54 protein-coding genes and 1 riboswitch (1 of these 55 only partly in view) are annotated in these 56462 nt (G+C 68.8%); of the genes, 28 read left to right on the forward strand and 26 right to left on the reverse strand.

Annotation, left to right across the window (positions count from 1 at the left end):
• Positions 1–724, reverse strand: the 5' end (the start) of a protein-coding gene (locus AB0B64_RS21885; RefSeq protein WP_358179305.1) for a DPP IV N-terminal domain-containing protein. The gene continues 1343 nt to the left of window position 1, outside the view; 724 of the gene's 2067 nt are visible here — the first part of the coding sequence; the start codon lies at positions 722–724; its stop codon lies off the left edge, out of view.
• Positions 725–753: 29 nt separating this feature from the next.
• Between AB0B64_RS21885 and mshB the strand changes: the two genes are divergently transcribed.
• The 3 genes from mshB to AB0B64_RS21900 are packed head-to-tail and all read left to right on the forward strand — an operon-like array spanning position 754 to position 2624.
• Positions 754–1659 carry an N-acetyl-1-D-myo-inositol-2-amino-2-deoxy-alpha-D-glucopyranoside deacetylase gene (mshB, locus tag AB0B64_RS21890; protein ID WP_358179307.1) on the forward strand — a complete coding sequence of 302 codons (906 nt, stop codon included), beginning with the start codon at positions 754–756 and terminating at the stop codon, positions 1657–1659.
• Between the two features lie 11 nt (positions 1660–1670).
• The gene (locus AB0B64_RS21895; RefSeq protein WP_358179309.1) at positions 1671–2105 is read left to right on the forward strand and encodes a DUF6113 family protein; all 435 of its coding nucleotides are present in this window, start codon (positions 1671–1673) and stop codon (positions 2103–2105) included.
• An 18-nt stretch (positions 2106–2123) separates the two neighbouring features.
• Entirely contained in the window at positions 2124–2624 is a 501-nt protein-coding gene (locus AB0B64_RS21900) for a flavin reductase family protein (protein WP_358179311.1), read from the forward strand.
• Between the two features lie 384 nt (positions 2625–3008).
• On the opposite strand, the gene AB0B64_RS21905 is transcribed toward AB0B64_RS21900, so the two are convergent.
• On the reverse strand, positions 3009–4016 hold the full coding sequence (locus AB0B64_RS21905) for a hypothetical protein (RefSeq protein WP_357944191.1): 1008 nt from the start codon (positions 4014–4016) through the stop codon (positions 3009–3011).
• A 75-nt stretch (positions 4017–4091) separates the two neighbouring features.
• Between AB0B64_RS21905 and AB0B64_RS21910 the strand changes: the two genes are divergently transcribed.
• Both AB0B64_RS21910 and AB0B64_RS21915 read left to right on the forward strand, forming a co-directional pair.
• Entirely contained in the window at positions 4092–4523 is a 432-nt protein-coding gene (locus AB0B64_RS21910; protein ID WP_357944194.1) for a hypothetical protein, read from the forward strand.
• 127 nt (positions 4524–4650) lie between these two features.
• The gene (locus tag AB0B64_RS21915) at positions 4651–5589 is read left to right on the forward strand and encodes an MBL fold metallo-hydrolase (protein ID WP_357944196.1); all 939 of its coding nucleotides are present in this window, start codon (positions 4651–4653) and stop codon (positions 5587–5589) included.
• A gap of 32 nt (positions 5590–5621) precedes the next feature.
• On the opposite strand, the gene AB0B64_RS21920 is transcribed toward AB0B64_RS21915, so the two are convergent.
• From AB0B64_RS21920 to AB0B64_RS21960, 9 genes are all read right to left on the reverse strand, one after another.
• Positions 5622–6668, reverse strand: a complete 1047-nt coding sequence (locus AB0B64_RS21920; protein WP_358179313.1) for a hypothetical protein — start codon at positions 6666–6668, stop codon at positions 5622–5624.
• A gap of 292 nt (positions 6669–6960) precedes the next feature.
• Positions 6961–9675 carry a penicillin acylase family protein gene (locus tag AB0B64_RS21925; protein ID WP_358179315.1) on the reverse strand — a complete coding sequence of 905 codons (2715 nt, stop codon included), beginning with the start codon at positions 9673–9675 and terminating at the stop codon, positions 6961–6963.
• Positions 9676–9959: 284 nt separating this feature from the next.
• The gene (gene cysS / locus AB0B64_RS21930) at positions 9960–11318 is read right to left on the reverse strand and encodes a cysteine--tRNA ligase (protein ID WP_358179317.1); all 1359 of its coding nucleotides are present in this window, start codon (positions 11316–11318) and stop codon (positions 9960–9962) included.
• Positions 11319–11351: 33 nt separating this feature from the next.
• The gene (locus AB0B64_RS21935) at positions 11352–13199 is read right to left on the reverse strand and encodes a sigma factor-like helix-turn-helix DNA-binding protein (RefSeq protein ID WP_357944207.1); all 1848 of its coding nucleotides are present in this window, start codon (positions 13197–13199) and stop codon (positions 11352–11354) included.
• A gap of 48 nt (positions 13200–13247) precedes the next feature.
• On the reverse strand, positions 13248–15068 hold the full coding sequence (locus AB0B64_RS21940; RefSeq protein WP_357944209.1) for a UvrD-helicase domain-containing protein: 1821 nt from the start codon (positions 15066–15068) through the stop codon (positions 13248–13250).
• 3 nt (positions 15069–15071) lie between these two features.
• Positions 15072–17087 (reverse strand): hypothetical protein, encoded by a 2016-nt coding sequence (locus tag AB0B64_RS21945; RefSeq protein ID WP_358179319.1) that lies wholly within the window; start codon positions 17085–17087, stop codon positions 15072–15074.
• Between the two features lie 153 nt (positions 17088–17240).
• Complete coding sequence (locus tag AB0B64_RS21950; protein ID WP_357944215.1) at positions 17241–18017, reverse strand: class I SAM-dependent methyltransferase; 777 nt, start codon at positions 18015–18017, stop codon at positions 17241–17243.
• Between the two features lie 101 nt (positions 18018–18118).
• Complete coding sequence (locus tag AB0B64_RS21955) at positions 18119–19180, reverse strand: ABC transporter substrate-binding protein (RefSeq protein ID WP_358179321.1); 1062 nt, start codon at positions 19178–19180, stop codon at positions 18119–18121.
• Positions 19181–19197: 17 nt separating this feature from the next.
• Positions 19198–19428, reverse strand: a complete 231-nt coding sequence (locus AB0B64_RS21960) for a hypothetical protein (protein ID WP_357944220.1) — start codon at positions 19426–19428, stop codon at positions 19198–19200.
• Positions 19429–19531: 103 nt separating this feature from the next.
• Between AB0B64_RS21960 and fdxA the strand changes: the two genes are divergently transcribed.
• From fdxA to AB0B64_RS21975, 3 genes are all read left to right on the forward strand, one after another.
• Positions 19532–19858, forward strand: coding sequence for a ferredoxin (gene fdxA / locus AB0B64_RS21965; protein WP_357944222.1), 327 nt, complete (start codon positions 19532–19534; stop codon positions 19856–19858).
• Between the two features lie 103 nt (positions 19859–19961).
• Complete coding sequence (gene dapC, locus AB0B64_RS21970; RefSeq protein WP_358179323.1) at positions 19962–21032, forward strand: succinyldiaminopimelate transaminase; 1071 nt, start codon at positions 19962–19964, stop codon at positions 21030–21032.
• Positions 21033–21110: 78 nt separating this feature from the next.
• Positions 21111–21776, forward strand: a complete 666-nt coding sequence (locus AB0B64_RS21975) for a DUF4178 domain-containing protein (RefSeq protein ID WP_357944228.1) — start codon at positions 21111–21113, stop codon at positions 21774–21776.
• Positions 21777–21786: 10 nt separating this feature from the next.
• Here the strand turns inward: AB0B64_RS21975 and AB0B64_RS21980 are convergent, their stop codons facing one another.
• A complete protein-coding gene (locus AB0B64_RS21980; RefSeq protein WP_357944230.1) occupies positions 21787–22608 on the reverse strand; it encodes a hypothetical protein in 822 nt (273 codons plus the stop codon).
• A gap of 37 nt (positions 22609–22645) precedes the next feature.
• Between AB0B64_RS21980 and AB0B64_RS21985 the strand changes: the two genes are divergently transcribed.
• The 6 genes from AB0B64_RS21985 (at position 22646) to AB0B64_RS22010 (ending at position 27625) form a co-directional block, all read left to right on the forward strand.
• Positions 22646–23479, forward strand: a complete 834-nt coding sequence (locus tag AB0B64_RS21985; RefSeq protein ID WP_358179325.1) for a 2,3,4,5-tetrahydropyridine-2,6-dicarboxylate N-succinyltransferase — start codon at positions 22646–22648, stop codon at positions 23477–23479.
• Positions 23479–24534 carry a succinyl-diaminopimelate desuccinylase gene (gene dapE / locus AB0B64_RS21990; RefSeq protein WP_357944234.1) on the forward strand — a complete coding sequence of 352 codons (1056 nt, stop codon included), beginning with the start codon at positions 23479–23481 and terminating at the stop codon, positions 24532–24534. Before AB0B64_RS21985 ends, dapE begins: the two co-directional genes overlap by 1 nt.
• Positions 24535–24761: 227 nt before the next feature.
• Positions 24762–25559 carry a TIGR00730 family Rossman fold protein gene (locus AB0B64_RS21995; protein WP_357944237.1) on the forward strand — a complete coding sequence of 266 codons (798 nt, stop codon included), beginning with the start codon at positions 24762–24764 and terminating at the stop codon, positions 25557–25559.
• Between the two features lie 10 nt (positions 25560–25569).
• A complete protein-coding gene (locus AB0B64_RS22000) occupies positions 25570–26154 on the forward strand; it encodes a TIGR00730 family Rossman fold protein (RefSeq protein WP_357944238.1) in 585 nt (194 codons plus the stop codon).
• Positions 26155–26234: 80 nt separating this feature from the next.
• Entirely contained in the window at positions 26235–27062 is an 828-nt protein-coding gene (locus AB0B64_RS22005) for a hypothetical protein (RefSeq protein WP_358179327.1), read from the forward strand.
• Between the two features lie 5 nt (positions 27063–27067).
• Positions 27068–27625, forward strand: coding sequence for a DNA-3-methyladenine glycosylase I (locus AB0B64_RS22010; RefSeq protein WP_357944614.1), 558 nt, complete (start codon positions 27068–27070; stop codon positions 27623–27625).
• Between the two features lie 5 nt (positions 27626–27630).
• Here the strand turns inward: AB0B64_RS22010 and AB0B64_RS22015 are convergent, their stop codons facing one another.
• Complete coding sequence (locus tag AB0B64_RS22015) at positions 27631–28407, reverse strand: enoyl-CoA hydratase-related protein (protein WP_357944243.1); 777 nt, start codon at positions 28405–28407, stop codon at positions 27631–27633.
• Entirely contained in the window at positions 28404–29210 is an 807-nt protein-coding gene (locus AB0B64_RS22020; RefSeq protein WP_357944246.1) for a PaaX family transcriptional regulator C-terminal domain-containing protein, read from the reverse strand. Before AB0B64_RS22020 ends, AB0B64_RS22015 begins: the two co-directional genes overlap by 4 nt.
• Before the next feature lie 150 nt (positions 29211–29360).
• Between AB0B64_RS22020 and AB0B64_RS22025 the strand changes: the two genes are divergently transcribed.
• Together AB0B64_RS22025 and AB0B64_RS22030 are read left to right on the forward strand one after the other, a co-directional pair.
• Complete coding sequence (locus AB0B64_RS22025) at positions 29361–29528, forward strand: DUF3117 domain-containing protein (RefSeq protein ID WP_020545024.1); 168 nt, start codon at positions 29361–29363, stop codon at positions 29526–29528.
• A 78-nt stretch (positions 29529–29606) separates the two neighbouring features.
• Positions 29607–31013 carry a leucyl aminopeptidase gene (locus AB0B64_RS22030; protein ID WP_358179329.1) on the forward strand — a complete coding sequence of 469 codons (1407 nt, stop codon included), beginning with the start codon at positions 29607–29609 and terminating at the stop codon, positions 31011–31013.
• Positions 31014–31031: 18 nt separating this feature from the next.
• On the opposite strand, the gene AB0B64_RS22035 is transcribed toward AB0B64_RS22030, so the two are convergent.
• Complete coding sequence (locus AB0B64_RS22035) at positions 31032–31670, reverse strand: O-methyltransferase (protein ID WP_357944250.1); 639 nt, start codon at positions 31668–31670, stop codon at positions 31032–31034.
• A 161-nt stretch (positions 31671–31831) separates the two neighbouring features.
• Between AB0B64_RS22035 and sigE the strand changes: the two genes are divergently transcribed.
• The 4 genes from sigE to AB0B64_RS22055 all read left to right on the forward strand — a co-directional run bounded on the left by sigE (position 31832) and on the right by AB0B64_RS22055 (position 35466).
• Positions 31832–32473: an RNA polymerase sigma factor SigE gene (sigE, locus tag AB0B64_RS22040; protein ID WP_214639755.1), complete on the forward strand. Its 642-nt coding sequence runs from the start codon at positions 31832–31834 to the stop codon at positions 32471–32473.
• Position 32474: 1 nt separating this feature from the next.
• Complete coding sequence (locus AB0B64_RS22045; protein ID WP_357651909.1) at positions 32475–33011, forward strand: zf-HC2 domain-containing protein; 537 nt, start codon at positions 32475–32477, stop codon at positions 33009–33011.
• Positions 33012–33205: 194 nt separating this feature from the next.
• The gene (locus AB0B64_RS22050) at positions 33206–34765 is read left to right on the forward strand and encodes a trypsin-like peptidase domain-containing protein (RefSeq protein WP_357944252.1); all 1560 of its coding nucleotides are present in this window, start codon (positions 33206–33208) and stop codon (positions 34763–34765) included.
• Between the two features lie 344 nt (positions 34766–35109).
• On the forward strand, positions 35110–35466 hold the full coding sequence (locus AB0B64_RS22055) for a sec-independent translocase (RefSeq protein ID WP_357944255.1): 357 nt from the start codon (positions 35110–35112) through the stop codon (positions 35464–35466).
• Positions 35467–35537: 71 nt separating this feature from the next.
• Here AB0B64_RS22055 and AB0B64_RS22060 read toward each other — a convergent pair whose 3' ends face one another.
• Positions 35538–35957, reverse strand: coding sequence for a MarR family winged helix-turn-helix transcriptional regulator (locus AB0B64_RS22060; protein WP_358179331.1), 420 nt, complete (start codon positions 35955–35957; stop codon positions 35538–35540).
• A 309-nt stretch (positions 35958–36266) separates the two neighbouring features.
• Positions 36267–36332: riboswitch (guanidine-III (ykkC-III) riboswitch) on the forward strand.
• An 18-nt stretch (positions 36333–36350) separates the two neighbouring features.
• On the opposite strand from AB0B64_RS22060, the gene AB0B64_RS22065 reads away from it, so the two are divergent.
• From AB0B64_RS22065 to AB0B64_RS22090, 6 genes are all read left to right on the forward strand, one after another.
• The gene (locus tag AB0B64_RS22065; RefSeq protein ID WP_357944260.1) at positions 36351–36674 is read left to right on the forward strand and encodes a multidrug efflux SMR transporter; all 324 of its coding nucleotides are present in this window, start codon (positions 36351–36353) and stop codon (positions 36672–36674) included.
• Between the two features lie 199 nt (positions 36675–36873).
• A complete protein-coding gene (locus tag AB0B64_RS22070; RefSeq protein WP_357944262.1) occupies positions 36874–37200 on the forward strand; it encodes a PadR family transcriptional regulator in 327 nt (108 codons plus the stop codon).
• Positions 37197–37553: a DUF1048 domain-containing protein gene (locus AB0B64_RS22075; RefSeq protein ID WP_357944264.1), complete on the forward strand. Its 357-nt coding sequence runs from the start codon at positions 37197–37199 to the stop codon at positions 37551–37553. The genes AB0B64_RS22070 and AB0B64_RS22075 overlap by 4 nt, the downstream gene beginning before the upstream one ends.
• 1 nt (position 37554) lies before the next feature.
• Entirely contained in the window at positions 37555–37881 is a 327-nt protein-coding gene (locus tag AB0B64_RS22080; RefSeq protein ID WP_357944267.1) for a DUF1048 domain-containing protein, read from the forward strand.
• A gap of 647 nt (positions 37882–38528) precedes the next feature.
• On the forward strand, positions 38529–39293 hold the full coding sequence (locus AB0B64_RS22085) for an ATP-binding cassette domain-containing protein (protein WP_357944269.1): 765 nt from the start codon (positions 38529–38531) through the stop codon (positions 39291–39293).
• Between the two features lie 9 nt (positions 39294–39302).
• Positions 39303–40064: an ABC transporter permease gene (locus AB0B64_RS22090; RefSeq protein ID WP_357944271.1), complete on the forward strand. Its 762-nt coding sequence runs from the start codon at positions 39303–39305 to the stop codon at positions 40062–40064.
• Between the two features lie 184 nt (positions 40065–40248).
• Here AB0B64_RS22090 and AB0B64_RS22095 read toward each other — a convergent pair whose 3' ends face one another.
• Entirely contained in the window at positions 40249–40980 is a 732-nt protein-coding gene (locus tag AB0B64_RS22095; RefSeq protein ID WP_357944273.1) for a sulfite exporter TauE/SafE family protein, read from the reverse strand.
• Positions 40981–41135: 155 nt separating this feature from the next.
• Here AB0B64_RS22095 and AB0B64_RS22100 point away from each other — a divergent pair, with 155 nt between their 5' ends.
• Positions 41136–41834 (forward strand): alpha/beta fold hydrolase, encoded by a 699-nt coding sequence (locus tag AB0B64_RS22100; RefSeq protein ID WP_357944275.1) that lies wholly within the window; start codon positions 41136–41138, stop codon positions 41832–41834.
• Between the two features lie 6 nt (positions 41835–41840).
• Here AB0B64_RS22100 and AB0B64_RS22105 read toward each other — a convergent pair whose 3' ends face one another.
• From AB0B64_RS22105 to AB0B64_RS22135, 7 genes are all read right to left on the reverse strand, one after another.
• Positions 41841–46829: a type I polyketide synthase gene (locus AB0B64_RS22105; protein ID WP_358179333.1), complete on the reverse strand. Its 4989-nt coding sequence runs from the start codon at positions 46827–46829 to the stop codon at positions 41841–41843.
• Between the two features lie 59 nt (positions 46830–46888).
• A complete protein-coding gene (locus AB0B64_RS22110) occupies positions 46889–48718 on the reverse strand; it encodes an AMP-binding protein (protein ID WP_358179334.1) in 1830 nt (609 codons plus the stop codon).
• Between the two features lie 51 nt (positions 48719–48769).
• Positions 48770–49972, reverse strand: a complete 1203-nt coding sequence (locus AB0B64_RS22115) for a peptidogalycan biosysnthesis protein (protein ID WP_358179336.1) — start codon at positions 49970–49972, stop codon at positions 48770–48772.
• 45 nt (positions 49973–50017) lie between these two features.
• Positions 50018–50950: a sulfotransferase domain-containing protein gene (locus AB0B64_RS22120; protein WP_357944285.1), complete on the reverse strand. Its 933-nt coding sequence runs from the start codon at positions 50948–50950 to the stop codon at positions 50018–50020.
• 163 nt (positions 50951–51113) lie between these two features.
• On the reverse strand, positions 51114–52292 hold the full coding sequence (locus tag AB0B64_RS22125; protein ID WP_358179337.1) for a hypothetical protein: 1179 nt from the start codon (positions 52290–52292) through the stop codon (positions 51114–51116).
• A complete protein-coding gene (locus AB0B64_RS22130; protein ID WP_357944289.1) occupies positions 52289–52774 on the reverse strand; it encodes a SigE family RNA polymerase sigma factor in 486 nt (161 codons plus the stop codon). The genes AB0B64_RS22125 and AB0B64_RS22130 overlap by 4 nt, the downstream gene beginning before the upstream one ends.
• Positions 52775–52878: 104 nt before the next feature.
• Positions 52879–54015: an Mrp/NBP35 family ATP-binding protein gene (locus tag AB0B64_RS22135; RefSeq protein WP_357944292.1), complete on the reverse strand. Its 1137-nt coding sequence runs from the start codon at positions 54013–54015 to the stop codon at positions 52879–52881.
• A gap of 158 nt (positions 54016–54173) precedes the next feature.
• On the opposite strand from AB0B64_RS22135, the gene AB0B64_RS22140 reads away from it, so the two are divergent.
• Entirely contained in the window at positions 54174–54686 is a 513-nt protein-coding gene (locus AB0B64_RS22140; protein ID WP_358179339.1) for a MarR family transcriptional regulator, read from the forward strand.
• 56 nt (positions 54687–54742) lie between these two features.
• Here the strand turns inward: AB0B64_RS22140 and AB0B64_RS22145 are convergent, their stop codons facing one another.
• Positions 54743–55231, reverse strand: a complete 489-nt coding sequence (locus tag AB0B64_RS22145; RefSeq protein WP_357944296.1) for a DUF1003 domain-containing protein — start codon at positions 55229–55231, stop codon at positions 54743–54745.
• Complete coding sequence (locus tag AB0B64_RS22150; protein WP_357944299.1) at positions 55221–56432, reverse strand: CBS domain-containing protein; 1212 nt, start codon at positions 56430–56432, stop codon at positions 55221–55223. The genes AB0B64_RS22145 and AB0B64_RS22150 overlap by 11 nt, the downstream gene beginning before the upstream one ends.
• Positions 56433–56462: the final 30 nt, after the last annotated feature.

Raw genomic sequence — 56462 nt, forward strand, 5'->3', positions numbered from 1 at the left:
ACAACTGGGTCACCGCGTTGGGCGTGCCGGCGGCCGGATAGCGCTGGGCCGTCGCGGGCCGGTCCGGGTTGGCCGGGTCGGCGATGTGCCAGGTGTGTACCGGAGCCTCGTCGGCCCGTTCGACCAGGAGCGCGTCGCTCGACGGCGACCACCAGTAGCCGCGCATCCGGTCCATCTCCTCGGCGGCGATGAACTCGGCCAGACCGTACGTGACGGTCGGCGACTCGGGCTCCGCGAGCGCGCGGTCGTCACCTGCCGCGAGGGTGTGCACCCGTAGGGCGCCCCCGCTGACGTACGCGACCCGCTGGCCGTCGGGGGAGATGCGCGGGTCGATGACCGCGCCCGGCGTCTCCAGCCGCCGGGTGTCGCCGTTGGGCAGGTCGGTGACGTACAGGCCGCCGGCCAGCGCGAAGGCGGCCCGGGTCACCGAGGAGTCGGTGCTGTAGCCGACCACGCCGCCCGCCTGCTCGCGGCTGCGCTCGCGCCGGGCGCGCTCCTCGGGCGGGAGATCGCCGTCGTCGGCGTCGAGCGTACGCGGGTCGACCACGAGGCGCTCGACGTGAGTCTCGGTGTCGAGTTCCCATAGGCACGTCACCGGGTCGGTGCCGGACTTCGTACGCAAGAACACGACTTTGCCGCCGTCGGGGGAGATCGTGAAGCCCCTGGGCACTCCGAGGGTGAACCTGCGGGTCCTGGCCGACAGGCGCGGGAAGCTCTCACTCATGCCCTAATCCTGCCAGTACGCTCGAACGCATGACTGACCGACGGCTGCTGCTGGTGCACGCCCACCCCGACGACGAGTCGATCGGCACCGGCGCGACGATGGCCAAGTACGCGGCGGAAGGCGCGCACGTCACGCTCGTGACCTGCACGCTCGGCGAGGAGGGGGAGGTCATCCCCCCGGAGCTCGCCCACCTGGCCGCCGACCGCGACGACACGCTGGGCACGCACCGCATCGCCGAACTCGCGATGGCCTGCAAGGCGCTCGGCGTCGAGGACCACCGCTTCCTGGGCGCGCCGGGCCGTTGGCGCGATTCGGGCATGATGGGCGTCGCCTCCAACGACCGGCCCAACGCATTCTGGCAGGCCGACCTCGACGAGGCGGCGGGGGAGCTGGTCAAGGTCATCCGCGAGGTACGGCCCCAGGTCTTGGTCACTTATGACGACAACGGGTTCTATGGGCATCCCGACCACATTCAGGCGCATCGCGTTTCGCGGCGGGCGTACGAACTCGCCGCCGACCCACGCTTCGGTGAGGGGGCGCCGTGGCGGATCACGAAGTTCTACCACACGGCCGTCGCCAGGTCGGTGATGCGCCGTACGGCCGAGGCGCTGCGCGCGGCCGACGTCGGCTTTCTCGTCGAGGACGTCGACGACATGCCGTTCGCCAGCCCCGACGAGGTGATCACCACGGAGATCGACGCGCGGCCGTGGGTCGGCAACAAGCTGGACGCCATGCGCGCGCACGCCACGCAGATCAGTGTGGACGACCCGTGGTTCGCGCTCTCGAACAACATCGGCCAGGAGGCGCAGGGCGTCGAGCACTACATCCTGGCGCTCGGCGCGCCCGGCCACGCGATGCCTGGCCCGCCGATCGAGGCGGGCGGGATGGGAGCGCCGCACACCCGCGAGAACGATCTCTTCGCAGGCATCCACTAACCTCGTTCTTCATGGAGCAACGCAGCCAGGCCGAGTCGGCGTTGGGTGGAGCCGCCTACGGCATGCTGTTCGTGTTGGGGCTGGTCATGGGCATCGTGGGCGGGTTCACGCAGGCGATTTGGCACGTCGGACCTGTCCCGTTCGTCGGGATGATCCCGGGTTCGGCGATCGGCTGGCTGCTCGCGCTCTTCGGCGTCTGTTTCGGGGCGGGCAAGCTCATGGGTTCGCGCCTCGGGGTGTCGGTGACGGCGCTCGGGTGGCTGCTGGTGTCCATGCCGTTCTCGCTCAGGCTCTCGCAAGGCGACCTGGTGATCTCCGGTAGCCCCTCCGGGTTCGTCTACTTGTACGGGGGCATGGCGGCGGTGGTCGTGGCCTTCTGGCTGGCGCCCTCGTCGGGCGGCGGTTCCTGGTTGTTGCATGGCCAGCAGCCAAGGAACCCGACTTAGAGGCATAAAGTAGCGATCGTGCACCATGGTTCCACAGAGCAGCACGTCGATCGGGACATCTACCGCAAGGTGGTCGGCCGATTCGCCACTGGAGTCGCGATCGTCACGACCAGGCTCGACGGGATCGATCACGCGATGACCGTGAACTCGTTCACGTCCGTGTCACTGGACCCGCTGCTCGTACTGTTCTGCGCGGAGAAGGTGGCCCGGTTCCACGACGCCGTGGTGGAGGCGGGTGTGTGGGGGGTGTCGGTGCTGCCGGCCTCCATGGAGGACGCGTCGCGGTTCTTCGCACATCGGGGGCGGGAGCTCGACGGGCAACTGGAACGCTGGGCGCACCATCGGGGCGAGTCTGGCGTGGCGCTCTTCACCGACGCCGTGGCGACGCTGGAGGCCCGGACGACCTCCGTCCATGAGGGCGGCGACCACTCGATCGTGGTGGGTGGGGTTACCGCGCTCGGTGCCCGCGCTGACGACCGTCCGCTGCTTTACCACCAGGGCCGCTATAAGACGTTATGAGCAGTCTTTTGCGGCCGCCCCGGGTGCATGACTGGGGATTGTCCGGGGGCATGCTCCTCCGGTGGAGGTGGCTGAGCGCCGTGACGTGCGCGTTCTTGACCCCGGCCGTGGTCATGCGTGGGCCGGTGCCCCCTATGTGATGGGCTCTGTCGGCTCTACGGGCGGAATATGGGTCCTGTAGCCCCGTGCGCCCGTGCTCGTGCGCCCGTGCTCGTGCCCGTGCGTCCTGCGCGCGTGACTGTGCCTGCGCCCGTGTGCCCCGCGTGTGTGTCTGTGTGCGCGCGTGTGTATCCGGTCGCGTGTGTGGCCATGTGCTCGTGTGCCTAGTTGCCACGGTGACCGCCGACCCGGCGCCGGAGGGGGAGCCGGGTCGGCGGGTCGGGATTATTGGGCCTCGGGAGCTGGGGTTGTGTCCGTTGGCGCCGGTGCTTCGGCCGCCGTGTCCGTGGGCACCGGTGTTTCCGCCGTGGGGGTCGCCGACGGCGTTTTCGCCGCTGGCGGGCACGTGGGGACCGGGTCTGCAGCGGACTCGGTCGATGTCGCCGTCTCGGTGGCCGTCACGGACGCTGTGTTCGACGCCGTCTCGGGCGCTGTTTCGGGCGTTGTCTCGGAAACCGTGTTCGACGCCGTGACCGACGGGGTCGGGGTCGGGGTCGGGGTGGGTGCTGGTGTCGCCGAGGTAGTCGGGATTGCAGAGTTTGTTGGGGTTTCTGGGTTTGTTGGGGTTTCGGTGGGGGCCAACGGTTCTGCGGTGTTGGGTTGGCAGGTGAAGGTGACCGTGGCGGTGACGGTGGCCGCTGGGGCGGCTTCAGTTACCGTGACCGTGGCCTGCTGGGTGACCGTGGTGGTCGCCGTGGCAGTTTCGGTCACTGTCGCGGTCGCCGTATTGGTTGCCGAATCGCTGGTGCCAGGGGTGCCGGTGATCGTCGCCGTGGCCGTCGCCGTTGGGGTGGCTGTCACGGTGCGAGTGGGCCAGGGCAGGACCTTGACCTTGATGCCGGGTTTGCCCTTGACCTTGTAGCTACCCTTGCCGATCTTCTTGCTCGTCTGGCCGGCACCGGTGGTCACGGGGAGGTCGGTGGCCGTCGTCTTGCACGACTTGGCCTTGCAGACCTTCTGTTTCACGCTGAACCTGGCCGCTCCGTCGTACTTGACGGAGACATCCAGATACGAGACGCCTTTCTTCTTGACGACCTTCGTCTTCGCGGTGTACTTCCCGACTTTAGGGGTGGGGGTCGTCGTCGGGGCGGCGGCGGGTAACGCCACCTCTGCGCGGAGAGGAGGGCCAGTGGAATTGAGGGGATCGGACGCTGACGTCTGGGTGATCGCGACTCCGCCGACCCCGGCCAAGGCCATGGTGCCGACCAGCGCGCCCACGATGGTGAATCTCATAATCCTGCTCTTGGGGGAGATTTCAGGACGCGGATCATTATTCCGTCTTGTCAAGATTGGTCAAGGCTGAAACGCATGAACAGGCGCTATCGGTTCCGGCGGGCGGTGAACTACGTCAACCTCTCCACCCCGCTCGGTCTGCTGATCTCCGTCGTAGGCGGTGCCACGAGGCAGAGTGGGCCCAACGGCCTCGTCCTCGCGTTCGGCTACCGCTACCGCTTCCCCATCGCCGGGGCCTTCACCGTCGGAAATGTCGTCCTGACCAGGCGCGACTCGCTCGAAGACCAGCTCATCCGGCACGAGGGCCGGCACGCCACCCAGTGGGCCTGGTGCGTCGGCCTGCCGATGCTCCCGCTCTACTTGGTGGCCATGCTCGTGTCCGTAGTGGTCTGCGGGCACCAGGCCTCGTACAACGTCTTCGAACGGCTGGCCGGACTCGACGACGGCGGCTACCCACGCGCACCCCTCTGGTGGAGAAGGGGCGGGGGCCGGGATCGGTTGGGGTGAGCCGCCCGCCTCTGGTGGGGCGGGGCGGGGGCTATTGGGGTGATCCGTGTACCCCTCTGATGGGGAAGGGGCGCAGGTCACGATTGGTCTGGGTGACTGATCCGCTACGTAGGGCAGAGCGACGCGTATGACGCAGACGATCGAAGTCCCGCACTGGCCGGACAGCTTCAAGGACCGCCTCACCGCCCCCCTCCCTGAGTTTCGTGAGTTGCTGAGCGTCACCTGGCACGGCGCGTTCCGTCCGGACATCGGTGACGCCGACCAGATCCCGGTGCTGCGCAACGGCGGTCTTCCTCGGGCCGCCACCGGCGAGACCATGGTGACCTGGGTGGGTCACTCCACATTCGTCCTGCAGATCAGAGGGTTAACGATCCTGACCGATCCGGTGTGGTCGCGCAGGATTCCCGGAGTACGGCAGCGGCTGACGCCTCCGGGTGTCGCCTGGAGCGACCTGCCGAGGATCGACGCCGTGGTGATCAGCCACAACCACTACGACCACCTGGACGCGCCCACCATGCGCAAGCTGCCGAGGGACACACCGATCCTCGTGCCAGCCCGGCTGAAGCCCTGGTTCGACCGGCGCGGCTTCACCCGGGTAACAGAGCTGGATTGGTGGGAGTCCACGTCGATCGACGGCGTCACGTTCGACTTCGTACCCGCCCACCACTGGAGCCGGCGGACCGTCTGGGACACATGCAAGACGCTTTGGGGTGGGTGGGTGATCGACGGCTCGGTCTACTTCGCGGGCGACACCGGCTATGGAGACCGGCTGGCGCAGATCGGGGACAGGTTCGGTGGGCTGGATCTGGCGCTCATGCCTGTGGGGGCGTATGAGCCGCACTCGTTCATGAAGGCCGCGCACGTCAACCCCGAGGAGGCCGTGCAAGGCTGTCTGGACGTCGGGGCGCGGCGGATGGCCACCATGCACTGGGGCACGTTCGTGCTGTCGGGGGAGCCATTGCTGGCGCCGGTCGAGGCCGCACGGTCCGCCTGGCGCGCCCAGAGCTTGCCACGAGAGGGCCTGTGGGATCTGGCGATCGGGGAGTCACGTTCCTTCATCTCCTGATGTGTGTGGGCTGTGCGCTGGCGGGCGGGGAGTCACGTTCCTTCGTCTCCCGATGCGTTTGGGCTGTGCGTCTGGGGGCGGAGGAGCGTGCCCAGAGTCAGGGCGCCGATGGCCAGGCCTGAGATCGCGCCCGCGCAGAGCACCGAGGCGGTTGACGGGCTGACGATGGTGATGCCGAAGAGGGCCAGGGCCGAGATGATCGCGGAGACGGTGATGTACGTCCAGATCGCCAGTCGTACGACACGCAGGCGGGTTTGCTCGGACGGGTGGGTGCGGGAGAGGAGCCAGGCCAGGGCGGGCAGGAGCAGCACACCGTGCATGAGGATGGCGTGGGCGGGTTTGAGCGAGCCGGCCACTGTGTAGGCGAGCTGCTGAGAGCCGGTCAAGGCCTCGAACACTCCGCGGGCGATCATGATGCCCCCGAAGGCCATTGCCGCCAGGAACGTGCCGAACCCGGCCTGGACGGCCAGACGCATGCTGGGCGATCCGGCCAAACGCGCGATGGGTGACCCACTGGGAACCGTGTTGGATGTGGTGAGATTCGTGCTGGGGGACCCGCCGATACCTGTGCTGGGTCCGGTGTGATCCGTGGTGGGCGACCCACTGAGACCTGTGCTGGGCCCAATGAGACCCGTGCTGGGGGTGCCGCCGAGGTCCGTGCTGGGCGACTTGCCGGTATTCGGATGTGATGGGCGGAAGGCGCTGACCGTCATGAAGATCGCTATGGCGATCAGGGTGAAGCCGCCGGCGGCCAGTGTTCTGGCGATGAGCGAGTCCACGTCGGTGGACATGTTGAAGTGCGAGGGCACGCCGCGCCACGCCTGCACGCTGATGAGGGCGACTTCCACGACCGAAGCCGCCGCGAAGACGCCCAGGAAGACGTTGCGCCTGCGTAGTCGGATGAACTGTGACACCCAGGTGAGCGAAAGCACGCTCAACCCGAACGAGACCCCGAACGTGAACGGTTTGCGCCACGACACGGGGCCGTCCCACGGGCCACCGTCGAGTACGAGCACGCCCAGGTGGACGAGCCCGGAGACGATCAGGAGCAGTCCGATCACGTACCAGAGGCGAGTCATGTTCGCCATGGTGACGTGGAGGAGGGGCGCGGGCGTCAGCCCAGGGTCTTGATTCCACATACGGCTGTGGTCGTAGCTGCCAGGTCAGGGGATGAGGCACAGGGGTTGAGGAGCGCCCCACCAGGACAGGGAGCAAGGGGCAATGGGCAAGGACGCCTCGGCAGGGTCGGGGAGCGCCAGCGCCTCGGCAGGTCAGGGAGCGCCCTGCCGGGCCAGGAGTGGGCCGCAAAGGTCAGAGAGTGAGCCGCCAGGTCAGGAAGCGGGCCGCCTGGTCAAGGGGCGGGCCGCCTGGTCAAGGAGTGAGGCGCAAGGTGTGGACGGCGGCCTTCTTGACGGTTGCCGGTCTCGAGTACATCGGGAGCAATTGTCCCTTCGCCCACAGCGGTGCCTGGTCCCAGTAGTTGTCGTGGAACGCGTGCCCCGAAGCCCCCGTCAGGTTGATCCATTCAGACTTGTCCAGATCGCCCAGGTCGATGATCATCCGCATCGACGGCACCGAAGTCACCGCGTAGTCGCGCTGCGCGTTCCAGCCGGTGGCGTTCGGGGCGTCCTTGCTGCCCGGTACCTCGAACGGGCCCCGGTTGAAGAGTGCCTCGATGGGCGCTATGCCCGATGTGCCGAGTGAGCCGTTGGTGAGCGTCAGCTGGTGCAGGTCGCCCCAGCGCCAGGCCGTGACGTCCGTGCCGAGCCGGTCGGACACCTCCTGGTAGGCCGAGGCCAGTGCCTGCTGAACGATGTCGTCGCGGGTCTCGGTACGGCCCTTGGTCGTGGTGTCGTCCCAGTACGGGTCGTCGGGGGTTTCGAGCAGTCGCTTGATCACCTCGTACCAGCGGTCGCCGCCGCTCGGCCTGGCACCGGCGGGCAGGTCGTCGTCGAACGTCAGCTTGAGCAACTGCCGCCAGACCGCGTTGAAGTACGCCGCGGGAGCCGAGTCGACGCCCTGTGAGCCGTCCCAGTCCTTCAGCGACTGCCTGGCCTGTACGGCCGGACCCGCCAGAGGCACCCGCATCAGGGCGGGGACCAGGGTCTTGGCCAGGCCGTTCTGGGTGTCCTGCTGGATCTTGGACATGGTCGTGGCGTCGACCTTGCCCTTCGCGATCTCCTGGTTGAGCCGGTCGATGATGCGCTGGGAGCGATAGCCGTACGCCCAGTCCTTGGTCAGCAGCGGCCGGTACTGCCTGGGGTCGATGACGGCGTTGTTGGCCGTCACGATGTAGCCGTCGGAGGGGTCCTCCATGGAGGGCAGCTGGTCGTAGGGGATGGGGGCGGTGCGCCAGTCGTACTCGCCGGTCCAGCCGGGCACCGGCCACGTGCCGTCGCCCTTCTGGCGTACGGGGATCCGGCCGGGCGCCTGGTAGCCGATGTGGCCCTCGGTGTCGGCGTACACCAGGTTCTGGGCCGGCACGTCGAAGAGCGCGGCCGCGGCGCGGAACTCCTGCCAGTCGGTGGCCGAGTTCAGTGCGAAGATCGCGTCGACCGTGGTGCCGGGCGTCAGGGCGGTCCACTGGAGGGCCACGGCGTTCGCACCGTCGCTCGGTTTGACGTCGCCCATCACCTCGTTGATCAGTGGGCCGTGCCGGGTGCTCCTGACGTTCAGTGTGACCGTGGCGCCACCGGCCACCTTGATCTCTTCCCGCCGGGTCTCCAGCTTCACCGACTCGCCCTTGTACAGGTACATGTCGCCCTTCACCCGCTCCAGGAACAGGTCGGCCACGTCGGGGCCCAGATTGGTGAAGCCCCAGGCGATCTTGCCGTTGTGGCCGATGATCACGCCGGGAACGCCGGAGAAGCTGAACCCGGTCACGTCGTACGCGCAGGATTCCGTGATCTTCCGGCAGTGCAGCCCGACCTGGTACCAGACGGACGGCATCTGCGCCGACAGGTGCGGATCGTTCGCCAGCAAGGGCTTGCCGCTGGCCGTGTGCTCGCCGGAGACCACCCACGAATTCGACCCGATGCCCTCGCGGTCCGCGGCGCTCATCGTGCCGGGCACCGCGTCGAGCGCCTTCGCGGCCTGGGCGAGCGCCCTGGCCGCGCCCTGGCCTGGTGTCGTGGCCTCCTGCGGCGTGGTGCCGCGTGGCGTGGTCTTGCGTGTCGTGGTGCCATGCGGAGTAGTGCCGCGTGGAGTGGTGCCGCGTGGGGTGGTGCCGTCCGTTGTGGTGCCGCGTGGGGTGGTGCCGTCCGTTGTGGTGCCGCGTGGAGTGGTGCCGTCCGTTGTGGTGCCGCGCATGGAGGTGTCGCGTGCGGGCAGACGGTCGCGCTGGTCGAAGCGGTCGTTGGCGATCGTGCCCTGGGTGACGATCGGCATATGGCTGTCGTACGGGTAATCCGGGTAAAGCTGCTCAACCCGGGCCCGAGGCAGCTTCGTAAGCGCCAGAGCGCGGTCGATCTCGTCTTCCATGTTGGAACGCAGGTCCCAGGCCATGGCCTTGAGCCAGGCGACGGAGTCGAGCGCGGTCCACGGCTCGGGCTTGTAGGACCCGTTCTGCACCTTGAGCACCGAGTATTCGAGGCTCCGGTCGGAGGCGTTGGGGTTGGCCTGGAGCCAGGTGTTGACGCCCTTGGCGTACGCGTCGAGGTAGCGGCGGGTGCTTTCGCCCAGCTCGGGCAGCTCCTGCTCGGCCACCTTGCGCCAGCCCATGGTCCGGATGGCCTTGTCGTTGTCGAGCGTCGCCTTGCCGAACAGCTCCGACAGCCGCCCTGAGGTCACGTGCCGCCGGAAGTCCATCTCCCAGAACCGGTCCTGCGCGTGGACGAACCCCTGAGCCATGAACAGATCCTCGGCCGTGTCCGCGTAGATCTGTGGAATTCCCGCTTTATCGCGATAAATCTCCACATTCCCGGTTAAACCGGGTAGCCGCACGGCTCCGTCCACCTGAGGGAACGACCGTCGCACCGTGTACACGAGCACCCCGGCGAGCACCAGCGCGAGGACGAGGACCACGGTCAATGCCCGCGCCACCCACCGGAACGGCCAGGGCATCCAGGCGTAGGGCCGCAACCTCACGAAGACCTCCATCTCTCGCGCAGCCCCTCAAGTCTGACAGCCCACGATCACTACTCCCGCCCCACGAGCCCCTCCTGAAACACCGGCGCCTACGGGGTTCCAGCACATGGAGACGGCCTGCCAGGGGCAACGAAAGACCGACTGCGCCAACATCGAACTATCGAGACACGGGCCGATGCTCCCGTCTTCAGGCGGGATGGTGTGGGCGCGGGCGTGGCGAGGTAGGCGGCTCGGTGCAGCGTCAAGCATCCTGGCTGCTGCGTAAGCAGCAGGCGAGGAGCACGTCAGTCCCACACCTGTCCGGAGGGCGTATCAGAAACCCGGACACCCATGCTCACAAGGGACTCGCGCAGCCGGTCCGACGCCGCCCAATCCCCCGCCTCCCGAGCCCGCGCCCGTTCGGCCAGCAGTTCCGCCGCCCCCGGCGGCAACGCCGGCCGTCGGGACCGCCCGATCTCGACGGCCAGGTCCAGCCCCAGCACCTGGTCCAGATGCAGGAACGACTCCAGCTTCGCCCCCGGCGCCACCGACTCGTCCCGCTCCAGCTCCCGAAGCGCACGTAGCGCGGTCGGCGTGTCGAGGTCGTCATCGAAGGCCGACTCCGCCCGCCGCACGTAGTCGGCCGCCATCGGCGCGCTGGGCGACTCCGACCACTCGGCCACCCGTGTCCGCCACCGCCGTACGGTCCTGTCGGCCGCGTGCAGGGTGTCCCAGGTGAGGTTGAGCTGCTGCCGGTAGCGGTGTTCCAGGAACGCCAGGCGTACGGCCAGCGGATCGAGGCCCGCCTCGGTCACGTCCGACAGCAGCACCACGTTCCCGGTGGACTTGGCCATCTTCCGCCCGTCGAACAGCAGGTGCTCCCCATGCACCCAATGACGCACCACCTCGTGGCCGGCCGCCGCGTTCGACTGGGCCCGCTCGTCCTCGTGGTGGGGGAAGCGCAGGTCGATGCCGGCGGTGTGGAGGTCGATGCGCTCGCCGAGGAAGTGCAGCGACATGGCCGAGCACTCGATGTGCCAGCCGGGGAAGCCGCGGCCCCAGGGGGCCGCCCAGGACAGTTCGCCGTCGGAGGGCTTCCAGAGGGCCCAGTCGGCGTGGAAGCGCTTGCGGGGGTCGGTGGCGTCGGGGCGGAGGGAGTCGAGGCGGTTGCCGGAAATTTCGCCGTAAGTGGGGAAGGACGTGGCGTCGAAATACACCGCTCCGTCCGGCAGCGCGTACGCGTGTCCCCGCTCGATCAGCTTGGTGATCAGCTCGATCATCAGGTCGATCGTCTCGCTCGCGCGGGGCATGTGCTCCGGCGGCCGCATGTTCAGGGCGGCGGTGTCCCGCTTGAAGGCGTCCTCGTAGTAGCGGGCCAGGTCACGCGGCGAGCGGCCCTCGGCCCGCGCCCGCATGAGCACCTTGTCCTCGCCGGCCTCCGAGTCGTCGGCCAGGTGGCCCACGTCGGTGATGTTCTGGCAGACCACCATGCGTACCCGCTGCCGCTCCAGGACCCGCCGGATCAGGTCGGACAGCAGCTGGGAGCGCAGGTTGCCGACATGCGCGTGGCGATAGACCGTCGGCCCGCAGGAGTACATGCGCATCGCGCGGGCGGGGGCGATCTCCTCGACCTGCCTGGCGCGCGTGTCGTAGATCCGCAACATCCCCCGAGCCTAGCCCCCGGCCGCCAAGGAACGTCAGCCACCCAAAAAGCCGACGATGTCCCGGTCTCCCCGCTCCCGCAGCCGCGCCAGCACCTCGTCACGCGTCGCCGTGTCCGGCAACCCGATGCGCGCCCCGATCAGCCGCAGCCCCTCCAACTCCGAGGTGACCGGAGCGGTGTAGCCGATCAGATAGAGCGCCCGGTTCAACGGCGGCATCCCCGGAGCCGCCGCGGGCAGGTAGCGGGTCAGCAGCTCGCCCCCGTCGGACACGGTGAGGAAGACGTGGTCGCCCTCCCCGGCCTTGAAGTCCGCCAGCACGTTCCTGATCGACCCCATGGTCGGCTGGTTGTGCCAGCTGATCACCACGTCCCCGGAGGGTGTCGCGGCCGTGAGCTGCCCGCCGGGAGCCATCCCCAGGTACGCCGCGAACCCCGTCGGCAGCGGCGACCCCGATCCGCGCAGGTGCTCGGCGTTGACGTCGACGCGATGCCACCAGCGGCCGTCGCGGCTGCGGAAGCTGCGCCGGGTCTCCGACACGTCCCTGCGCGGCTGGTACGGCTCGGCCTCACCGGTCGGCGAGGTGCCCGCCACCCGGATCCAGCCCCGCTGCGTCCGCTCGAACCCGGGGCCGCCCGAGTAGGCGCGCACCGAGCTCTCGCTGACGTCGTAGCGGGAGGTGAGGTTCGAGACGATCGTGCTGACCGACGCCTCACCGCCGGCGCGCTCGATCTCCCTGGCGATCATCTCCCTGATCCCCAGGTATTCGTCGCCGCCCCATCTGGTCAGCCCGTACTTGTTCCGGTCCACGCGGCGGAACCGCTCGTCGGCGGTGAGCTGGTTGCGGATGCCGACCAGGCTGTAGTCCTCGCCGATGCGCTCCTGGATCTCCTCCGGCGTCATCGGCCGCCCGGCCACCGCCAGGACCGCCTCCGTCTTCTCGTTGATGCTGCGCGGCCACGGCACCACGTGCTGGTCCAGTACGCGCAGCTGCGGCACGGCCAGGATCCACCGCTCGGCCACGTCCTCGCGGATGCCGAGCTGTGTGACCATGGTCACGGCCTCGCCTATCGGCCGCGGCCCGTCGGTGAACAGCTGGCGCGTCTTCTCCCTCAGCTCGTCCGCGCCGCCCGCGATCAGCCAGTCGTCGGCCTGCTCGTACCCGGTCAGCAGCGTGCGGACGAACCGCCAGGCGGGGATGCCCAGCGTGCGCAGCTCGCCGCGGTGCCACGGCACGGCCGCGGCCAGGTCGTCGGCGGGTACGGCCGAGCCGAGCCGGCCGCGCAGCCAGGTGACGTGTGCGACGAGCGAGACCGCCTCCGGGCCGCCCAGCCAGGCTTCGACATGGTCGCGCAGGTCGCGTTCGATCTGCCGGATCCGCTCCCGCGTGACCGAGAAGCGCTGCGCCAGCTCGTCGAGCGTGGCCCGCTGCGAGGCGTACAGGCGGTCGCGGGCGATCGCCCGCTGCCGCTCGTCCAGCGCCGCGAACAGGCCGTCGATCAATTCGGGCAGCGGCTTGTCCGGCCGCGCCACGGCCGCGGCGACCGGCTCGGACGGAGGTTCGAGCAACCGCTCGAACACCCCGCTGAACAGCTTCTGCACGACGTCCTTGCCCAGCATCTCCGGCGTACGCTCGGCCTCGGCAGGGTCGGAGAAACGCAGCAGCGGCAGGATGTCGCCGATCAGCAGGTGCCCCCAGCAGGCCACGGCGAGATCGGCGAGATGGCCCGCCACGGTCTGCGTAGTGATGACGGCGCACGCGCGGTCGAGGGGGATCGTCTGCCACCACGCCTCGGGAAGCTGGGGCTCCTCCACGATCGGCGCTATCTGCACAGGAGAAGTCCAGCGCAGCGGTGGCGCGAGGTCGCTCAGGCTGAGGTTCATTGAGGTCCAACCGGCAATGGGAAGATATCCGCAGTTCAGACTATGTGATCAGAGCGACAGAAAAGGGCTACCTCTTCCTGAATGGGAGATATAGAGCATGGATCGAGCCCGCGTGCAGGCTACATACAGCATGCTCCGTTCCCGTTGCAGTGCTCTCGCCCGGGCCCCCGGTTCGTCGGGCGGCGGTTCGGGCACCACGCCCTCCGCCACGCCGATGAGCGCGACCCGCTCGAACTCCAGCCCCTTCAGATTCTGGAACGCCGCCACCCGCACGTCCGCCCGCCCGAGCGCCTTACGCGCCTCACGGACCAGCTTCGAGGTGCGCGCGCCGACGGCGATCTCATCGGCCGGGACACCGTCGTCCAGCCAGGAGACGACCGTGGCCACCAGCCCGGCCAGCTCCGCTTCCGGCGAGTCGTAGGCCCTGAGCACCGGCCGCTCGCCGTTGCGCAGCGCGCGGAACCCGTACAGCGGGGACATGCCCTTGACCAGCCCGTCGGCGGGACTGCCGCCGCGCAGCCGGACCGCGAACGACAGCAGCTCCTGCGGCAGCCGGTAGGACACCTTGAGCGTGTGCTGCAGAGCCGGGATGCCCACCGAGCCGAGCGTCACGCGCGTGTCGGTGATCCGCTGGTGCGGGTCGCCGACGATGAACAGGTCGTCGTGCGCCCGCGGCGCCACCGCCCGCAGCAACCGCCACTGCGACGGGCTGATGTCCTGCGCCTCGTCCACCACGACGTGCCGGTACGGCTTGCGGCCCGGCTCGATGTCGTCGAGCAGGTCGCCGGTGGCCCTCGACAGCAGCCGGAGCGCCTCGTCGGTCAGCTCGGCCAGCGTACGCGCGCCGGGGCCGATCAGCGCCGGGCGCCGGCCCTCCGCGCTGGCCACGATGCGCATCGCCAGCCGCTCGGCGTTGTCCACGTCGACCCGCTTGCGCGTCACCCCGTCGTCGATCAGCCGGTCGAGCCGGTCTGACAGATCCTCGCCCAGTCCCTGCGAGTACGTCACCAGCAGCACCGGCCCGCTCCCGTGCGCGGCCAGATGGGCCGCCCGATGCAGCGCGATGATCGTCTTGCCGGTGCCCGCCCCGCCGATCACCAGCACCGGGTGCTCGTAGCGCGCGGCGCGGGCCAGCCGGTGCTGTTCCGGACGCGGGAAGGCGCACCATTCCGGCGCGTCGAGGATCCGTTCCAGCTCCACCTTGTCCGCGGCGAACACCGCCCGGTCCGGACTGCGGCGCAGCGCCGCATGGAAGTCGTTTACATCGATGCGGTCGGCATCCGCGTCCGTGGCGCGGCAGGTGTCCAGCTCCCGCCAGGCTTCGGCGAGCGTGCCGCCCCGGGCCAGCACCGCGAGCGGCACGTGCTGAGTCGGGGGGAGCAGCGGTTCGAGCGCCTCCACGTCGGCCTCGTTGCTGATGAGCCGCACCAGCGGCAGCGCGCGTACGTCGATGCCCAGCGCGAGCAGATCACCATCGCAGATCGGGGCGAACAACCCCGAAGCACTCGCTGATCGCCGTAACGCGGGCTCGACTCGTTCGAGCGCCTCGGCGTCCCACTCCTCGACGACGCCGATCACCGGGTTGATCCCGTAGCGGTAGCGCTGCGCGTACGACCAAGCCTCGGGGTCCGGGAGCACGGTACGCAGCCAGTACACGTCCCGCTGGCGCACCACCACGCCCCGGTGGCCCGAAGTGAGGCGGAGCGTCGCGATCCGCGGGTCCCTGGCGCCCCTGACCCGCTCGGGGTGCGGGGCGCCCGAGACGTTCAGCAGCAGGCGGCGGAGTGCGACCACGGCGTCCCTGCGCACCGGCTGTGCCAGTGCGCTGAGGTCCCGGGGGAAGTCCGGGGCGATCGCCAGCCGCGGCACGGCTCAGTCCAAGAGTTGCAGCAGGTCGCGGTCCCCGCGTTCGCGGAGCCTGGTGAGCAGGTCGGGCAGTCCGACAGGTCCGGTCATCCCGATCCTGGTAGCGATCACTCTGGCGGCCTGGTCGCGGGTCCCGCCGGGGGCGGTGTAACCGACCAGGCGCAGCGCCTTGGTGATCTTCTCGGCCCCCTGCGCGGCCACCGGCAGGTGCCTGGCCCGCAACACGCCCTCGTCCGACAGCGTGAGGAACAGGTGCCCGCCCTCCTTCGCGCCGACGTCCGCGAGCAGCCGCTCGACCGATTCGAGCACCGGCCTGCCGTGCCAGACCATGGTCAGCTCGCCGGCCGCGCTCCGCACGGTCCTGCTCTCTCCCGGCGACAGTCCGAGGTACGTGGCGAACCCCGTGGGCAGCGCGCACTCACCGCCGCCGAGCTGCTCGGCCGTCACGTCGATCCGCAGCCACCACCGGCCGTCCGGCTGGCGGAAGCACCGCCTGGTCTGCGAGACGTCCTTCAGCGGCTGGTACGGCTTGGCCGGCTCGTTCGATGCCCCGTTGCCCTCGCCCACCACGACCTCGGCCGGAGCGAACGCCTGGAACTGCGGCGTCCCCGGCGGCGGCGACGGTATCGGGGGCACCTGGGCGAACGCGGATGCCGGGGGGACCTCAATGATCTGCGGCTTCGAAGGAGCCGGCGGCTCAGAGGGCCTGGCGGGCGCCTCCGACGGCAGCGTGGCCAGCACGAACTGCCAGGCGGGGACCTCCAGCGCGCGGATCTCCCGGGCGTGCCAGTCGGCCGCGCCGATCAGCTGGTCCCTGGGGGCGGCCGGGCCGATCGTCCGGCGCAGCTCGTCCAGATGCGCCCGGTACGGGGCCGCCTCCTCGCTGGCCAGCCACTGGCCGAGGCGGGCCCGCAACTCGGTCTCGGTGGCGGAGATGTCGGCGGGCGGCACGGCGAACAGCTTGGCGAGCTGGTCCACGGCGGACGGCTGGTCGGTGAAGACCCGGTTCTGGGCGACGGCCCAGCTCTTGTCGTCCAGACCGGCGAACGCGGCCTCGATCAGCTCGGGCAGCTCATGTCCCGCGGGCTCCGCCGGCTCCGGCTCCTCTGATTCGGCCGCCTCGAAGTCCGGTGTGTCGTACTTGGGTTTCGCCTCTTCGGGAGCGGGCTCAGGCTCAGGTGCGGCTTCGGCGTCCTGCGGTTCCGGCTGCGCGCCCTCGGCTTCGAGCGCGGCGGCCTCCTCGGCGGCGGGCTCCGGCGCGGGCTCGTCGGCGGCGTCCAGGACGGGCTGGGGCTCGGACTCCGGCTCGGCGGCCTCGTCGACGACCGGCTCGTCGTCGGCGTCGAGCACCGGCTCCTCGGCCTCTACGGCGTCCTCGGCCTTGTGAGCGGCCACCGCCTCTTCGGCGTCCGGCGCTTCCTCGTGCTCCGGTGCCTGCTCGGCGATCGGTGCCTGCTCAGCGACCGGGGCCTGCTCGGCGACGCGAGCCTCCTCGACGACCGGCTCGGCGCTCGGCGGCGCCTCCACAGGCAGCGCGACCGGCACAGCCTCGGGCGCGAGGGCAACCGGGGCCGGGGCTGAGGCTGGGGCGGATACCGGCGCCGACGGGCGCTGGAGCTGGGGTGCGAGGTGTACCAGGGCCGCGGAGAACAGCGTGTTGAGCACCGGACGCGCCTGGATGAACGGCTGGTCCACCAGCTCCCTGCCGGTCAGCGCGAGCAACCCCGACCACGACCCGGCGCGGTCCAGCGCGATCGCCACCTGCGGCTCATCGGCCTCGTCCGGATCCAGGACGTGCAGCGCCGGCAGCACGTCGCCCACGGCGGCGGCCGGCCAGTGCTCAAGCGCGATCTCCGTGAGCAGCTCGGCCAGCGGCTCGGGGCCGATGGCCGCGAGCACGAGCGGCATGGGCAGGCTGCGCCACCAGGCGTCCGGAAGCTCCGGCTGCCCGGTGAGCAGCGTGATCGTGGACGCGTCGCTCCACCTCAACGGTGGTACGAGGTCGCTCAGGCAGAAATTCATCCCGTTCCGTTCACCAGCCCCTCACGCCGCCGTGTCGTCGCAAGGCTCCTCAACTTCGTCAGCGGTGCAGCCTTACTCTCTCCGCCACTCTTTCCGCCGCCCACGAACAGACCATAGTCCGGCAAAACTCCCCTACGCATCATCCACTACGTATCAGCGCCGGACGGCGGCGAAGCGTAGACGGACGTAGTCGGCCATCCAGCCCGTCTCCCTGCGCAGAGCGGGTGCGGCGAGCTCGTTGACCCGCTGGAGCAGCGGCTCGACGATGTCCTTCGGCAGCCCCTCGATGACCGAGGACGCGAACATGCGTACCCAGTCGGCGGCCCCCTGCGGGCACTCCTCGAGCGGCGTCGGCCGGTCGAAGTACTCCAGCAGCCGGACCACGAAGCCCTCCTGCTCCAGCCGGCGGGCGTACTCGGCCGGCGTGGGGAAGTACCAGGGCAGGTCGGGCTCGCGCAGACCGTACTCCCGCCAGGCGGTGTGCATGGCGGCGGTGAGCTCCGCGCAGTTGCCCGCGCCGCCCATCTCGGCCACGAACCGGCCGCCGGGCGAGAGCGCCTCGTGCACGTTGGCGATGACGGAGACGGGGTCGCGGCTCATCCAGTGCAGCGCGGCGTTGGAGAAGACGGCGTCGTAGGCCAGCGCCACGCTGAAGTCGTGCCCGTCGCCGACGATGAAGTCGACACCCGGATAAAGGGCCAGGGCCTTCTCGATCATGGCGGGGGAGCCGTCGATCCCCAGGACGTCGGCACCCCGCGACGCGATCTGGGCGGTCAGCACCCCGGTGCCGCAGCCGAGGTCGAGCACGCGCTCTCCCGGCCGCGGATCGAGCAGGTCTACCAGGGGCGCGCCCTGCGTCGAGACGTAGCCGAAACTGCCGTCGTAGGCGCGACTGCTCCACCGCTCCAAGCTCGGTGTGTCGTATCGCAAGACGATCAGCTCTCATTCGTCAGACAAGGGCCCCCTGTGGCCGTGCTGTCTGTTCACTTTAGAGGTTGATTGTCTCCGCGACATATCAAGTCACAATGGTCTCATCGCACACTTTGCGTCCATCGCTTCTTGAGGTAGGACTTTCCGGCATCTGTCTGCGGAATCGTGAGGAGCACCGGCGGCCCGGGGGCGACGGGCATTTTGGCTGCCTGCTCGGCGTCGAGCGTGCCGCGCATCAGCATCGCCTCGCCGCGGGCGGGGCGGGCCCAGCCCTTCTGCAGGAGGTTCTGGCCCTCGTCGGAGAAGAGGAACTCCTGCCAGAGACGGGCCGCGGCGGGATGTGGCGCGTCCTTGCTGATCGCCTGTACGTGGTAGTCGCCGAGCGGCGCGTCACGCGGGATCGTCACCTTCCACGCCTCCGCGTCGCGGGCGCTGCGGGCGGCGTTGAGATGGTCCCAGTCCACGATCACGTTGGCCTTGGCCGGATCGGTGAGCCGGCCCGCCTGCTTGAGCTTCGCGAACAGCTCGACACCGCGCTGCGGCTGTGGCACGCCCGACACCAGCGAGGCGGCCATCACGCCGTCGAAGGCCGCCGCGGAGTGCAGCGGGTCGCCGTCGAGCGCGACCAGGTAGCCCGGCTTGGCGGCCAGATCGGCGAAGGAGGCGGGGGCGGGGACCTTGCGCGGGTCATAGCCGAGCGACATGTAGGCGCCGTAGACGCCGTACCAGGCGCCCGCGGGGTCCTTGATGTGGTCGGGCAGGTCCTGCCAGCCCTGCACCTTGTACGGGGCGAGCTTGGCGGCATCGGCCACCGCGACGTCGAGGGTGAGGTCGAACACGTCGGGTTTGAGCTGGGCGGCGGCGTCGATCTCGCGCCGGCTGCTGGCGCCGGGCTCGAGCTCGTTGACCTTGATGCCGTACTTGTCGGTAAAGGCGTCGATGATCGCGCCATAGTTCACCCAGTCCCGGGGAAGCCCGATCACGGTGAGCGAGCCTTCCCGCTTGGCGGTCGCGGCGAGGTTGTCGAGGGTCGTGAAACCCTGCTTCATGGAGGCGGCCTTGACGTTCACCGGCGGCAGCGGCTTCTCGGCCGGGGGCGACGACGCGCCGCATCCGGCGCTTGCGATGAGGACGGTTACGGCGGCGCAGATACGTACGGTCACACGAGGAATACTCGCCGTTACTTCCGTTCAGGTCGAGGAGGCGCGGCCGGAACGACCTTGGCCGCCACCAGCACCTCTTCGGAGATCTCCACCAGAGTGCCGTCCCTCTTGCGGACACGCAGGACGCCGCCGTCCCAGGATTCGAGAATTCCGACGGCGTCACGGAAGCCTTCCGGAACCCGTCTGCGGGTGGTGATCCGGGCGCCGACGTCAGCGGTTGTGATCGCGATCACGAGGCGAGCGGCCACGAGTTTGCCACCCTCCGTTTCGGCCAGTTGGCAAGCACGGCAATACTAGGGCTAGCAGACCGCCGTCAGAGTCATGCCATGGTGCGGAGAGAAGGAGCTCGAGGTGACCTACGTCATCGCGCAGCCTTGCGTGGACGTCCTGGACAAGGCGTGCATCGAGGAGTGCCCCGTTGATTGCATTTACGAGGGCGAGCGCATGCTTTACATCCACCCCGACGAGTGCGTGGACTGCGGCGCTTGCGAGCCAGTGTGCCCCGTCGAGGCCATTTTCTACGAAGACGACCTTCCCGAGCAGTGGAAGGAGTACTACAAGGCGAACGTCGACTTCTTCGAGGACCTGGGTTCGCCCGGTGGCGCCTCCAAGGTCGGCAAGATCGACAAGGACCACCCGGTCATCGCCGCGCTGCCGCCGCAGGCTGAAGAGCACTAGCCCGCACCCCGCAGCGGGGCGCCCGAACGGCGGGCCCCGCTGCCGGGCGTACGGCGCGCACGCCTGAGAGGTGGAGACGTGCACGCCTGAAACCTGGAGAACCGTGAACAACCTGCCCGACTTCCCTTGGGACCGGCTGGAGCCGTACAAGGCGCGTGCGCTGGCCCACCCCGACGGCATCGTCGACCTGTCGGTCGGCACGCCCGTCGACCCGGTGCCGCCGCTCGTCCAGAGCGCGCTCGTCGAGGCCGCCAACAGCCCCGGCTACCCGCTCACCCACGGGACGAAGGCGCTGCGGGAGGCCGCCGCCGGCTGGCTGCGCCGCAGGCACGAGGTCACCGTCGAGCCGAGCGACGTGCTGCCGCTGATCGGCTCGAAGGAGTTCGTCGCCTGGTTGCCCAGTTACCTGGGCGCCCGGCGGGTCGTCTTCCCCGAGCTGGCCTATCCCACCTATGACGTGGGCGCCCGGCTGGCCGGAGCGGAGGCGACGGCCTCCGACGGCCTGCTCGCGCTGGGGCCCCAGCACGTGGACCTCGTCTGGGTCAACTCGCCCGGCAATCCCACGGGCCGGGTGCTGCCCGTCGAGCACCTGCGCAAGGTGGTGGCCTGGGCGCGCGAGCGCGGCGTGGTCGTCGCCTCCGACGAGTGCTACATCGAGCTGGGCTGGGAGGAGCGACCCGTCTCCATCCTGCATCCCGACGTCTGTGAGGGCTCCCACGAGGGGCTGCTCGCGGTCCACTCGCTGTCCAAGCGCTCCAACCTGGCCGGTTACCGCGCCGGGTTCGTGACCGGCGACCCGGCTCTGGTCAAGCGGCTCCTGGAGATCCGCAAGCACGCGGGGATGCTCATGCCGGCCCCCGTACAGGCCGCCATGACGGCCGCGCTGGGCGACGACGCGCACGCGGAGGAGCAGCGCGAGCGCTACGCCAGGCGGCGCCTCCAGCTGCGGCCGGTGCTGGAGAAGGCGGGCTGGAGCATCGAGCACTCGACCGCCGGGCTGTATTTCTGGGCGACGGACGGGACCAGTTCCTGGGAACAGGTCAGTAAGCTCTCCGAAATCGGTATTTTGGTTGCTCCGGGGGAATTCTACGGATCGGCAGGTGGGCGGCATATCCGCATCGCCATGACCGCCACTGATGAACGCATCAGTGCGGCGGTGCGCCGCCTCCAGTAGGATCCCCCGCGAAGCAGGGCACACATAAGTTGATAACGGCGTTTGCTGAGGCAGACCGCGAGTGGAGCGAGCTGATCGATGAGCATGACCTTCGTGGTCGTACTCGGGCTGAGCATCGCCACCGTCCTCCTGCTGCTGGGTGCCTTCCTGGCCACCATGCGCCAGGACAGGAAGGGTCGCGCGACCGCACAGCCGGTCGAGATAGCGGCCACCGAGGCCCCACTGCCGGCACCGGTGAGCATGTCCGGGTACACCGGATCCGACTATGTCGATCCCCGCACCATCAAGGTCGGTGACCGGATAGAGGTGCACGGATCGCCCGCGCGGGTCCTCGGCGCCATGTACATCTCGTGGCAGGGCATGCAGTGGGTCGAATACCGGCTGCGTGACAGCTCCCGCCGCATGCAGTGGCTGTCGGTGCAGGTGCGGCAGGCCGAGGGCGAGCCGTCGCACCTGGAAGTGCTCATCTGGACCGAGGTGCCCACCGAGGGCATGGTGCCCGCCAAGAGCATGCTGATCATGGAGGGCGTCGAGTTCCATCCGATCGAGCGGGGCACGGCCGCGTTCAGGTCGGAGGGCAACACCGGCAACGCCGAGCGGGGCCTGCTCGACTTCGCCGACTACCGCGCCTCCGACGGGCGGCTGCTCTCCTTCGAGCGGATCCAGGGCGGCCGATGGACGGCCAGTTACGCCAGGCCGCTGCCGCCCGGCTCGATCAGCATCGTCAGCCGCGCCACTTCCTAGGGCGGATCGCCTAGGAGATGTCCACCTTGCTGTCGGTCGCCTTGCCGCCCGACTGCCAGCCCTCCAGGTTCATGTCGTTGGTCCAGGTGGCGCCGTTGAAGCCGACGTGCTTGAGTCCGTACTTCTGCGCGTGGGCCACCGACCAGGCGGCGATCAGCCAGCCGCGCTTGCGTGTCGAGATGGACGGGTCGCCGAGCGCCCGGGCGAGCTGGCGCCGCGCCTCGGCGGTCTTGGCCTGAGGGGCGGGCGTGCCCGTCTTGGGCGGTGGGTACCAGCAGTGCACCGCCTTCGGAACACGCCCGGTGAACGCCGCCGCGAGGATCCTGGCGTCCTCCTCGTGCTGGGCGTAGGCGTAGCCGCCCGCCGAGCGCTGCACGGCCTGGGCGGCGTCCTCCAGCGGGATCTTCCGGTAGTTCTTGACCTTGACCAGCGCGGCGAAGAACCGGTTGGTCGCGTAGACGGGGTCGAGGAGCTGCTTGCGCTTGCCCCACCCCTGCGATTGGCGCTGCTGGAACACGCCGACGGAGTCGCGGTCGCCGTAGTCGAGGTTGAAGAGCTTCGACTCCTGCAGCGCGGTTGCGTAGGCGATCACCACCGCTCGTTCGGGCAGCTTGCGGCGCTCCGCGACGGCCGCGATGGTGGCCGATATCTGGGCCTGCTCGATGTCGAGATCCCGGTCGCCCACGGGGGTCTTGACGCTGCAGTGGGCTTCCGGAATGGCCAGCGGCTCCGTCTTTTTGAGCAGGTGATAGAGGCCGACGGAGATCCCCACCGCGAGCAGTAGAACGATGACCGCGATGGTGATGACTCCGCGGGAGAAGCGCAGGCGCACGCTGAAAAACCTACCCGGCCAGATAAGCTCCGTGGCCATGAGGCACGTGAGCGGTGTGTCACCGATCGTATCCGCGGTGGACGAGCTGTGGGCGCGTCGCGAGGAGCTGTCCCCCCGCGACCTCGACGCGCGCAAGGTGGTGGTGAGCGCGATCGACCTGCTGGACAGGGGACAGGCGCGGGCCGCCCGGCTGTCCGACGGCGAGGTGGTCGTGGACGAGCGGGCCAAGCGGGCGATCCTGCTCAGTTTCCAGGTGCTCGGCCTGGCCAGGTCGCAGGTGGGCGACTTCCAGCACCACGACCGGCATCCGCTCAAGACCACGCTCGACGGGGTGCGGGTGGTTCCGGGAGCGATCGCGCGCTGGGGCTCCTATCTGGCACCCGGCGTGGTGCTGATGCCGTCGTTCACGAACATCGGCGCGTACGTCGGCGAAGGCACGATGGTCGACACCTGGGCCACGGTCGGCTCCTGTGCCCAAATCGGGAAAAACGTTCATTTGTCCGGCGGTGTGGGGATCGGCGGTGTGCTGGAGCCGCCCAACGCCGTGCCGGTGATCGTGGAGGATGACGCGCTCATCGGCAGCCGTGCGATGCTGGTCGAAGGCGCCCGGGTGGGACGCGGCGCCGTCATCGGGGCGGGCACGATCCTGTCGGCCTCCATCCCGGTGATCGATGTGCAGACCGGCGAGGAGCTGGCCCGCGGCCGCGTACCCGACTGGTGCGTCGCCGTCGGCGGCACCCGCCAGAAGGAGTTCCCCGGCGGCACGTTCGGGTTGCCCTGCGTGCTGGTGATCAAGCGCCTGGAGCCGGGGCAGCGCCACGACAAGGCAGCGCTCAACGAGGCGCTGCGCGAACACGGAGTGAACACCTGATGCTGGACCTGACGCAGGACGTACGGACGCTGACCGCGGCCATCGTGGACATCGAGTCGGTGAGCGGCGACGAGAAGACGCTGACCGACGCGGTCGAGCGGGCGCTGGCGGCGTTGCCGTACCTCAAGGTCGACAGATCGGGTGAGACGCTCGTCGCGCGCACGGAGCTGGGCCGCGCCGAGCGGGTGCTGATCGCCGGGCACCTCGACACGGTGCCGGTCGCCGGTAATCTGCCCAGCCGCGTCGAGGGCGACCTGCTCTTCGGCTGCGGCACCTCGGACATGAAGGCGGGGGTGGCGGTCGCGCTCAAGCTGGCGGCCACCGTGCCCGCGCCCAACCGTGACGTCACCTATGTCTTCTACGACTGCGAGGAGATCGAGGCCGAGCGCAACGGGCTGACGAGGGTGGCGCGCGAGCACCCCGACTGGCTGGCGGCCGACTTCGCGGTGCTCATGGAGCCCACCGACGGGGTGATCGAGGGCGGCTGCCAGGGCACCCTGCGGGCCGAGATCACCATGGCCGGCAAGCGCGCGCACAGCGCCAGGTCGTGGCTCGGGGTCAACGCCATTCACGGCATCGAGCCGGTGCTGGCCCGGCTCAACGCCTATGAGGCCCGGCAGCCCGTGGTCGACGGGCTCGCCTACCACGAGGGTCTCAACGCGGTCGGCGTGCGCGGCGGCGTGGCGGGCAACGTGATCCCGGACGAGTGCGTGGTCACGGTCAACTACCGGTTCGCGCCCGACCTGTCGATCGAGCAGGCGCAGGAGCACGTACGCGAGGTGTTCGACGGGTTCGAGGTCCGCTTCACCGACGGCGCCCCGGCGGCGCGGCCCGGCCTCACCCACCCGGTGGCGGCGGCCTTCACCGCCGCGGTCGGCGGCACGCCGCGGGCCAAGCTGGGCTGGACGGATGTCGCGCGCTTCTCCACACTGGGGGTGCCGGCGGTGAACTACGGTCCCGGTGACCCGAACCTGGCGCATCAGCAGGGGGAGTACGTGTCGCTTCCGAAGATCGTGGAGAGCGAGCGGGCTCTGCTGAACTGGCTGACAAAGTGAAAGTGGCTTTCCTCGCCGGCCATTTGGCGGGGAAAGCCACTTTCAGTCCCGAGCAGCACCCTCGGCAGTTAGACGCAGGCAGGTCGAAATCTGGTTCCTGCTTCTTACAAGATTTTTTACGCGGGTTCTTAGTGCCATCTACCAGGGCATTTGCCGCAGAGGCCCTCTAACGGGTGACTAGTCCTCGTTGTGCGCGGGGTCGCCCGGCGTTGGGCTAGCGTGACCGCATGGAACAGACACGTCCGGAACGCCGTCAGGGGCAGGCCGTGATCCGCGGCAGTCTCGCGCTTCAAACCACCCATGATCAGCGGCTGCTCGACCGTCAGGGCCCCGCCGACTGGGTGCACATGGACCCGTGGCGAGTGCTGCGCATCCAGGCGGAGTTCGTGGAGGGATTCGGGCAGCTGGCCGAGCTGCCCCCGGCGGTCACCGTCTTCGGCTCCGCCCGCACGCCCGAGGGCTCGGCCGACTACGGCATGGGCCGCGCGCTCGGCCATGCGCTGGCCCAGGCCGGCTATGCGGTCATCACCGGCGGCGGCCCCGGGATCATGGAGGCGGCCAACCGGGGTGCTCTGGACGTGGCGGGCGGCATGTCGGTGGGGCTCGGCATCGAGCTGCCCTTCGAGCAGAAGATGAACGACTACGTGGACCTCGGCATCGAGTTCCGCTACTTCTTCGTCCGCAAGACGATGTTCGTCAAATACTCGTGCGGCTTCATCGCGCTGCCCGGTGGGTTCGGCACGCTCGACGAGCTGTTCGAGGCGCTCACGCTGGTGCAGACACAGAAGGTGACCTCCTTCCCCGTCGTGCTGATGGGCTCGGAGTTCTGGGGCGGCCTGATGGACTGGATCAAGAGCACGCTCCTGGACACCGGCAAGATCGCTGAGCAGGATCTCGGCCTCATCACCATGACCGACGACGTCGAGGAGGCCGTACGCCTCATCGTCGACGCCGACCTCAAGCGGTCCGAGCAGCTCCGGGAGGAGAAGAGCGCCGTCGCCGCCCAGCCGGCCGAGCCCCAATAAGCTCAAATATGTGAATATCTGCGTGTTTTGCGCCTCAAGTCAGAAGATTGACGAGAAATACCTCCAACTCGCCACAGAGGTCGGCGTCGAGCTCGCCCAGCGTGGCCACACGCTGGTGAGCGGCGGCGCCACCGTCTCGTGCATGGGCGCCATCACCGCCGCCACCCGCGCCTCCGGCGGCCGCACCATCGGCGTGATCCCCCAGGTCCTGGTCGACATCGAGGTCGCCGACACGGGCTCCGACGAGCTGATCGTCACCACCGGCATGCGCGAGCGCAAGGCCGCCATGGACGAGCGCTCCGACGCCTTCCTCGTCCTGCCCGGCGGCATCGGCACGCTGGAGGAGCTCTTCGAGATCTGGACGGCCCGCGTCCTCGGCATCCACGACCGTCCGCTGGTGATCCTCGACCCGTGGGGCCTGTACACGCCGCTGCGGCAGCTCATCGAGAACATGTACGACGCGGGTTTCACCCGGGCCAACGTCTTCGACGCCATCTCCTGGACCACCACGGTCGAGGAGGCGTTCGCGCACCTGGAGGCCACCAGCACGCCGGTTCGGCCCAGCGTCGAGGAGCTCGGCGAGGCCACCGGCTGACCCGTCCCGGGGAGTCCCAAGACGTAACAGGCGCGGCAAGTGCGGGACTCGTGCCTCGATCGTATGAGTACGATGCCAATGTGCTGGTCGTACTCGCCATTGCCGCGCTCGCCATTCTGGCCTGCGTGGTCCTGGTCTCCCTCGGAAGGGGCGGGGAGCTGACCGAGTTCCCGCCGGATGTGCCGCCTCTCGACCTGCCCGAGCCCGGGCAGCTCACGGCGGTGGACTTCATGGCGCTGCAGCTGCCGGTCAACCTGGTCGGCTACCACACGCAGAGTGTCGACGAGACCCTGCGCAGGGCGGCGACGGCGATCAGCGCTCGGGACACCAGGATCGCGGTGCTCGAACAGCGGGTCTCCGAGCTGCTGTCGAGCCGGCTGTACGCGCGCCAGGAGGTCTACGCGGCTCCGGGCGCCGGCCTGCGCACCGACCACGAGCCACCGGCCGCGCCCCGGGACCTCTCCCAGGAGGGGGACTCGGCGGCCGAGCCGCACGACCTGGGAGACCAGCACGCCGAGCCGTCCACGGACGAGCCGCACGACCTGGGAGACCAGCACGCCGAGCCGCCCACGGACGAGCCGCAGGACGCGTCGGCGATGCCCGGCCAGCCGGACGTCGCGGCAGAGCCGGACGCTGTGGTGAAGCCGGAAGACGACGCCACGCCATCCGAGGCGCCGGCCGATCGCACGGCCGCGTTCGACGCCTCGGCCGCGGCAACGGAAGACGAGCCGGTCCGCGACGGTGAGCTGGTTCGCGATGGTGAGCCGGTTCGCGATGGTGAGCCGGTCGCGGTCCAGCCGAGTGACGACGGGGAGCCGATCGCGGCCCAGCCGAGCGACAAGGGGCTGGAGCGCGAGGGTGAGCCGGTGCGGGTGGCGCCGGGCGAGAACAGGGACGAGAGCAAGTGACGCAAGTGCCCGAAGTGATCCGCTGTACCTGGCCAGGGATGGCGGACCCGATCTACATCACCTACCACGACGAGGAGTGGGGCCGCCCGGTCCGGGGCGACGACGGTGTCTTCGAGCGGGTCTCCCTGGAAGCCTTCCAGTCGGGCCTGTCGTGGCTGACGATCCTGCGCAAGCGCGAGAACTTCCGCGCCGCCTTCGACCAGTTCTCCATCCCCAAGGTCGCCGCGTACACCGAGGAGGACGTGACCCGGCTCCTCGGCGACCCCGGCATCGTGCGCAACCGCGCCAAGGTGGAGGCGACCATCGCCAACGCGCGGGCCGCGCTCGACCTGCCCGGCGGCCTGTCCGACCTGGTCTGGCAGTACGCCGACGCCGAGTCCCCGGTCCCCAGGTCGATGACCGACGTCCCGGCCATCACCCCGGCCTCCAAAGCCCTGGCCAAGGACCTCAAGAAGCGCGGCTTCAGATTCGTCGGCCCGACCACCGCGTACGCCCTCATGCAGGCCATCGGCCTGGTCAACGACCACATCGAGGGCTGCGTCGCCCGGCAGGCACAGCCGTAGCGGATTCAGCGGCCGTGGAACGTCGGCAGCTCCTTGGCCAGGAAGGCCCGCGTGGCGTCGAGGTGGTCCTGGGTGGCCACGCACTCGTCCTGCAGGTCGGCCTCCACGGCCAGGGTCTCGGGCAGCGAGTGCGTCGCGGCGTAGGCCAGCGCGCGCTTCGTGGCCGCGAACGCCCTGGTGGGCCCCGCCGCCAGTCGTACGGCCAGCTCATGGGCGGTCTTGAGCACGTCGTCGGCGGGCACCACGCGCGTGACCACGCCCAGTTCGAGCGCGCGGGCCGCGCCGAGCGGCTCGCCGAGCAGCAGCAGCTCGGTCGCCCGTCCCAGACCCACCAGGCGGGCCAGCGTCCACGACGCGCCCGAGTCGGGCGCCAGGCCCACCCCGGCGAACGCCATCGCGAACTTGGTCTTGTCCGAGGCCACCCGCAGGTCGCAGGCGAAGGCCAGCGAGGCGCCCGCCCCGGCGGCCACGCCGTTGACCGCCGCCACGACCGGCTTGGCCATCGTGGTGATCAGCTCGACGATGGGGTTGTAGTGCGCGCGGACCGTGTCGGCCAGGCCGCGGCCCGCCTCCAGGTTGTCGGCGTGCTCGCGTAGGTCCTGGCCCGCGCAGAAGGCCCGTCCCGAGCCGGTGAGCAGCACCGCGCGCACCTCAGGGTCGGCGGCGGCGCGGCGCAGCGCGTCGAGCAGGGCCGCCTTCACCTCGGCCGTCAGCGAGTTCATCGCCTCGGGCCGGTCGAGGGTGATGGTGGCGACGGCATCGGTCACGTCATAGCGGATCAAGGCAGCTCCCTGTCGACGAACGCGGCGGCCGCGGGCAGCAGGCGGACCGCCTCCTGCTCGAAGTAGGCCCTGGCCTTCTCGCCCGGCCAGGCGGACGGCAGCAGCTCCGGGGGGAGGCCGGGGTCCCGGAACAGGAAGTTGCGCCATCCGTGCACGAGTTTGCTCCTGGTCGCGAACACCTGATCAGCCGGGGCGCCGCCGGGCAGCGCGCCGACCAGAGTGACAGCTTCCGACAGCCAGTGCTCGTACGCCGCGCCGATTGCGGTCAGATCCCAGGCGCGGGCCACCAGCTCGCGCGGGTCGCCCTCAAGCGCCGCGTCGAACCTGTCGGCGCGCACACCCTCGCCCTCCAGCAGGTTGTCCAGCTCGATCGACGAACGCGGGCCGATCCACGTCGTCTCCGACAGCGCGGCGTACCCCAGGAAGGTCAGGTCGGCGCGGATCCGTTCCCTGCGCGGACGGTCCTTGACCGGCTCGAGGACGATCAGGTGCCACCGGCCACGCCAGCTCAAAGTTCCGGCTCGGTAAATTCTCAAGGCGGCTTCGTCCAGACGTCTGACGCACTTCGGCGTAAGTCCGTAACCGGCGCCCTGGGGCAGCCTGACGGGCTGCAACCAGCCCTGCCGCACCATACGGGAAACGGCCGTCCGCACGGCCGGGGCGGCGATTTCGAGGGGCTTCATGAGCCGTACGAGAGCGGCCACGGACGCCTGTCCACCGCGCGAGCGCAGGTGGTCTCCATAGAGGTCGAACAGAGCGGCGCGAGCATGCACGAAGTCCAGTTTGGCCGCCTTCGCCAGCATGGACAACGCATTCTGGGAGGAGATCGTTACCCATGAGCGCTCTCGATGCGGGAGAATAGGACATCACAGATGACGTGAATGCGTCGGCCATCCTCAGGGGCGGCCGGAAACCGCGGGCCGCGGGAGCCCAAGGCAGGAAGGGATGCACGCATGGCGGCGATGAAGCCGCGGACCGGCGATGGTCCGCTGGAGGTCACCAAGGAAGGGCGCGGCATTGTCATGCGGGTCCCCCTGGAGGGTGGCGGCCGGCTCGTCGTGGAGATTTCCGCCGACGAGGCGAAGGCGCTCGGCGAAGCGTTGAAGAACGTCGTCGGCTGAGAGCTCCCGAGACACAGGTCGTTCCACGGCCCTGGCGTGCGTCCGCGCCAGGGCCGCTGACGTTTGAGGGGGATTTCCGTGCCCATTGAGACCACGGCATCGGTGGTGGCCGACGTACCAGCGGACGTCGAGCTGCTCGCCGTGCCCTATGACGCCGATCTCGCTCCCGCCGTCGAGCTGGATCTGCACGTGCCGACGGCCGCCCTGTTGGCGCACTATGACGCCAAGGGAGAGGCGGGTGAGGTGGTGGAGGTCCCGGTGGCGCGGGCGGACGGGGTCGGCCGGGTGCTCCTGTACGGGGTCGGCGACGGCTCGCCGCGCGCCCTGCGCAAGGCGGGCGCCGCGCTCACCCGCAAGGCCAAGGGCAGGGAAGCGCTGGTCGTGGTGACGCCGGCGGGCGACGTGACGGCCTTCACCGAGGCCGCGCTGCTGGCGGCGTACACCTTCAAGATCGGCGAGCCGGGCAAGCCGTCCGTGCGGGCGCTGACGTTCGTCGGCGCCGACGAGGACGCGGTGCGGCGCGGCCAGACCGTCGCCCAGGCGGTGGCGCTGGCCCGAGACCTGACCAACACGCCCGCGTCGGTCAAGAACCCGCTCTGGCTGGCCGAGCGCGCGGCCGAGCAGGACGTGCCGGTACGCGTCTGGGACGAGGAGCAGCTGCAGGCGGGCGGCTTCGGCGGCATCCTGGCCGTCGGCCGGGGCTCGGCCAACCCGCCCCGCCTCATCCAGCTCTCCTACACCCCGGCCGAGCCGAGCGATCGGCATGTCGTGCTGGTGGGCAAGGGCATCACGTTCGACTCGGGCGGCCTGTCGCTCAAGCCGAACGAGAACATGAAGACCCAGAAGACCGACATGGCGGGCGGCGCCGTGGTGATCGCCGTCATCTCCGCGCTCGCCCGGCTGGGCGCGCCCGTGCGGGTGACCGGCCTGATCGCGGCGGCCGAGAACATGCCTTCCGGTACGGCCCAGCGGCCCAGCGACGTCATCAAGCACTACGGCGGCCGCACGGTAGAGGTGCTCAACACCGACGCGGAGGGGCGGCTGGTGCTGGCCGACGCGCTCGCCTACGCCGACGCCGAGCTCGACCCGGACGCGGTGGTGGACATCGCCACGCTCACCGGGGCGATCACCGTCGCGCTCGGCCGCGGCTACGGCGCCGTCTACGCCACCGATGACGATCTCGCCCAGGGGCTGGTCGAGGCGGGGCAGGCCAGCGACGACCGGCTGTGGCGGATGCCGCTGATCGACGACTACGCGCCGGCGCTGGAGTCCTCGATCGCGGACCTGGCCAATGTCGAGAGCGGTTCCACCTATGGGGCCGGGTCGATCACGGCGGCGTTGTTCCTGAGGGAGTTCGCGGGCAAGCGGCCGTGGGCGCACCTGGACATCGCGGGCGTGGGACGCAGCACCGTGAACGAGGGCGTGCTCACCAAGGGCGCGACCGGGTTCGGGGTGCGCGTGTTGCTGGAGTGGCTGACGCGCTAGGACAACGTGTGTTTGGCGCTATGAGGCGGTCTTAACGGCGGCGAGCAGGCCGTCGCCCAGGGGCATCAACAGCGAGCGCAGGCGGTCGTCGGACTGCACCAGCTTGCCCAGTTCGCGTAGCGCGACCGTGTCGGGGTCGCGCTGCGCCGGGTCGGCCACGCGGTTGTGCCACAGGACATTGTCGAAGGCGACGATGCCGCCCACGCGCAGCAGCCTGACCGCCTCGGCCAGGTAGTCGGCGTACTCCTGCTTGGCTCCGTCGGCGAAGACCATGTCGTAGCCGCCGTCGGAGAGCCGGGGCAGTACGTCGAGGGCCCGGCCGGTGATCAGCCGCACCCGCCCGCCGGAGAACCCGGCCTCCGCGAACGCCTGCCTGGCCAGCCGCTGATGCTCCGGCTCCACGTCGACACTGGTCAGTGTGCCGTCGGGGCGCATGCCGCGCAGCATCCAGAGACCGGAGACGCCGCAGCCCGTGCCGATCTCGACGACCGACTTGGCGTTGACGGCCGTGGCCAGGAAGCAGAGCGCCGCCCCGCCCCCGGGAAGGATGGGCGTGGCACCCATTTCCAGGCCGCGCAGGCGCGCCGCGTGCAGGATCTCATCCTCATGATGGAACTGCTCCGCATAGGCCAGAGTGGCCTCTACCGGACTGGTCATCGGCCTCCTCCCCCCACTTTCGTGCGATTGGTCACCGATCGCAGCCTAGGGGAGACACGCCGGGACGGGAACTCAAGACGGCCGTGAGGCGTTGCAGGTTTAAACGGGCTTTGCCGGTCCGGAAGGCAGGCAGTACGCACGAAGGGACGAAACCAGGCACTATGGCGGTAGCGGTGGTCCCAATGAGAGGAGTTCTGGTGGACGAAAGTGACCACCAGGCCGATACTCCCGTGTCTGACTGGACGCCTCCCACCTGGGAGGAAGTGGTGCGGACTCATTCCGCACGTGTATACCGGCTGGCGTATCGCCTGACCGGCAATGTCCACGATGCCGAAGATCTCACCCAAGAGGTCTTCGTGCGGGTCTTCAGGTCCCTGTCGAGTTACACCCCCGGAACGTTCGAGGGCTGGCTGCACCGGATCACGACGAACCTGTTCCTCGACATGGCGCGGCGCAAGCAGCGCATCCGGTTCGAAGGACTCGCCGACGACGCGGCCGAACGGCTGCGCGGGCGCGAGCCCTCACCGGCGCAGGCGTTCGACGACGCGCACCTTGAGCCGGACATCCAGGCCGCGCTCGACGCGCTCGCACCGGAGTTCCGGGCCGCGATCGTGCTGTGTGACATCGAGGGTCTGTCGTACGAGGAGATCGCGGCCACGCTCGGCGTCAAGCTGGGTACGGTCCGAAGCCGTATTCACCGTGGCCGGGCGCAGTTGCGGGAGGCGCTCGATCACCGGGCCCCCCGTAATTCCCAACTCCCCCCGCCATCATTCCCGTCGGGAACCCGTGGGGAGGAAGTCTGATATGTCGCATCTTGGAGAACGCGTTTCCGCGCTCGTGGACGGTGAGTTGAATCACACCGAACGCGACCGCGCTCTAGCCCATCTGACCTTCTGTGGCGACTGCAGGCGGGAGGTCGAGTCGATGCGGGCGCTGAAGTCGCGCCTGCGCTCGCTCGACGGCCCGGTGATGCCGGCCGATCTCACCATGTCGTTGCTGCGGATGTCCGAGCCCGGTGGCCCGTTGCCCCCCAGGGAGCGGCCTTTCCCTACCCGGACGTTCGGCGGAGTGCCCATCCCTGGGCCGCACAGCATCGCTCCGCTGGACAACCGCCCGCGCAGGGACGCGACTGGTGGCGGTTCGGGCCCTGGTCGCGGGGGTAGGCGGCGCGGCGCGTACGTGGCGGTCGGCGTGGTCTCCGCGGCCGTCGCGCTCGGCACCTTCTTCGCCGTCTCGGGGGTCGGTCAGAGCGCCCAGGCGCCGCCGGTCGAGCTGTTCGAGCAGGCGCGGCACACGCCCACTTCGTCGCCGACCACTACTCTGCCCACCGCCACGCCCTGATCTCACGCCCACTCTCAGGAATGCCTGGGATACTCGAGTGGCGTAGTCGACGGCGTCAGGGGCATACGATTTGAGTTCGGGAATCTGTCAGGTGTCCACATATGTTGGCTCATTGCCTGACAATTGCTTTACGACTCTCGTATGCCGTTCACGCCAGGATTGCGGTGTCCGAGGCAAGGAGTGGTGAGATCTAGATGACCGACGAGACGCGCCCACCAGAAGGACGCATGCCGTCGGACTTCCCTGAGCCACAGGGGCGGCCGGAGTTCCTGCCGGCCGACGACCAGGCCGAACAGTCTGGATGGCGGTCCGAGACGGCCTCCTCCGAGAGCGGCCGGTGGGGTGACCCGTCAGGCCGCCCCGGAGACACCGCGTCCTATGGCAGCCCCTCCTACCCGCCTCCGGCCTCGTACGCGGCTCCGGCCTCGGGCCAGGGACCGGCTGAGGAGCCACCGCCGCCCAACAGCACCCGCACCTACGAGAGCCCGTTCTTCGGCAACTCGGCGGGCCCGCCGCCGTTCGGTGGCGGCGACAAGCGCCCGCCCCCGCCGCCCAACGCGCTCGGTATGGGCGCGGGCTGGGCGCCACCGCCCGGCGGCCTGACGTCGGCACCCGCTCCCAGGCGCGGCCCCGGCACGGGCGTCCTGATCGTCCTGGCGGTCGTCATCGCCCTGGTCGCCTCGGGGCTCGGCAGCGTCGGCACCTACCTGCTGACCAGGTCGGGCGGCAGCGGCACCAACCCTTCCTACAGCCTCGGCCCCATCCCGAGCGGCGCCACGAACCGGGCCCCCGACTCCGTCGCCGGAGTGGCCGCCCGCGCCCGGGCCAGCGTGGTCTCGCTGGAGGTCAACGCCAGCAGCGCCGAGGGCGTGTCGGGCTCCGGCTTCCTGATCAAGGACGGCTACGTGGTCACCAACAACCACGTGGTCGCCCCGGCCGCCAAGGGCGGCGACATCCAGATCATGTTCAACAACCGCAAGACCACGAAGGGCCGCATCGTCGGCCGTGACCCGGGCTCCGACCTGGCCGTGGTCAAGCCGGAGGAGACCTTCGGCACGCCCGAGATCACCCTCGGCAACTCCGAGGACGTGGTCGTGGGCGACCCGGTCATCGCGATCGGCTCCCCGCTCGGCCTCACCGGCACGGTGACGACCGGCATCGTCAGCTCCCTGAACCGCCCGGTCATCGCGGGCGACGAGAGCGGCACCAGCACCGAGGAGCCCGCCTACATCAGCGCGATCCAGACCGACGCCGCCATCAACCCCGGCAACTCGGGTGGCCCGCTGGTCAACGGCAAGGGCGAGGTCGTGGGCGTCAACTCCGCGATCGCCACGTTGAGCCGCTCCATGAGCAGCCAGGGCGGCAGCATCGGCCTCGGCTTCGCCATCCCGGTCAACCAGGCGCGCCGCGTCGCCGAGGAGATCATCACGACCGGCAAGGCCAAGCGCCCGAAGATCGGCATCGTCCTCGACAAGGACTACAAGGGCCAGGGCGTACGCATCGCCTCGGGCCCGACGGAGGGCCGGCAGCCGGTCGACGCGGGCGGCCCGGCCGCCAAGGCGGGCCTCAAGGCGGGCGACGTGATCATGGAGATCGACGGGCTGATGCTGCAGGACGGCAACGAACTGATCGCCCTGATCCGCAGCAAGTCTCCGGGCTCCAAGATCACCATCAAATACCAACGCGCCGGCCAAGACCGCACCGCCACCCTTACCGTTACTGCGGATGACACCCCGGCTCCGACGCCGTCCTGATCGTCCTGGTTCCTCCAGAATCGCCGTGTGGGTGCGCCTCTGCCAAAGGGGCGCTCCTCCGGTGGAGGTGGCCGGCCGCTGTGACGAGACGGTGCGACCGCTCTACGGCTTTTCACAGCTTTTACGGCAGGCACGGTGAGCCCCAACCGCCGTTCGGGGTCGGCCTCTGTCCAGGGAGACGCTCCTCCGGTGGAGGTGGCCGGGCGCCGTGACGAGACGGTGAGACCGCCCGCGTGGTCTTGCTGAACCGAGACGGGGGCTGGCGACCTGGCCGGGGCGGTTTGGCCTTAGTCTTGAGGGGTCGGGTTGTCCCCGGTTTGGTTGGACTGCGGTAGGAGCAAACGGTGTTCGGACTCGGGTGGATGGAGATCTGCGCGCTGGTCGTCATCGCGCTGCTCGTCTTCGGTCCCGACAAGCTGCCTCAGGCGGCCTCGCAAGCCGGCAAGACGCTGCGCAACCTGCGCCGGATGGCCAACAGCGCACGCGACGACCTGCGGGCGGGCCTGGGCCCGGAGTTCTCCAACTTCGACCCCAGCGACCTCAACCCCAAAAACTTCGTCCGCAAGCACCTGCTGGAGGACGAGGACGATTGGGCCAACAAGCCCCAGCAGCTGGAGCCCGTCACCACCTCTTACGATCCTGAGCCGGTCGACGAGCTGGGCTACGGCGAACTGCCTCCCTACGACGCGGAAGCGACCTGAGCCTGGGTACGGCGCGGTCGTCTACGACCGGACCTAGACCGTGGTGCCGACTCCTGGGAGTGCCGGGTGAGTCAGTCGGGTCCGACGGCGCGGTTCAACAGGGCCATGAGCTGCCGCAGTTCGCTGTCGGTCAGCGCCGCCAGCGGGGTCTTCTCCAGCGCCGTCCGGACCAGTTCGTCGCGGACCTCGCGGCCCTTGGCGGTCAGGACCAGGACGCGAGAGCGGCGGTCGGCCGGGTCCACGGCGCGCTCCACCATGCCCCGGTCGGTGAGCTGGTTGGTGATGAAGGTCAGGTTGGGGGCGTTGCAATAAAGGCGTTCGGCCATCACCTTCATCGAGGGTGGCGGCTCTTCCGGGTCGATGGCCCAAAGCGCGTGGAATGTCGCCGGTGTCAGTTGGTGCCCGGCCAGCGCGTGCCCGATCAGGTCGTTGGTCCGCATCCAGATCTCGTGGGTCGCGGCCACCACCGCGGTGAGCTCGGGCGTGGTCATATCGCCATCCTATAGACGTTTCGCGAATTGAAGGATCGTACTAGCGTCGATGCTTCGAGGCTTGAAGCAGCGGCGGTCTGGCGGGCGGCGGCGTCCCACCGGCCCCGTGTGCCCCTTCGGTCAGGCGTAGCACGACCGGCCCTGCGCCCCCAGCACCGGAGTGGGCGCCCGCACCCACGGAGCTACCGCAGTTCCGGCGTCATCCGCATTCACCGCTTGAGCAATTGTCCTTGTCGTGCCGGACGATGAGCCCCCAGCCGGGCAGGGCCGCGGCCGGGAATCCTCACGTGGTCGCGGCCGTTGTCAGCGATGTGGGGCCGATCAGGTCCCGCCCGGACGAGACGCGCCGTACCCGGCCTGCAAAGACGACGCTCCTTGGAGAAAGGGGCTGTCATGGCCTGGGTCATGATCATTGTCGCCGGTCTGTTCGAGGTCGCCATGGCCTATTCGCTCAAGCACAGCAATGGATTCTCCGTACTGCTGCCGAGCATCGGCTTCTTCGTCTTCGCCGTGCTCAGCTTCGGCCTACTGGCATTGGCGCTCAAGACCCTCGAGATCGGTACGGCTTACGCGGTCTGGACAGGCATCGGTGCCGTCGGCACGGCCGCTCTCGGCATGATCGTGCTGGGAGAAAACGTGTCCCTCCTCAAGATCGTCTCGATCGCGCTGATCCTTCTCGGTGTTGTCGGTCTCAACCTGGCGGGTGGCGGCCACTGACGCCTTGGCACCAGGTGCCGGTCCGAGGCCCCCGGGGGCGTCGTCGCGGGTGCACACGCCCGTGGAGCTGCGCGGGCGTGCGGTAATGATCCTTTCTAGTTCGCCGGTCCGCTCGCTAGGTATTTCTTCTCTACTCTGTGCTACTGTGTAGTGGTACTCGGTACTACAAAGTACTAGGGGAAATCGAAGAGGAACCACGATGGACGACCTGACGGAGATGCTGAAGGGCACGCTTGAGGGCTGCGTGCTTGAAATCATCGGCAGCGAGGAGACCTACGGGTACGCCATCACGCGTCGGCTGAACGAACTCGGCTTCGCCGACGTCGTCGAGGGGACCGTTTACACCATCCTGTTGCGGCTGGAGAAGAACAAGCTCGTCCAGGTGACGAAACGACCGTCCGGGCTGGGCCCGCCGCGCAAGTTCTATGCGCTCAACGACGCGGGGCGCGAAGAGCTCGCGAGGTTCTGGGCGAAATGGGAGTACGTCACATCACGGATCGACAAGCTCAAGGAGGGCGGGAGATGAACTTCTGGGAGGCCATGACAGGCAGCGATCTCACCAGGGACTGGAAGGCGTTCGAAGCCCGGGCCGCGACATTGCCGGCCGAATACCGGGCGGCGTGGGAAGAGATCAAGGGTCATCTTTTTCCCTACGGGGACTTCTCAGGTCGCAACCTGATGCCGATCCTCGACAGCGCCCTGGGGCTGCTCGAAGAGACAGCGGCCGATGAGCAGAGCATTCACGAGGTGCTGGGTGACGACATCGCGGGCTTCTGCGCGGCGCTGGTCGGCGGAGAAGGGGCTCGGGGCTATCGCGACCGGTGGCGCGAGCAGTTGAACAGGAACGTCGCAAGGAAACTGGGCCGGCTGGGAGGCTGACGTGGGCATCCAAGACATCATCGAGGGCAAGAAGCAGTGGCGGGCGCACATGGCGCGGGTCAAGGCGCTCCCGCCGGACTACCGGATCGTCTACAAGGAGATTCAGAAGTACCTCTTCAAGGTCGGACCGATCGACTTGTTTGACGGGTCCCTGCTCTCAGGGATCCTCGATTTCTTCGAGGAGGGCGTCGCGGCCAACAGGGGAATCCTGGAACTCATCGGCAACGACGTCGCTGCCTTCTGCGACGACCTGATCAAGGACTCGCGCACCTACGCGGACATCTATCAGGAGTCCATCAGCGGGGAATCCGGGACGGCCGAGAAGTAACACCCGTCGACCGGTGCCAGGCGGAGTTCTTCGGGCCTCTGGCCATCGACAGCCCGCTTGCCGCCGCGCGCGCCGAGTCGCGCCGCTTGTCTCCCGCCGAAGCCGGCGTCGCGGTCGCCCGCGGCGCTCGGCTGGTGGACACCCGCCCGCGCGTCCAGCGGGCGGCCGACGGTGAGATCCCGGGCCCGGGAGGGCTCTGTGGACGCCCAATCGCCCCTAGGGAGGCGTACCAGGCCGCGGCGGATCGGGCCTGCCGCGGTGTTGTGTCAGCGTCCGTGTCAGCACGGCAACGGGCTGGTATCAGCGCATTCGGCGATGGTGGACGCCATGAACAGTTCAGCGAACGCACTCGTGATCGCGGGCGCTTCCGCCTCGTCCGCGACGATCGAACTCTCCAGTGAGCCGGCGGAGCCCGTCTTCGCCTAAGGGATGACGGACTCGCTCACGAACAGCGATCAGGCCGCCCGCACCCACACGCACAATCCTCCGCTATTCGGTGTTGTTAAGTACTAGTAGTCAGTGCTACTTTGTACTGGTAGCCAGCAACGCTAAGTAGCAGCCCGGGGGATCTACGAGCGGAACCGCTTCGCCACTGCCATCGAGCGCGCCGCCGGCGAGAACACCACGACAAAGGACAGGACAGACTGATGACGACACAGCAAGCTGCGGCGATCCAGGTGCAGGGCCTGGAGAAGGCGTACAAGGAACTGCGGGTGCTGCGCGGCGTGGACTTCGACGTGGCGCGGGGCAGCATCTTCGCCCTGCTCGGCTCCAACGGGGCCGGCAAGACCACGGTCGTGAAGATCCTGTCCACGCTGCTCAAGGCCGACGCGGGGACGGCACGGGTGAACGGCTTCGACGTCGCCACCCAGGCCGCGGACGTACGCGAATCGATCAGCTTGACCGGGCAGTTCGCCGCCGTCGACGAGATCCTCAGCGGGCGGGAGAACCTCGTGCTGGTCGCCCGGCTGCGGCATCTCAAGAAGCCCGGCGAGATCGCCGACGACCTGCTCGCCCGCTTCTCGCTCACCGACGCGGGCGGACGCAAGGTCGCGACGTACTCCGGCGGCATGCGCCGGCGCCTGGACATCGCGATGAGCCTCATCGGGAACCCGCCGGTCATCTTCCTCGACGAGCCGACCACCGGCCTCGACCCCCAGGCCCGCATCGAGGTCTGGCAGGCCGTCAAGGAGCTCGCCGACCGCGGCACAACGGTGCTGCTCACCACGCAGTACCTGGACGAGGCCGAACAGCTCGCCGACCGGATCGCGATCCTCCACGAAGGCCGGATCATCGTCAACGGCACCCTGGACGAGCTCAAGCAACTGCTCCCACCCGCCAAGGTCGAATACGTCGAAAAGCAGCCGACCCTCGAGGACGTCTTCCTCACCCTCGTCGGCACGAAGGCATAAGGAACAAAAATGAGCAAGCATTTCTTCACCGACACCACCGTCCTGCTGGGACGATCCCTGCGCCACATCACGCGCAGCCCGGACACCATCATCACGACCGCGATCATGCCGATCGCCATGATGCTGATGTTCGTGTACGTGTTCGGCGGCGCGATCAGAACAGGGTCGGATTCGTACGTGAATTACATGCTGCCCGGCATCCTGCTCATCACGGTCGCCTCGGGCATCGCCTACACCGCATACCGGCTGTTCATGGACATGAAGGGCGGCATCTTCGAGCGCTTCCAGTCCATGCCGACCGCGCGCTCGTCGGTGCTGTGGGCGCACGTGCTGACCTCGCTGGTCGCCAATCTGATCTCGCTCGTGGTCGTGACGCTCGTCGCCCTGCTCATGGGCTTCCGCTCGGGGGCGGGAGTGCTGGCGTGGTTGTCGGTGGCGGGCGTCCTGATCCTGTTCACCCTGGCGTTGACCTGGATCGCCGTCATCCCCGGCCTGTCAGCCAAGACCATGGAAGGCGCCAGCGCCTTCTCCTACCCGCTCATCTTCCTGCCGTTCCTCAGCTCGGCATTCGTGCCCACCGACACCATGCCCGGCCCGCTGCGCGTCTTCGCCGAGAACCAGCCGGTGACCTCCATCGTCAACGCCATCCGCGCCCTGTTCGCCCAGCAGCCGGTCGGCACCGACATCTGGATCGCCCTCGGCTGGTGCGTCGGCATCCTCGTCGTCGCCTACGCCTTCGCCATGAACACCTACCGCCGCAAGATCTCCTAGGCCACGTGCGGCAGCCGCTGCTCCTCTCGGAAGCCAGTTGGCGGGAGTCCACGCGGGCGGTCTCACCGTCTCGTCACGGCGGTCGGCCACCTCCACCGGAGGAGCGTCTCCCTGGACAGAGGCCGGCCCCGTGTGGCGGTTGGGGCCCACCGTGCTTGCCGTAAAAGAGCTGTAAAAGCGGAAGTCAGCCGTTGAGTGCGGCGGAGAGGGTTACCACCGCGCTGACCAGGAGGGCCGCCAGCACCACCTTGCGGAAGCGCTCCGGATCGATGCGGCGGAAGACCGCGTTTCCGGCGAACCACCCCAGCTGCACGATCGGCAGGCCCACCACGCCGATCCAGATCGACTGGGTGTTCACCTCGCCGGCCACGGCGAATCCGACCAGACTGAGCACGCTGGTGCCGGCGAACACCACCGAGAGGGTGGCGCGGAACTTCGTGGGGTCGTAGCCCATACCCTGGAAGGCGGCGACCATCGGCGGCCCATTGGTGCCGGTCGAGGTGGAGAGCGCGCCGGAGATGAAGCCGACTCCCACCAGTACGGGAACATTCCCCGGCACCTTCACCCGCCGCCACACCATCACCGTGCAGCCCAGGACTCCGACTCCGATGAGGGCCGTGAGCACTCGCTCCGACGTCACTCCGTACACCCAGAGGCCGAGCGGCATGCCGAGCACAATGCCGGCCATGGCGATCATGGCCACCTTCCACTCGGCGTGGTGACGCTGACGCACGGCGATCGTGACGGTCATGGCCAGGGCGGACATCGTCGTGGCGACCACCGCTGTATGAGGGTCGACCGTGAGGGCCAGTAGGGGAGTGGCGACGAGGGCGTACCCGAATCCGGTCACCGCGTGCACTGTTGAAGCGATCAGGATAATCACGGCGGCAGCTAGCAGCGTGGACACCTGCCACACTTTGCCATGATCTACTGAAATGAACCAGTATTCTCGGAAAATTTGCCTCTGGCGGTTGATGTTGCGATATATGGAGACTGTCCGGGATGGGGTAGTTACACGTTGGTAAATGGTTGGCCCTTGTACTTCGTCACTTGTCAATAGGAGCGAATGAAATGGGTGGTCAGGAGCCTGCGAGCTACATTGTCAGCCCGGCACTCGATGGTGGCCAGGCCGTCATCTTCGTTCCCGGTCTGGGCGGCCGGACGAAGTTCGTGGAGCGGTGGAACGAGCCGGGCCGGGAACCTGTCGTCCGCCGGGCCACCTGGAGCGAGCCGATGAATGTGCCCTCCGTTGACGAGCGCGGCGCGGCGCTCGCGACCCTCATCGCGGACTCTGGCGTCACGGATGTCGTGCTCGTGGGCCACAGCATGGGCGCTCTGGTCTGCCTGGAGGCGGCCAAGCACCTGGAGCGACAGCTTCGCGGCGTCGTCGTCATGTGCCAGTACCCGCCGCATCGCACGCCTGTCTCGCCTTTGGCGGAGCTGCCGGACCGGGCATTGGCCGAGGAGTTGGAGGCGCCGTCACACATCATGGAAACGGCGGCTCTCCCCGAGTACGCACGTCTCTGGCGGTCTGAATATCAGCTGCTCAATCGCTATCTTGAGACAGATTCGCGCCCGATGCTCAACGCGCCGATAATCGCGGTCGGTGCCAAGGATGATGCGAGCTCCTGGAACACCGAGTGCCTCAATGACTGGAGCCAGTACACGACGGAATGGCTGTCGGTCCACATGATCGACGGCGGCCATCAGATCGTCGAGCAATTGCCTCCCGAGACTCTTCACGAATGGGTCAGGAAGGTTCGTGGCTGAACGCCGCTATGACGTCAGCCGGTGCAGTTCGGCGGCCAGCTCGGCCACTGTCGGGTGGTCGAAGATCACCGCGATGCCGACGTCCACGCTGAACGCCCTGCGGATCTCCTCGACCAGACCCACCGCGGCGAAGGAGTCGCCGCCCAGCTCGAAGAAGTCCTCGTCGGGGCGGACCGACTCCACACCGAATTCGGCGCACCACATCTCCGTCAGCCGAGCCTCGAGCGACACCTCGTCCGATGGCGCTCCATCCGAGACCCGCTCGGGCGCACGTGCCATGGCCGTCGGTTGTTCGGCGGCGTCGGCGGCGTCTGGCATGTCCTCGGGGGAGTTCTTCAGGACCGAGTCTTCCCCCGACATGGTGATCGCCACTTGCCTGTGGCTGGGCCGACCCAGGAGGCGCAGCAGCATGCCGACCCCGGTCGCGGGCGTGATCCCGTCGTCGGGCGACGACGGGGCATCGGCGCCTCGCTCTTCACGAGAAGTCTCGGAGGCGACCATGGATTCGTCGACGCGGCGCATCGTGAAGCCCCTGACCTCGACGGCGACGTCACCGCCGGCCGTCAGTACGTCGATGTCCGCCACGATCGTGTCCGAACCGCTCGGGCGTCGGCGGATATGGCTGTAGGCGAGCCCCGGTATCGGCCGGTGCACCACGATCGACTGGTACGCGAAGGGCGCGTGCGGAGGCTCAAGGTCAGGATCCCGCGCCAGCGACACCGCCGCGTCCAGAAGGGTGGGATGCAGCGCGTGCTCGTCGAGCTCATGGCCGAACGCCTCGGGAAAGGTGAGTACGGCGAGCTTCGTGCTGATGTCCTCTCCCGAGGTCCAGATCTCCTCTCCCGGCCATCGCGGCCCGATGGTGAACAGCCGGTTCTCAGCGTCGTTCACGGGTATCCGCCGCTCGGGCAGCGACGCGCGCAGCCCGTCCAGGTCCACCGTGTCCGCCCCGGCGTCCACCAGCAGGATCTCCCCCGTCGTGTGGACGCGGTAGCCGTCAAGGGAGTCGGGGGAGAGCGGCGCGGTGCGAACGGTGAATCGCCAGAGGTCCTCGTGCGGTTCGAAGCCGACCTCGAGTGACACGGGCTCCGGGGTGGTGATCGGCTTCCGGAAGACCATGTGGCGCAGCTGCGCGGGCCGCCCGTTCGGGCGATCGATCGCCTCGTGGAAGGCGCGCAGGACGAAGTCGACCTGGGCCGTGCCCGGCAGTACCGGTACGCCGTCCATACGGTGTTCGTCCAGGATCGGATAGTTCTCGGCCGACAGCGGGGTCGACCACCAGCGCACATCCGATGGCGCGTCTTGCGGTGGCCGCCCTTGACGGGCAGCCATACCGACCTCGGCCCACGAGGGCCAGTTGATGGTCATCGAGGCGCAGCCTGCCAAGGGCTGCCGGCGTACCACCGCATCGAGGAAGGCGTTCGCCGCGGCGTAGTCGGCGCCGCCGACCAAGCCCCTGAGCGCCGCGCGGCTGGAGAAGGCCACGAAGAAGTCGAGGTCCGCCCGGCCTTGCAGCACCTCGACCAGCGCCAACGTACCGTGGACCTTTGGCGCGAGCGTTCGCGACACCTGCTCCCGCGTCCGGAACTGGAGCATGCCCCCTCCCGCCACGCCGGCCAGATGGAAGACGCCGTTGATCCCCCCGAAGGAGTCCGACGCCTGGTCGATCACCCGCCGCAGCGCGTCCACGTCGGTCACGTCGCATGCCTCGACGCGGCACTCGGCGCCGAGAGCCCGGATCTCGGCGAGCTCGGCGTCGTGTCCGTCTGTCACATGGCGGCCCAGCAGCAGCAACCGTGGTTGCAGACCGGTGTCCGCCAGGCCACGCGCCACGGCCAGACCGAGGCCGCCCAGCCCGCCGGTGATGACGTAGGCACCCCTGTGACGCAGGTCGACAGGGCCCGCACCGTCAGGGACGAACTCCCGCTCGCCGGGCACCCAACGCCGATCCCCCCGCAGGGCGACGATCTCGGATCGCTTCCGGCCGCACAGCTCCGCGACCAGCCGCTCGTCGGTCACGCCGCCCTGGATGTCGATGAGCTTGCACATGGCGCGGGGGTTCTCAAGGATGTAGCTCCGCAGAAGTCCGAGCAGCATGGCTCGCACCGGGTGCACGGTCTCGCCGCCCGTCACGTCCGCGGACAGCTCGGTGACGACCAGGACGTCGCGAGCGCGCTTGTCGGGCGCCCGTCGCGCCGCTTCCTGCAGCAGCTCGACGATCCGCTGGAAACCGGTGTCGAGCTGGGCGTCGATGTCGCTCAGGTCGGGTTCGGCCAGGCCGCCGCCGAGCTGCGTCGCGTCGATGATGAGCTCCGGGTATCGCTGCGAGTCTCTCAGCTCGTCCAGCAGCCGGACGACGTCCGCTTCGTGGCGGGGACGGATCACGAACTCCGAGCCCCGAGCTCCCGAATAGGAGGCACCGTGCCGTACCAGCAACGCGTCATCCCACCCAGCCTTGCCGAGCAGGGCGACCAGCTCGGCGGCTCGTCGCGCGTCGTCGGGCAGGAATACCAGTGGCCGGTCCCAGACGTCGGTGTGCCCGGCCGACTCGGCCTCCACCCACGTGGGCAGACGGAACACCGCACGGCCCGCTGGTTCCCGCGCCTCGTGGACGGGCGCGGGGCCGCTCGGAGACTCGATCCAGTACCGCTCGCGCTGGTACGGGTAGCCCGGCAGAGGTACGCGTTCACCCGTCGCGGCCAGCGCCGACCAGTCCACATCAGCGCCCAGGGTCCACAGCCGGGCCAGCGCGTGAAGGAACGAGGCGCGTTCGGTGGCACCCTTGGACGGCCCGCTCGGGAGCGTCGGCACCGTCAGATGCCGCTTGGCGCGTACCTGAGGATGTGAGCGCGCCAGGGTGGTGAGCGTCCGCCCGGGGCCCACCTCCACCAGCACCCGGTCACCGTCGGACAACACGGCCTCAAGCGCCTGCTTGAACAGGGCGGGTTGGGTGAGCTGCCGGCTCCAGAAGTCCACGCCGCTCACCAAGCCGCCTGTGGACGCGGAGTAGAGCTTCCACCGAGGACGACGTAACTCGATACCGTCGAAGGCCGGACGCGCGCCTCCGGGTGACTCGCCCAACGCTCGGGCTCGGGCGCTCACCAGCCGTACCGCTTCCGGGAGGGTGAACACCTCGGCGAGCGTCGCGGCCGCGAACTCCCCGATGCCGTGGCCGAGCAGCGCGTCCGGCTCGATGCCCAGCGCCAGCCACAGCCGTCCCAGCGCGTACTCGACGCTGAAGAGCGACGGCTCTTCCGGCGCCCGCTCCCAGACCTGCCGCTGGGGCAGGCCGCAGGCATCGAAGAGAGCGAAGCACTCGTCGAGTGCCTCACTGAACGCTGGTTCGGTGCGATAGAGCTCCGCCGCCATGTGGGCGTGCTGCGCCCCTTCGCCCGGGAACAGGAACACGGTGCTTCGGTCTGCCTGCTCCTCCGGGGTGACGATTCGCCGCCCGTGGTCACGCACGGCATTGGCCGCGTCGGACATGCTCTCGACCACCACAGCGCCTCGCACCGGGTGCGGCGTGCGCCCCTGCCGCAGCGTGAACGAGACGCTGGAGAGCGGGTCCGCGCTCTCCTTGAAGGAACGGGCAAGTTGCTCCGGGTACGCCTCGGCCGCGGACGGCGTCCGTCCCGACCACACGATCAGCTGCGTGGGCTCCGGAGCCGGGTCGACCGTACGGGTCGGCGCCTCTTCGAGGATCGCGTGCGCGTTCGTGCCACCGATGCCGAACGAGCTGACCCCCGCCAGGCGTCGCCGGCCGGCCGATCGAGGCCAGGGCCGCAGCGTGTCGTTGACGAAGAACGGTGAGTTCCCGAGCTCGAGGAACGGGTTCACCTCCGCGAAGTTGACGCTCGCGGGGATCTGCTCATGATCGAGCGACAGCGCCGCCTTGATCAGCGACGTGATCCCTGACGCGTGACCCAGGTGGCCCACATTTCCCTTGATCGATCCGATGGGACACCGCCCGGGCGCGAGTCCCGACGTCGCCCGAGCGCTGAACGCCTTTCTCAGCGCCGCGATCTCGATGGCATCACCCAGCCGAGTCGCGGTGGCGTGTGCCTCCACGTACCCGATGTCCTCGGGACCCACGCCGGCGAGCTCCATGGCTCTCAGCACGACCTCCGCCTGCCGATCGGCACTGGGCGCGGTGAAGCCGACCTTGTTCGCGCCGTCGTTGTTGACGGCCACGGCCCGGATCACCGCGGTGATCCGATCGCCGTCGGCCATGGCGTCGGCGAGCCGCTTGAGCACCACGACGCCGACGCCGCTGCCGAAGATCGTGCCGGTGGCCGCCGCGTCGAAGGGACGACAGTGGCCGTCCCGGCTCAGCGGGCCGTCCTGGGCCCACCAGTAGCCGTGACCGACCGGGAACTCGACGTCGGCACCGCCGGCCAGAGCGACGTCGCACTCGTGGAGCCGGAGCGCGTTCACGGCGAGCTGTACGGCCACCAGGGAGCTCGAACACGCGGTCTGCACGGTCATGCTGGGGCCGTGCAAGTTCAGCTTGTACGAGACCAGCGTGGACGCGCTGTCGGGGTTGTTCCACATGCCGGCAGCCATGCCGGAGGCACTCCGGAGTACCTCAAGGTTTCCGAGGACGCGGCCGACCCCGTAGCGGTTCGCGGCGACCGACGAGAACACGCCTGCCCTACCGAGCCTCAAGGCGTCATAACCGGCGTTCTCGACAGCGGCGTGCGAGGTCTCCAGGTACAGCCGTAGCTGTGGGTCGCACACCTCGGCCTCACGCCGGTTCAGGCCGAAGAACCCGGCGTCGAACAGGTCGATGCCCTCAGGCTCGGCCACCGCCCGCACGTATGCCTGGTCGTCCAGCGCTTCCCGCGACACGCCGCTCGACCGGAGCTCGTCCTCGGACGGGAAGCGCACCGCCTCCTCGCCGGCCACGAGGTTCCGCCAGAGCCGCTGGGTGTCGACCGCTCCCGGGAAACGACCGGCCATCCCGATGATCGCGATCGGCTCAACGAGGTTGCCCATATCGTCCGTCCTCCGATTCGCTTGCTGCCGCTCCATACGAGGAGCGAGCCGTCGCGGGGTCAGGACACGTCGTCCAGGTTCTCCCGCAGGTAGTTGGCAAAGGCATTCAGGGTGGGATAGCGAAAGACCAGCAGGGGAGAGATCTCCGTTCCGAGCTGTACGGAGACCTCCGACACGAACCGCATGAGGGACATCGAGGTGAAGCCGGCCTCGAAGAAGCCGTCGTCAGGGTCGATCCGGCCGTCGCTCCGGCCTTGGCCGAGAGCGGACCGCGCGCTCTCGTGAAGCACCTCCCACAGCGTCGCCGCCCGGTCCTCAGCCTGCGCGGCGTCCACGACCGCCGGTTCGTCCGGCGATGAGTCACGCACCTCGATGCTCGAGGGCACGACCGCGGGGTCCAGGTGGTCGTGGAGCGCCGCACGAAGCTCGTCGCCGTCGATCGCCGTCGTGGAGCTCCGTACGACGGTCAGGCGTACGGATCCGACTCCGCTGCTGTCTTCGACGAACGTCGCCACCGCTTCGGCGACACCGGCGACCAGCGCGGCCGCGCCCTCGATCTCGTCCAGCTCCACCCGCGTGCCGTTGACCTGGACCTGCCGGTCCGCCCGCCGTAGGAAGCACATCGAGCCGTCCGGTAGCCGACGGACGATGTCGCCGGTGTCGTACCAGCGGCCGTTAGGGCCGGTAGTCAGCAGCGGGGTCCCGTCCGTGTAGCCGAGTGCGCAGGCGGCGGCTTCCACGTGCAGTCGGCCTTCCGTACTCTCACCGTCGGACGCGTCGATGGGAACGATCTTGACCACGGCATGGTCGAGCGCGCGTCCGATGGGAACCGGGTCCTCGCTCGCCACCCCCTTACCGGGCGGCACCTGGTGCACGCACACGACCTGCGGCGTCTCCGACGCGCCGTAGCAGTTGGCGATGGTGGCCTGTGGGGCGAACCGTGCCGTCGACCGCAGCGCCGCTGCCGTGAGCCGGGCCCCCACCGAGCAGACCAGCCGCAGGCTGTCGACGGGAAGCCGCGACGAGCCCGCCATGAGCTGGAGGAGGACCGGCGAGCCCTGGAGCACGGTGATGGAATGCTTCGAGAGCCAGGCCGCCAGCAGCCGGGGATCCGCGGCCGTGCGACTGTCGGGAATGAACAACGTCGCACCGGTGAGCCAGGGTGCGATGAGCTCCCGCAGGCTCGGATCGTGGCCGGGTCTGCTGAGAAAGGCGATCCGATCGGATTCGTCCATGGGCAGTTCCTTGAAGAACGCCACACTGGCGGCCTCGAAGGCCGCTCGTCCGACGATAATGCCCTTGGGCCTGCCCGTCGTGCCGGACGTGAAGAGGATATGACTGACTCCTCCCACGTCCTCTTCGGTCTCTTCGTCCTCTCTGTCGAGTCCATCGAGGCGCGCCGGTGACGGGACACCGTCGTCCAGGAGTTCCAGGCCAGCCGGGGCGGACGACGGTCCGAAGGTCGCCACGGCGTCAGTGGCCGTCAATGCTGCACGCACCCGCTCGGCACCCCAGTCTCCCAGGATCGCCGGGACGGCTCCCGCGCTCCAGAGCCCCACGATCCGCGCGACGAACTCCGGGCTCCGGTCCGCCGGTACGCCCACCACGCGGCCCTTCAGATGGTGACCCCGTACGACGCCGCTGATGTCCTCGCTGAGCGCGGCGACGTCGCCGAAGGTGATGCCACGATCCTCGTGAACCAGGGCGACCCTGCTCAGGTCACGAGGCACCCGTCCGAGAAGCCCCGGCGGGACAGCGCTGGTGGCGGTGTTGGTCGCAGTGTTGGTCGCGGTGTTGGTCGCGGTGTTGGTCGCGGTGTTGGATGTGGTGCTGGTCGTCGTTCTGGTCGTGTCACGGACGGGGCCGGCCGGCTCGTCCACTCGGCTCACGCTAACCTCCCTCGCGGGCATGACGTCCAGCCCGTCGGATCGATGTTGCGTTCACAGCAGCTCATCCCACGCCGAGTGAAAGTACCTGGGGTGAGCGCTGCGTAGTTCGCGCCAGTGCCGCCTGCGGTTCTCCGCCGGCGTGGTGTCGATCTGGCCGTCGGTGCCACCTCCGGCCGCCGCCCACGCCAGGTGCATCAGCGGGAGCACGGCCGAACCACGCCGGGCCTTGCCCAGCTCCGCCCCGGCGCCGGTGACGACTCTCGACAGCCCCATCGAATAGGCGTACTTGATGGGTTCGTAGACCGCCGCGTTGAAGTACACGAACGGGTCCGGCGCCGCACCGTCATCGTCGTTGTCGAGACGCCCGAAGTCGGTCACGTACAGCCGGTCATGCCAGCGGCACATGACTCCAGTACCGACGAGACGACCCCGCACACGGCACAGCATGGCCATCGACGAGGCGTCTCCCAGCGCGGACGAGTACGCGGACAGGCGTCGCGTGACCGCCTCCACGCTGTACGCCATCCCGTACTTGGCCCGCACGTTCACGATCATCGGCGCGATGGTCGTGATGGCTTCACGGAGAGGTACGGACTCGGTCGCACAATCCTTGGCGAAGAGCCCGACCTCCCTGCGGACGCTGGTGCGGGTGTTCCGTGGCAGCGTCGCCAGGTAATCCTCGAAGTCCCCGCCGGGGAGCTCCAGCTCAGTCTGTGCGACGCTCGCCAATCGGTGATGGTCTCCGTCGCCGACGACCGGAGCGAGGTCTCTCCACGCGGCGGAGTCGAGGAACAAGAAGAAGGTGTACGGAAGCCCGCGCTCGACCGCGACGGCGCGGGCGGCATCCCGAAGTGCGTGCAGGACCATTGTCCTGGTCGAAGTCGGCAGGGTGCGGTCCACGATGAGCCGCGTACTGAATCCCGCGCAGGAACCGGCCAGCAATCCCAGCCGGCCGTCGAGCGAACTCGCGGCGTGCAGCAGGTCTTGGAAGTGGAGCTCCGGCCAGTACAGGTAGTCACCACGACTGGGGAGCGAGTCATAGAGGGGAAGGGCACCGACGATTCGCGGGTGCCCAGATTGTCGGGCGATCAGGTACATGATGGGCCCGTCACCGGATCGCTCAAGAGCCGTCAGCCACGCACGACTCTGGAACATGTCCCGCGGGTCCGCGACGTCATCCCACACACACCCGGCGACGTCGTTCAACGAGGGCACGCGCTCGACCGTCACGAGCCCGGCCGCTTCTGGCGACATTTCCGGAATTTCCTGATGTTTCATCGAAACCCGGCAGTCATACCGTCACCTGGCCCCGTGATGGAGCCATTCGCGCAGGTCTGGCTCCGCGAGCTCGGCTATCCGACGGTCGTAGTGTGCTCGATCCTCATCGGTGAGGAACTGCTGCCATTGGCCCGACTTACCACTGCGGAAAAAGCGTTTGTGATCGCGGATGTAGCCCAACTGCTCGTCGGGTGCGAGTTCATCGGCGCGATTGCGCATCTGCTGGAACGTGGCGGCCTCGACCAGTTCCGGCCACTTGCTCTCGTCGATCTCGATGCCGAGCCGTTCGGCGAGCCGTCGCATCTGGCCGGCGAGATCATTGGAGAGGTCGGCGTAGTGCAGCAGAATGACATTCGGCTCCGCGCGGCGAACCCATGCGCGGCTCTGCGTCCAGATCAGCGCACGCAGCGAGTCGAGATTGTCGTACGGCGAGTCGTCGTTGTCCACCCAGCGTAATAAGTACTCCCGTTCGTCGAGGAAGTCCCTCTCGTCATGATCGTCGACCTGAACGTCAGTCGCCGCGTTTCCGGGGTGGGCGGCCTGATGGATCAAGCGACGAATCACGTCACGCTTGAGATTCTTGCCGTGGCTACGCAGGGAGATGGCCACATCGCGCGGGTCTCGCCCCACCGTGATGTAGGTGACCTGCGGGTCGACCGGGATGCCGTCGAGCGGAATGTGGGTTTTGATGAAACGGCGGTGTTGCTGCGCGGCGAGGTTGTCCCAAACCTCCTGTTTCGGACGTACGAGCATGTCGATCCACGGTGAGAGGCTCGACAGTGGAGCGGGTAGCTGCGGCGTCTGGAAAATCAGGAGCGCGCAGATCGTCTGGGTCCAGGTGGTGCCGCATTTGGCCGGCGAATTAATGACAATATCGCCGGGCCGGAATTCGAACGCGTCCCACCGGGAGCTGTCTTCCATCGGTGTGAGGTAACGGACTGGATGCGTCGTCATCAACGTGAGTTTAATCACATTATGCGAGTTAAGGAAGGTATGTGATTGCCTGTGTGCATTCAGTGATAATAATGCGCAAATTGATGACATTTCCGATCTGGCTGCAGGGGAATTCCAGCAACAACAAATCCCCTGGTAAGACCTGTGCTATTTATCTGACGGCTCACCCGCTGCGCAGGGAATAGGCGGTCACACTCTTAGGCAGGTCGGCGACGCGTGACAGGGCGCCGGTGCCGATGTTCCAGCCGAGCAGCCTGTCCCCGCTCTCGACGATCACCGTGTCCTGGCCGATCCAGCCGCGCACGGGGCACCCGCCCTTCCCGCACCTCCTGCCGGCAGAATCACCCCAGGGCAGGAGCAGCGTCCTGACCACCCGTCCCGTGGCGATGTCGGCCACGACGGCCACATCGGCTTCCTCCGCCCGGTCGTGGTCGGCGAACGCGGACCTGGCGACGAGGCCGCCGCGCTGCCATCCGTGGTTGCCCAGGACGCCCACGGGCATGCTGCCCTTGTCGGTGATGTCCCGGACGTTCAGCGCCACCTCCGACCCGCCCTCCTGGATGACCGTCCAGCCGCCTTTGGCGGGCGAGACGATCCTGAGGTCGCGGTAGCCCGCGACACCCGTGAATCCCTTGTACGGCTGCCGCCGCGCCTTCCCCGTGGCCAGGTCGAGCAGGTAGTTCGCCTTCTCCTGCTCGACGAGGAGTTGCTCGCCGCGCCAGAGCACCATCTCGTTGAACCCCGGCACCGGGTAGCGCCTGGCCTGGCCGATCACGAGGTCGACGACGACCACCTCGTCCTTCTGCGGGAAGGCGGCCATCGTCCCGTCGGGGGCGAGCGAGTTGGGCTTCAGCGGCGTCCCGCCGTTGCCGGCCGAGTCCACGGAATCGCCCAGCTTCACATCGAGCGGGATCCGCCCGCCGGATTTCATGATGTAGATCCGCCCGTCGCCGAACTCGGCCAGCGCCAGGACGGGCCCGGAAACGGTGGTCACGACGGGGATGTCGGCCCACCTCTCCGGCAGCGCGGTCGCCAGCGTGGGCAGCCCCGCCTCATCGCTGGGCGGCGGAGCCGTGTCCATGGGGGGAGTCGGCGGGATCGTGGGCGTGGGTGTGGGCGTGACGCTGGGATACACGGTGACGCCGCGCTCGACCGGCTCCGGAGACACGACGATCCCCACCACGACGAGCACAGTGACCGTCGCGGCCGCCGCGAGCACCGTCCACCGGCGGCGAGTACGGCTCCGCGTGCCCTGCCGCCACAGCTCGCCCGCGCGGGACGACCCCTCAGGCAGAGTCTCGGCCAGATCATTGAACAGCTCCCGCAGCCCCTGGTCGGTCATATCAACACCTCTTCCAGCTCGGGAGCGACCTCGCGTAACCGCTTCAGGGCCGCGTGCGTCTGGCTCTTGACCGTCCCGGACGAGACCCGGAGGATCGCCGCGACCTCCCCGACCGGCAGGTCCTCGTAGAAGCGCAGCACCAGCACCGCCCGCTGTTTCACCGGCAGCCTGGCCAGCGCGCGGGCGAACACCACCTTCAGGTCCGACGCTTCCGAGGTGTCGTGATCCGCCTGCTCGGGCGGCTCTCCGTAGGCGAATTCCCGTCGCCGCCGCCACGTGGACGCCACGTCCCTGTACAGGGTGGTACGCACGTAATTGACCGGGTCGGTATGTACTTTCGACCAGCGGCGCGCCAGCTTGATCAGGGCATCCTGGAGTACGTCCTCGGCCAGATGCCTGTCACCGCTGATGAGGATGGCGGCACGCAGCAGCCGCGGGTGCCAGGCGGCGACGAAGGCCTCGAACGCCTCGGAATCCGTCATATAGACAAGACGCCCGAGAGGGGATGAACGGTTGGGGCTTCTACGAAATCAGCAGTTGCCGAAGGGGCCCGCTCTGAGGAGCGGGCCCCTATGGACGTTGGACGTCAGCGGTTGGGGGACAGGCCCAGCTGGAGGCCCTTCAGGCTGCTGGAACGCTTGCTCAGCCCGGCGGCGATCGTGCGGAGCTCGGCCGCGGCCGGAGAATCGGGGTCCGTCAGGACCAGCGGCTTGCCCTCGTCCCCGCCCTCGCGGAGGCGCAGGTCGATGGGCACCTGGCCCAGAAGAGGCACCCGAGTCCCCAGCGTCCGGGTCAGAGCGTCGGCCACCGTCTGGCCGCCACCCTCGCCGAAGACCGAGATGCGCTCGTCGCAGTGCGGACACGGCAGCCAGGCCATGTTCTCGATGACGCCGGCGATCTGCTGGTGCGTCTGCGCGGCGATCGAGCCCGCCCGCTCGGCCACCTCGGCGGCGGCCATCTGCGGGGTGGTGACCACGAGGAGTTCGGCCGACGGCAGCCGCTGTGCCACCGAGATGGCGATGTCACCGGTGCCCGGCGGCAGGTCGAGCAGCAGGACGTCGAGGTCGCCCCAGTAGACGTCGGCGAGGAACTGGTGGAGCGCGCGGTCGAGCATCGGCCCGCGCCAGACCACCGCGCTGTTGCCCTCCGGCTTGAACATGCCCACTGAGATGACCTTGATGTCATGCGCCACCGGCGGCATGATCATGTCTTCGACCTTGGTGGGGCGCTCCGAGGCGCCGAGCATGCGCGGGACGCTGTGGCCGTAGATGTCGGCGTCGACGATGCCGACCTTGAGCCCGTTGGCGGCCATGGAAGCGGCCAGGTTGACGGTGACGGACGACTTGCCGACCCCGCCCTTGCCGCTGGCCACCGCGAAGACACGGGTCAGCGAGCCCGGCTGGTTGAAGGGGATCTCCTTCTCGGGGCCTCGATCGCCGCGCAAGGTGGTCTGGAGCTTCTTGCGCTGCTCGGTGCTCATCACGTCGAGCTCGATCTCGACGCCCGTGACACCCTCGAGTTTGGTCACCGAAGTGGCGACGTCGCGACGGATCGTGTCCTTCATCGGACATCCGGCCACGGTGAGGTAGACACCCACGCGAACGACACCGTCGGCACCGATGTCGATGCTCTTGACCATACCGAGATCGGTGATCGGGCGACGGATCTCGGGGTCGATGACGGTGGCTAGAGCGGCCGTCACCTGTTCCTGTGTTGGTGCCATCTAAGTCTCGGCACGAGGGAGTGCCGTCCCTCCTTAGTCGTATATGTGTGACCTGGCGCTGCACGCCGGTGAGGATGCCCCTCCATCGTATGAACCAGGGACCCCGTGCGGATAATCCGTGCTGTTTAGGTGTCCGTGCAACGTTCTAAGGTTACTCCGTGACTCTTCTGCGTGACGAGGGCCTCGCCACCGGCCGCACCACCGGCCCCACCGGCCTCACTGGCCTCACCGGCCTCACCGCCGAGGAGCTGGCGGTCTGGCGGATGCTGCAGCGAGCTCAGGTGCACATCACCCGCCATCTGGAGGCCGAGCTGCTCGTGGCCCACGGCCTGCCGCTGGCCTCCTACGACGTGCTGACGCAGCTGGCCGAGGCGCCGGACCGGCGACTGCGGATGAACGACCTGGCCGGCCGGGTGCTGCTCTCCCGCAGCGGCCTGACCAGGCTCATCGACCGGCTCCAGCGTGACGGCCTGGTGGCGCGCGAGGCGTGCGCGAGCGACGCGCGGGGGCTGTTCGCGGTGCTGACGGACCGTGGCGCGGCCCGGCTGACCGAGGCCACCCCCACTTACCTGCGCGGAATCAGATCCGAGTTCCTCGACCTGCTGGGGGCCGGCGAGATCCGCCTGGTCCGCGAGATGCTCGCCAAACTGCCCATCACCTCCGCTCCCTGAGCGGCCGCCACCCGTTCTTCGCGGACTCACCGCCGCTCCCTGAGCGCTGCCGCTCCTTAAGCGCCGCCGCGCTCATTGCCGGATCTCGAGTTGAGCTCCTCCGCCAATCGCTGGAGCTCCGAGCGGAGATAGTCCCGGGTGGCCACCTCGCTGATCGCCAGCCGGAGCCCGGCGATCTCGCGGGTCAGATATTCGACGTCGGCCTGGTTGCGGTCGGCCGCCGCCCGGTCCTGCTCGTACTGGACGCGGTCCCTGTCGTCCTGCCGGTTCTGGGCCAGCAGGATCAGCGGCGCGGCGTACGACGCCTGCAGGGACAGGATGAGCGTGAGGAAGATGAACGGATAGGGGTCGAACCGCAGGCCGGCGGGCGCCAGAACGTTCCAGGTCACCCAGACCGCGACGAACGCCGTCATGTAGACGAGGAACCTGGCCGTACCGAGGAAGCGGGCGATCTGCTCCGACAGGCGGCCGAACGCCTCGGGGTCGTAGTGCGGGCGCAGCGAGCGGCGCAGCGCGCGTGGCTGGTCGAGGCGTTCAGTCGTCACGGTGTGCCCTCTCGCGCCAGTCCTTGGGAAGCATGTGGTCGAGTACGTCGTCGACCGTCACCGCGCCGACGAGCCTGCCCAGCTCGTTCACGACCGGCGCCGCCAGCAGGTTGTAGTTCGCCAGGTAGGAGGCGACCTCGTACACGGTCAGCTCCGGCCTGATCGGGTCGACCGAAGGGTCGATGGCCGAGCCGAGCAGCGTGGAGGGCGGTTCGCGCAGCAGCCGCTGGAAGTGGGCCATTCCCAGGTAGGCGCCCGTCGGTGTCTCGGTGGGCGGCCTGGTCACATAGACCTGCGCCGCGACGGCCGGCGCCAGATCCTTCTGCCGCATGTGGGCCAGCGCCTCGGCGACCGAGGCGGTGGGCGGCAGGATCACCGGCTCGCTGGTCATCATGCCGCCCGCGGTGTCGTCGGCGTAGGTGAGCAGCCGCCGTACGGGCGCCGCCTCCTGGGGCTCCATCAGCGCGAGCAGCTGGGTGGCCTGCTCGCTGGGCAGGTCGTGCAGCAGGTCGGCGGCGTCGTCGGGGTCCATCGCCTCCAGTACGTCGGCCGCCCGCTCCACCTCCAGTGACCGCACGATGGCGATCTGGTCGTTGGGCGGCAGTTCCTGCAGGGTGTCGGCGAGGCGGTCGTCGTCCAGGGCGCGGGCGATCTCGATCCGGCGCTTGTCCGGCAGGTCGTGCAGGGCGCTGGCCAGGTCGGCGGCCCGCATCGACTCGAAGGCGGCGATCAGCCCGGCGGCTCCCTGGTCCTTCTGCAGGACACCGAACCCCGACACCTCGCTCCAGTCGACGATCCTCGTCTCGCGCCGCCGCCGGCCCCGGTAGACGGCCACCTTGGTGATCTGCCAGAACGACGGCTTGGTCTCCTCCATCGCCACGTCGTAGACGGTGACCGGCTCGCCGTCGAGTTGCACGGTGAGGTCGAGCATCTGGGCGATGACCAGCGTCTCGGTGTCACGCTGCTCGAACCTGCGCATGTTCAGCCGGCCCGTGAAGACCACCGCGCCCGCTTCGATGCCGCGCACCCTGGTGATGGGCAGGAAGACCCGGCGCCGCGGCTGGATCTCGACCACCATGCCATGCACGCTCGGCGGATTGCCGTCGTGCGGCCCGACCACGACATCTCTGATGCGGCCGATCTGATCGCCCGCGGGGTCGAAGACCGGGGTCCCCGCCAGGCGGGCCACGAAGATCTTCACGTCAGCAGGCTAACAGTGCCCCTCCATTGC

Origin of the sequence: Nonomuraea sp. NPDC049129, from assembly GCF_040648495.1 — a bacterium.
Taxonomy (GTDB): Bacteria; Actinomycetota; Actinomycetes; order Streptosporangiales; family Streptosporangiaceae; genus Nonomuraea.

Bases quoted from the DNA above. Each gene is read 5' to 3' on its own strand.
- mshB (WP_358179307.1), top strand. From the start codon at position 754: ATGACTGACCGACGGCTGCTGCTGGTGCACGCCCACCCCGACGACGAG.
- AB0B64_RS21895 (WP_358179309.1), top strand. From the start codon at position 1,671: ATGGAGCAACGCAGCCAGGCCGAGTCGGCGTTGGGTGGAGCCGCCTAC.
- AB0B64_RS21905 (WP_357944191.1), bottom strand. From the start codon at position 4,016: ATGAGATTCACCATCGTGGGCGCGCTGGTCGGCACCATGGCCTTGGCC.
- AB0B64_RS21910 (WP_357944194.1), top strand. From the start codon at position 4,092: ATGAACAGGCGCTATCGGTTCCGGCGGGCGGTGAACTACGTCAACCTC.
- AB0B64_RS21915 (WP_357944196.1), top strand. From the start codon at position 4,651: ATGACGCAGACGATCGAAGTCCCGCACTGGCCGGACAGCTTCAAGGAC.
- AB0B64_RS21920 (WP_358179313.1), bottom strand. From the start codon at position 6,668: ATGACTCGCCTCTGGTACGTGATCGGACTGCTCCTGATCGTCTCCGGG.
- cysS (WP_358179317.1), bottom strand. From the start codon at position 11,318: ATGTTGCGGATCTACGACACGCGCGCCAGGCAGGTCGAGGAGATCGCC.
- AB0B64_RS21935 (WP_357944207.1), bottom strand. From the start codon at position 13,199: ATGAACCTCAGCCTGAGCGACCTCGCGCCACCGCTGCGCTGGACTTCT.
- AB0B64_RS21945 (WP_358179319.1), bottom strand. From the start codon at position 17,087: ATGAATTTCTGCCTGAGCGACCTCGTACCACCGTTGAGGTGGAGCGAC.
- AB0B64_RS21975 (WP_357944228.1), top strand. From the start codon at position 21,111: ATGAGCATGACCTTCGTGGTCGTACTCGGGCTGAGCATCGCCACCGTC.
- AB0B64_RS21985 (WP_358179325.1), top strand. From the start codon at position 22,646: ATGAGGCACGTGAGCGGTGTGTCACCGATCGTATCCGCGGTGGACGAG.
- dapE (WP_357944234.1), top strand. From the start codon at position 23,479: ATGCTGGACCTGACGCAGGACGTACGGACGCTGACCGCGGCCATCGTG.
- AB0B64_RS21995 (WP_357944237.1), top strand. From the start codon at position 24,762: ATGGAACAGACACGTCCGGAACGCCGTCAGGGGCAGGCCGTGATCCGC.
- AB0B64_RS22020 (WP_357944246.1), bottom strand. From the start codon at position 29,210: ATGCTGGCGAAGGCGGCCAAACTGGACTTCGTGCATGCTCGCGCCGCT.
- AB0B64_RS22025 (WP_020545024.1), top strand. From the start codon at position 29,361: ATGGCGGCGATGAAGCCGCGGACCGGCGATGGTCCGCTGGAGGTCACC.
- AB0B64_RS22035 (WP_357944250.1), bottom strand. From the start codon at position 31,670: ATGACCAGTCCGGTAGAGGCCACTCTGGCCTATGCGGAGCAGTTCCAT.
- sigE (WP_214639755.1), top strand. From the start codon at position 31,832: ATGGCGGTAGCGGTGGTCCCAATGAGAGGAGTTCTGGTGGACGAAAGT.
- AB0B64_RS22045 (WP_357651909.1), top strand. From the start codon at position 32,475: ATGTCGCATCTTGGAGAACGCGTTTCCGCGCTCGTGGACGGTGAGTTG.
- AB0B64_RS22050 (WP_357944252.1), top strand. From the start codon at position 33,206: ATGACCGACGAGACGCGCCCACCAGAAGGACGCATGCCGTCGGACTTC.
- AB0B64_RS22060 (WP_358179331.1), bottom strand. From the start codon at position 35,957: ATGACCACGCCCGAGCTCACCGCGGTGGTGGCCGCGACCCACGAGATC.
- AB0B64_RS22065 (WP_357944260.1), top strand. From the start codon at position 36,351: ATGGCCTGGGTCATGATCATTGTCGCCGGTCTGTTCGAGGTCGCCATG.
- AB0B64_RS22070 (WP_357944262.1), top strand. From the start codon at position 36,874: ATGGACGACCTGACGGAGATGCTGAAGGGCACGCTTGAGGGCTGCGTG.
- AB0B64_RS22075 (WP_357944264.1), top strand. From the start codon at position 37,197: ATGAACTTCTGGGAGGCCATGACAGGCAGCGATCTCACCAGGGACTGG.
- AB0B64_RS22085 (WP_357944269.1), top strand. From the start codon at position 38,529: ATGACGACACAGCAAGCTGCGGCGATCCAGGTGCAGGGCCTGGAGAAG.
- AB0B64_RS22090 (WP_357944271.1), top strand. From the start codon at position 39,303: ATGAGCAAGCATTTCTTCACCGACACCACCGTCCTGCTGGGACGATCC.
- AB0B64_RS22100 (WP_357944275.1), top strand. From the start codon at position 41,136: ATGGGTGGTCAGGAGCCTGCGAGCTACATTGTCAGCCCGGCACTCGAT.
- AB0B64_RS22105 (WP_358179333.1), bottom strand. From the start codon at position 46,829: ATGGGCAACCTCGTTGAGCCGATCGCGATCATCGGGATGGCCGGTCGT.
- AB0B64_RS22115 (WP_358179336.1), bottom strand. From the start codon at position 49,972: ATGTCGCCAGAAGCGGCCGGGCTCGTGACGGTCGAGCGCGTGCCCTCG.
- AB0B64_RS22120 (WP_357944285.1), bottom strand. From the start codon at position 50,950: ATGACGACGCATCCAGTCCGTTACCTCACACCGATGGAAGACAGCTCC.
- AB0B64_RS22125 (WP_358179337.1), bottom strand. From the start codon at position 52,292: ATGACCGACCAGGGGCTGCGGGAGCTGTTCAATGATCTGGCCGAGACT.
- AB0B64_RS22130 (WP_357944289.1), bottom strand. From the start codon at position 52,774: ATGACGGATTCCGAGGCGTTCGAGGCCTTCGTCGCCGCCTGGCACCCG.
- AB0B64_RS22135 (WP_357944292.1), bottom strand. From the start codon at position 54,015: ATGGCACCAACACAGGAACAGGTGACGGCCGCTCTAGCCACCGTCATC.